This is a genomic window from Mycobacterium sp. MYCO198283 (genome assembly GCF_021213805.1).
GTDB lineage: Bacteria > Actinomycetota > Actinomycetes > Mycobacteriales > Mycobacteriaceae > Mycobacterium.
On the sequence record NZ_JAJQJI010000011.1, the window covers coordinates 1 to 56186 of the forward strand.

The following is a 56186-nucleotide window of genomic DNA, read 5'->3' on the forward strand; positions in this document are numbered from 1 at the left end:
CGACGGTACGCATGATCGTGTCGGCAACGACAGCCCGCAAGCAGGCAGTAACCTCAGACATCGGGACCCCTCGGCGGGTGGGCGAAGCTTGGTGTAGGAACCCGCATCGTCACCCACCGAGGGCCCACCTCCGCTCACCGACACGACACCATCACCCCGACACCCGCTGAGCACAGCCGCACTCTCAATTACGAAGAGCCCCTTAAGTATTATCTAAGCTCTATTCCGACACATGCCCGAATTGAGAACTGACAGAATGGCTGAGAATCCAGACGAACGGCCCGAATACACTGATGCGCAAAAAGAGCAGATCAGAAAGGCGTATCAAGGCCTGACCGCAGGCATGCAGGGCCCCGACCTGTCGAAGCTCATGCCCTCGATCGCGGAGATCCAGCGTGACGCCATGCCGAATCTGGACGCCATCGCAAAGTCCCTTATGCCGACGCAAGATTTTGGCGTCGACTTTGCAAAATCGCTTCAAGCGAATATTCCGAAATTCAAGCTCGATCTTCCAGCGCTTCAACTCGATTACACGCGATTACTCGGCCCGGCGCTCAATATCGAAAACCTTGGGCTCAAGAATCTGATCGACTCGTCGAGCCTGAAAGTCTTCGACAAGATATACACCGATCAACGCAAGCAGTTTGAAGGCATTCTCGAGGACTTCAGACGATTTATCGACGGCATGCTGCCGCCGAACTGGCGTGGCGTTCGCGGTATGAGCCAGCTCGAAACGCTCCTATTGGACGAAGGGCTCGCACTCGCCTGGGTGCCGCCGACCGACATACTCAACGCATTGCTCGCGGCCTCGTCGAAGCAAGAGCGGCGGCGGATTCTCGGGAGGCGTTGGAAGCGAATCGTCACTGCCTGCCGCGAGTCGATCGAGTCCGCGTCAGAGTCTGAGTTCGCTCAGTACCGCGGCTTCGCCCTGAACGTCATCAAGATGTTGGAGGATGGGCATCCCGAAGGGGCGCAGGCGCTGGCCGCCAATTTGCTCGACACGATGTTGCGCGAGACGCTCGACGGACCATCCCGTAAGGAAGTCACCGATCAGCGCAACCGACTGTCAATCGACGACCTGCCGATGCGGGCGGCGATGGTGTTTGGTGGCATATGGGGCTCACACACGGAGTTCTGGCAGAGTCGGGGCGACTCCATCCCTCGTGAGTTCACTCGGCACGGTAGTGCGCATGCCGTGTCGCGGAAACAGTATTCGCGAATCAACGCGGTCATTGCGCTGATGCACGTGACCGCCTACATCATGCTGCTTGATAGTGGTGACCTGTCCTAGATGCCCCGCCTTACACACCACACTTTCACCAGCCAGCGCGATCACCTGCGCGGGATCTGGCACCTGACCAATCGAGAGTTCGCGCTGCTCACCACACACGAGCAGTTGGACTTACATCGCTTCTTCGCCGTCGTGAACTGGCTCGGGCCCAGCAGCGGACTGGACCGCAAGCCTCAACGCGATCGACGCGGGTTGCCGCCTCTCGATCGAAGAACGACGCCATTGGCACGCAGCAGCGCTGAGATGGTGCGCTTGGCCAAGTGATGCTGAGTCATGAGCTCATTCGCCGAGACTCCGGCTCGGTACTTGCGGCTCATCTCGTCGATCTCCGCCTGACTGACTTGTCTTTTTAACGCCCGGCGGCCCTGAAGGGGTGTTTCAGGTTGCCGTGGTTCGGCGGCGGTAATGAGTTCCTGCAGGTCAGCGAGCCGCGACCCCAGGGTCGAATTCTTCGAGTAGCCTCTGATCAGCTCCACAGCTAAATAGCAGGTGAGCGGCTCGGCAGGCGTGTGCTCTGCGATGACATCCGCCCGTCGGTGCAGTCTTATTCGTATGGGCAGACTCATCTATGGCATGAATGTGTCGGTCGACGGCTACATCTGCGATCCGCAGGGAAGCATCGACTGGTCCGATCCGAGCGAAGAACTGCACCAGTACTGGAACGACTTCGAGCGCGAGACCGCGTGCGCGTTCTACGGGCGGCGGCTCTACGAACTGATGTCCGCCTACTGGCCGACCGCCGATCACGCGCCGGACGCCACCCCGATGATCGCCGACTTCGCGCAGATCTGGCGCGACATGCCCAAGGTCGTGTTCTCCCGCACGCTGGAGTCCGTCGACTGGAACTCCCGCCTCGAACGCGGCGACCCGGTCGAGGTGATCACGAAGGTGAAAGCCGACACCGACGGCAGGCTGGAAGTGGCGGGCGCAACCTTGGCCGCACCGATCGTGCGCGCCGGACTGGTCGACGAATACCGGCTTGTCGTCGCGCCCACCGCCGTCGGCGGCGGCACCCCGTTCTTTCCGGCGCTGCCGTCGTGGATCCGGCTGCGACTGTTGGAGAACCGCACATTCCCCGGCGGCGCGGTCCTGCTGCGCTACGAGGCCACCGAACCCTGACATACAACCCCACCGCCGGGCCTCAGACCACCAACAGCGCAACCGTCACCAGCATCACGACGGCGGTGATGCCGTGCACTCCCAGCGCGACGGATCGCGAGCCGCCACTGCGCAGCACGATCCAGGCGTCGGAGACCGGGATGACCGAGGCGGCCAACAGCATCCAGGCGAGCGGACGAGTGGCTCCGGACACGAGGAGCGCGATGACCATCAGCCCCGAGGCGATGTCGCGAACCCCTTTCGCGGCCAGGTAGGCGTCGCCGGACGGCTGGCCGCGCTCCGCGGGCACCCCGTAGCCGGCGGCGGCCACCTTCGGCGCGATGAGGAAACGCGCGCCGACCACGATGATGGCCGCGGCGATCAAACCGGCGAGGACGTCGGCAATGGTGGACATCACGGCAGCTCCTGGAGGTCTCGGGTCGTCGTCACGGGAGCAGCGCCACGCACAGCGCCGCCAGCGCCGAACCCTGCAGTACGGCGCGCGCACCGATGACGCGGTCCCAACTCGCCTGCAGCGCACGGCCGTTCGGCAGCGGCTCGCGCCGGTCAGCCGCCGCCGTCAGTCGGCGGTTGATGGGTGCGCTGACGCGCAGGTAGAGCGCGATCCACGCCAGCAGCAGGACCGCCGCGACGCCCGCCGCGATGGCCGGTCTGCCCTGTCCGGACGCCGCGGCGAGCGCTGCGCTGGTCGAAGTGGCGAGCGTCCCGAGCACTCCGGGCACGGGGAGGCGTCGGTCGCCGTACCGGTGCACCTCACCGGTGACGGCGACCAGCGCGTCGTCTGGAATCGACGCCAGCGCCGGCCGCAGCACCACGGCGCAGAACACGTCCGTGCCGTAAACGACCGCGGTGGCCAGCACCGCGACGACTGCGGCGACATGAGCAAGATCGAGGGTCATGCGACCGTCCTTCCTCCAGGGTTAGCAATGCTAACCCTGACGGGGGCGATTCGCAATAGCGGCGCTACGAGGAGAAGCGGTGCTAGCGTCCGGTATGGCCACCACCGATCGGCGTGAGCGCGAACGAGCCGCCCGCCGGCGGCTGATCTTGACCGCGGCACGCACACTGGCCGAGGCCGAAGGCTGGGACGCCGTCACAACGCGTCGGCTGTCCACCGAGATCGAGTACAGCCAGCCCGTGCTCTACAAACACTTCGCCGGGATGGACGAGATCGCCGCGGCGATCGCCCGCGAGGGCTTCGGCGAGCTGGCGGACGCGCTGCGTAAGGCCCGGATCCGCGGGGAGGCCCTGACCGAGACCGCCCGCGCCTACCTGGATTTCGCCTACGACAACCCCGCCCTCTACGACGCGATGTTCACGCGGGCCACCACCCTGCGCTTCGCCGAGGGGGACACGCCGCCCGAATTGGCCGCGGCATTCGCCGAACTGCGGCGCGCGGTCGAACCCGTCGCCGACGACCGAGACGCGGATGCGCTGACCGAGGTGCTGTGGGCGGCCCTGCACGGGCTCGTCAGCCTCGGCCGTGCCGGAAGGCTACAGCCCGGCCAGCAATCGCAGCGTCTCGAACTCCTCGTCGAGCGATTCGACGGGGGACGTCGAGCAGATCGGTGACGCCCCGCCATCGGTCGAGCCGCCAGTAGGTCCTCGACGCCGTGCGCACCAACCGCTTTCGCAGCACGCCGCCCGCGACGAGCCCGCAGCAGAAACCGACGATCAGATAACGGCGGACGCGTCGCCGCCGCCGGCGTATCGCTGCGACGATAACGCCGCACACCGCCGCTCCGGTGGCCACGACAGCGAGCAGCACGACGAGCGATACCGCTCCCAGCGACGCCATCGGCCACCTTTCGGACGGGCCCGGGATCAGGCCGCCTGCCCGATCAAAGCACCGCGCTCGACGGCCGAGGCTCGTCGTGACCGAAGCGTGGGGCAACCGTTATTGCACCGGCCGCAGCACGACGATTCCCGGGACGGTGGCCAGATAGTCGCGGAACGGCGAGTCGACCACCGACATGTCCTGCGCCCGCGAGGAGGCGTTGCGGAGGACGGGTCCGTCCGGTCCGGAGATGAAGATGCCGACGTGGGTGACGTCGAGGCCGCCGTCCTCGGCATAGGCGCCGATGTAGTCGCCGGTCCGCAGCGCACCGATGACGGCGTCGTCGACCAGTGCGCGGGGAAGGTAGGTCACCGTCCGCGACACGATCGGCAGGCCAGGCAGATACACGCCGCCGTCGTCCTTGGCGTTCAGGTTCTTCTGGGTGCTGACGGCGTGGGGGCCGAGGGTCGTCGTGATGTCGGTGGCCACGGCGGGCGCGGCGGCGGCCCAGTCGGTGAAGAAGTGCCGTCGTGTCGGGAAGGAGACGACGCCGTTCTTGTACCGCACCTGCGTGAGCGCCGCGAGATAGCCGTCGCGGGTGTCGGCACGCTTGGCCGCCTCGACGTAATCGGCGTAGGTGAAGCAGTCGACCCGTGCCAGGTCGACGACGAGCTGCTCGGGTTCGCTCTCCGATCCGACGAGGGTGTTCGCGACGTACGGCGTGCCGAGGAACTGCCGGGACAGCACCTCGGACCTGTCGGCAGGCGCCGTCTCGCCGCGCAGGATCAGCAGCTGGTCGAGTAGCTGCCGGCTGCCCGCGTCGATCTGCACGACTGCCGGCAGCGCCGAGGCGGCGGTGGGTGGGGGAACGGCGGCGGCCGAGGGTGCGGTGCTGGTCGATGCGGTACTGGGCGGCGCGGACGGGGTTGGCGCATCGGGCGGCGAGCAGCCGACGAGCACCAGCAGCGCCAGGGCGGCTCGCACCGCGCAGCGGCCGGGCGCGTTCATCATCGTGCGTCGACGCTGTCGTTGCCGGCCGCGGTCTCGACGTCGCGTCGCTCCGGCCAGCGCGCCAGCAGCAGGAACAGCGCACCGCCGCACCAGGCCGTCACACCGGCGAAGACCAGGAAGCCGTCGAAGCTGTCGCTGTGCTGCAGCGTGCGACTGAGGATGAACGCGCCGAGCGCCGAGGATACGCCGACGCCGGCCATCAGCACGCTCAGGACCGTGCTGAAGACCGCCAGCTCGAAGCGCCGTGCCACGAGGTATGCCACGACGTCGCCCTCGGCGCCCCACGCCGCCCCCAGGCAGCAAACCGCCACCATCAGCATAGCCACGCTGTCTGACCCCGACGCGATGAGCAGGCAGCCGACGCCCGGCAGCCCCATCGCGACGGCGGCCACCACGTGCGGCGTGAGGCGGTCCAGCGCGACGCCGCAGACGAACCGCCCGGCGATCACGGCCCCGGCGAACACCGATATCAGCAGTGCTGTCGCCTCACCGCTGCGCAGCGAGTCGCCCAGCACCACGCCGAGCTGGGCCGTCGTCACCGAGTGGTACAGGTTGCACAGCAACACCCCGCCCAGCAGGAGCCAGAACACCGGGCTGCGTCCGATCGCGCGGTAGTCGGCGCGCGTGCGGCGCGGTGCCGCACCGGGCGTGGCGTCGCTGCGGGGGATGAGGTGAAGCGCGACGGCGCCGAGCACCGCGATGGCGGCGGCGATGGTCAGGCATCCCGCGCGCCAGCCGTAGCTGCGGTTGACGATGTCGAGGACCGGAGACGCGACCGCGCCGAGCAGCGGCGGACCGGAGATCGCGACAGCCAGCGCCAGGCCGCGCGCCCGATGGAAACGGATGGCGACGATGCGGCTGTAGATCGCGGGCGTCGTCGTGACGCCCACCGCGATGATTGCGACGTTGATGGCGAAGTACTGCCAGATCGGCCCCGACATCAGGGCGTAGGCGATCCAGCAGGCCGGCAGCCCGACGACGCCGACCACCGCGACGCGCCGCACGCCGAACACGTCGGTCAGCCGGCCGTACACCGGCAGGAAGACGAACGTCAGCAGCGTGATGACGCCGGTGAGCACGAAATCCGAGCGGTTCCACCCGAACGCGGCCAGGAACTGCGGCGCCATCGCCGCATTGGTGTAGGCGCTCAAGCTCAGGCCGGCGCTCAGGCCCGCGGTCGCCGCGGCCAGTGGCTGCCAGTTCGCCCGCAGCTCACCGGGATAGCTCGACCGCTGGTGTTCGGTCAGGGCTGTGGGCCGAATCGGTGCGGGAAGCCGGCGCGTCGCGGCTCCAGCTGCGCCTCGCGCTGCCGGGGCGTCATGGCGGACACCGGCACGGTGTCCACCGTGGCCCTGGCCCGCGGTTCGGCGGCGAGGTGCTCGGCGGTGGCGAGCGCGCCGACCCGTCCGGCGTACCGGCCGCCGGCCGGCGCGTCACACCTAATCAACATGGCGCTCCTCCCGCTCGGACGGCCGCCGTCAACGCTAGAGCGACCCGGCCTCGGGCGTCAGCCGTTTGACCGCGTGACGTAGGCGAGCACCCGGACGTCGTCGGTGGTGAAGCGACCGACCTCCTCACCGCCGTCGCAGGTGAGCAGCGCGATGGTCACCCGGTCGGGCGTCGAGGTGACGACCCGCCAGTGCGCACCGGAGTCCTCCCACCGCCGCAGCTCGTCGAGCCGATCCTCGTCAGCGCTCACCGGCGTCCTTCACCGGACCAGTGTCCTATCCTGTGGGCTCGTGAGCACCGGAATCGCCGTCGCCATCGCCGTCATCTTCGGCTGGCTCGGCATGGTGCTGGCGATCTCGTTCCTCGAAGCGCCGTTGAAGTTCCGGGCGCCGGGCGTGACGACGCAGATCGGGCTGGGCATCGGCCGGTTGGTCTTCCGCGCGCTCAACGCCTGCGAGAGCGTGTTCGCGATCGCCGTCGCAGCGGCGCTGTTTGCCACCGGCGGCGGAACCGGCGTCGACGTCGCGGTCACCGCGGCCGTCGCCGCGCTGGTCGCGCAGATCGTCCTCGTCCGCCCGTTCCTCGGCCGGCGCACCGCGGCCGTGCTGGCCGGGGAGGACGCGCCCCGCTCGCGCGCCCACCACGCCTACATCGCGCTGGAAGCGGTCAAGGTGGTCGGTCTGATGACCGCCGGGATCCTGCTGCTCGGCTCGGCCTGACGACCCGAGGAAGGTAAGCCGACCCTCACTTGCTCGGGTAAGGTCGGCGTCGACCATGCCTGGTACCGACGACGCCGCCGCCGCGCCGGTGCTGCCGCGTGAATTGACCGATATCCCCGACCGGGTGCGACGCGTTCCGCGACCGCCCGTGCCGGTGCTGGCCGAGCCGTTCGCGATCCGCGTCGTCGACCCCGACCGTGACGCGGCGCTGCTGGCGGAGTGGATGAACCGGCCGCATCTCGCCGCGACGTGGGAGTACGACCGGCCGCAGTGGTGGTGGCACCGCCACGTGTCGGCGCAGCTGGCCGGCGAGTACTCGCTGCCGCTGATGGCGAGCCTGCGGGGCGCTGAGCGGGGCTATGTCGAGGTGTACCGCGCGGCCAAGGACTCGATCGCGTCCTGTTACGACGCCGAACCCCACGATCTCGGTGTGCACGCCGCCGTCGCCGACCCGAAGATCGTCAACCGCGGACTCGGCCCGCTGCTGCTGCCCAAGATCGTCGCGAGCCTGTTCGACCGCGAACCGGACTGCCGGCGGGTGATGTTCGATCCCGATCACCGCAACATCGGCGCCCGCCGGCTCTGCGAGTTCGTCGGCTGCCGCTTCCTCGGCGAGCACGACATGGCGAACCGGCGGATGGCGCTCTATGCGTTTCCGCGGCCCATCACGTCGTCGTAGCCGGCGAAGTCGGGCGTCATCGCCGCCGCCACCAGCTCCCACAGCACCTCGTCGGTGCCGCCGCCCACCCGGGCCAGCTTCATGTCGCGCCACCACCGGCCCAGCGGGGTCTCGTCGACGAGATAGCCGGCGCCACCGAAGATGTGCATGCACTCCGACACCACCTCTTCGCCGAGGCGCGCCGCGGTCACCTTGGTGGCCGCGGCCGTCCGCAGGTCCAGCCGGCCGGTCTGGGCGATGCCGTGGAGCGCGTGGCGCAGCAGGTCCACCCGGGCCTGCAGGTCGGCGACCCGGAACCGCAGTGCCTGATGCTCATACAGCGTGTGCCCGAACTGGCGGCGCTGCACCATCCGCGCGAGCGTGATGCCGAGCGCCCGCTGACACGACGACGCCACCTGCCCCGCGATGGACAGGCGCTCGTGCGCCAGTCCCCAGCTGATGGCGGCCAGACCCGTTCCCGCCCTGGCGATCAGCGCGTCCGCGGGCAGCCAGGTGTCGATGTGCACCGCGGCCGTGTCGAGCGGTCCGGCGCCCACTTTGCGGTAGGGCTGCTGCACCGCCACGCCGGGGTCGTCGAGCGGCACGGCGACCAGCGCGACGTTGCCGTGACGGCTGTGCTGGTCGTGGTCGACGCTGCGGACGACGGCGATGACGTAGTCGGCGATCGGTGACAGCGATACGAATTTCTTGACACCCCGCACCTCGAAACCGCCTGCCGCCGTGCGCAGCTCGGTCTCGACGATCTGCAGGTCCGAGCCGCCGGACTCCTCCGAGGCGCCGATGCACAGCACCGCGTCGCCGGCGATGGCCCGGTCGGCGACGGTCCGCAGGTGATCGGACCGGGCGAAGCGGCGCAGGATCGCGATGGCGGAATCGTGCAGGCTGACGCCGACGCCGATCCCGGCGGACTGCAGCCGCCCGAGCGCGAACGCCAGCTCGTTGAGCTTGGCGACGTCGGGCTGCTGCCGGCTGCCCCACTTGCCGTCGAACACGCCGGCGCGGCCCAGGTGTTCGACGAGCTGGCGCGGAAACCGTTCGGTGGCTTCGGCTTCCGCCGTCCACGCCCGCACCTGCGGGCCGAAGGCCTCGTCGAGCAGGGACCGGTAGTCGTCCACCGTCAGCTCGGTCACGGTGGTCATGTGCCCACCAGCGTGCGCCGGACCTCCAGTCGGCGGAGCTTTCCGGACGAGGTGCGCGGCAGGGAGCCGGGCGCCACGAACCTCACCTCCGCGGGCACCACGCCGCACACCGACGCCACCCGCCGGATGAGTTCGCTGCGCGCGCCGGATTCGTCGGTGCCGCGGTATTCGGCGGAGACGACCAGCGCCGGCCGTGCGGCGGCACCGCCCGCGACCGCGACCACGGCGCCCTGGCGGACACCTTCGACCTGCGCAGCGACGCGTTCGACCTCGGTGGGGAAAATGTTGCGGCCGGCGACGGTGATGATCTCCTCGATCCGGCCGCACACGACCAGGCCGTCGGCGGTGACGTAGCCGAGATCGCCGGTCGGGAACCAGGATTGCGCGTCAAGGGGCTCGTCGCCGAGATACCCGGCCATCATGGACGCGCCGCGCACCTCGATCTCGCCGATGCCGCGGCCGGCGGCGTCGGCGACGTCATAGCCCGTGGGCGTGATCCGCAGGTGCATCCCCGCGACCGGCTGACCCAGCACCGCGTGGTTTCGGACGCGGCCCTCGTCGTCGACGACACTGTCGACGACCAGCCCGGTGCCCGGCGCGGGAATCGTGACGGCGCAGGTCGATTCGGCCAGCCCGTAGGACGGCGACGCCGCCGCGCCGTCGTATCCGAAGCGCGCCATGGCGTCGGCGAAGCTCGCCATGCCGTCGCAGTCGACGGGTTCGCCACCGTTGAGGGCGAACCGCAGCGCGGACAGATCGGCGTCGCGAACGGCGTTGCCGTACTTGCCGATCACACCGTAGGCGAAGTTCGGGGCCGCGGTGAGCGTCGCGCGGCTCTCCGTCAGCCAGGCCGGCCAGCGCAACGGCGACCCAGCGAACGCCGAGGTCGGCGCCAGCCACAGCGGCACTCCGGAGTAGGCGCCGGCGAGTAGGAATGCCAGGCCCATGTCGTGATAGAGGGGCAACCAGCTGTGACCGACGTCGGAACCGGCGTCCACCCCGACCCGCTCGGTGAGCGCCCGAACATTGCTCAGCACCGCGTCGGGCGACAGCAGTGCGGTGCGGGGGCTTCCGGTGGAACCGGCGGTGCCCTGCAGCAGCGCGACGTCCGTCGGGCCGACCGGCGCGACGGACGCCCGGGCTGCGCCGTGCGCAATCGGCGCGACGTCGTGGATGCGCAGCGCCGAGTCCACCGACTCGAGGGTGCCGACGAACTCCTCCGATGCGAGAACGGTCCGGACACCGAGGGACTGGCACCGCTCGACGGTGGCACCGGCCCAGCGCGCGGGCTCGGCGCCGCGAACCGGGTTCGGGAGTATCGAGATGCCGGCGCCGGCGAGCCAGGCGCCGAAGATGCCGGCGACGAACTCGGCCGTCGGCTCGCCGACCAGGCCCACCGGCGCGTCACCGTTCTCGTCGAGCAGGCGCGTCGCGACCGCCTGCGCCATGGCCAGCACCTCCGGCCACGGCGTGGCGTGCCAGGCGCCGGCCGCTTTGTCGAAGACGACGAGGTCGTGCGGTGAGGTCGACAGCGACGCCGAGAAGGCGTCGGCGAGCACGCTCACGCGGGTGTCTTCGCCAGGATGGCGTCCTCGAGGTCGCCGACGGTGTCGCAGCCGAGCAGTTCCTCCTCGCTCAACGCGACGCCGAGCTTGTCCTCGATGGCCACCATGCCGACCGCGAACGCCACCGAGTCCAGCCCGACGTCGTCGACGAGATGCGAGTCGCGGGTCAGGCGGGCGATGCCGACGCCCAGGTCCTCGCGCAGGATGCCCTCGAGCGCGACGCTGACGGATTCGGATCGTGACGCTTCCACGGCGCAGGACGCTACCACGTTGAGTTAGGTTAGCCTCACATAAAGGAGCGGGTGATCGCCAGGCCGGCGTACGCCGCCGAAAGGCCCATGACGAGGCTCGCGGCGGCGTAGGCGAGGCCGCGCCACCGTTCGTCGCGGAGCAGGCGCAGCGTCTCGGCGCCGAACGTCGAATAGGTGGTCAGCGCGCCGCAGAACCCGGCGCCCACCACCGCCGACGCCGTCGGCCCCACCGGAACCGCCGTCAGGCCCGCCAGCAGGAACGAGCCCGCGACGTTGACCACGAACGTGCCCCACGGCCACCGTCGGCCGCTCGTGAGCCAGCGGTCGACGAGATAGCGCAGCGGAGCGCCGATCGCGGCACCGAGCGCCACCCACAGCAGCGTCATGCGGGCCGCCGGACCAGGCGCTCGCCCACCGCGACCGCGGCCACGCCGGTGATCACCTGCAGGCCGAGGTAGGCAAGCGCCGTCGCCGGCTCGCCGTGATCGATCAATTGCTGCACCTCGACGATGTGGGTGCTGAAGGTGGTGTAGCCGCCGAGCACGCCGACGCCCAGGAAGGGCCGCAGCAGGGTCTGGTCCGGCCGGAAGCGCTCGATCGCGGCCAGCAGCGCGCCGAGCAGCAGACAGCCCGACACGTTGATCACGAACGTCGCCCAGCCGATGGTGTCCGGTGGGTGCGGCCAGGCCCCTTCGATCAACGCCCGGGACACCGCGCCGACCACACCCCCGAGCGCCACCAGCACGAGGATGCGAAACGTCGTCATGGCACTTCCGATGTCGAGGTGACCGGCCGGCGAGAAGCCTAGGACGCAGGAGCAGAATCGAGGACATGGCCGCCCATCCGCGCGCCGGGCAACCGGCGCGACCCGAAGACCTGATCGACGTGGCGCATGTGGTGACCGCGTACTACACCGTCACGCCTGACCCTGAGGACGTCGGGCAGCAGGTGGTCTTCGGCACGTCGGGTCACCGCGGCTCAAGCCTCGACGGCGCCTTCAACGAAGCGCACATCCTGGGCACCACGCAGGCGATCGTCGAGTACCGGGCGGCGCAGGGCACGACCGGACCGCTGTTCATCGGCCGCGACACCCATGCGCTGTCGGAGCCCGCGTGGGCGTCGGCGCTGGAAGTGCTCGCCGCGAACGACGTGGTGGCCATGGTCGACGCGGCCGACCGCTACACGCCGACCCCGGCCGTCAGCCACGCGATCCTGCGCCACAACGCCGGCCGCGCCGACCGGCTGGCCGACGGCATCGTCGTCACCCCGTCACACAACCCGCCTCGCGACGGCGGCTTCAAGTACAACCCGCCCAACGGCGGGCCGGCCGACACCGACGCCACCCGCGCGATCGCCGCGCGCGCCAACGAGCTGCTGCGCGACGGGCTGCGCGGCGTCAAGCGGCGGCCGTTCGCGGCGGCGCGGCAGGCGGCGCAGCCGCACGACTATCTGGGCGACTATGTGGCCGACCTGCCGAACGTCGTCGACCTCGACGCCATCCGGTCGGCGGGCATCCGCATCGGCGCCGATCCGATGGGCGGCGCCAGCGTCGACTACTGGGGCGCGATCGCCGAGGCCCACGGCCTCGACCTGACGGTGGTCAATCCGCTCGTCGACGCCACCTGGCGGTTCATGACCCTCGACACCGACGGCAAGATCCGGATGGACTGCAGCTCGGCGAACGCGATGGCTGGGCTGATTGCCAATCGCGGCGAGTACCAGATCGCGACCGGCAACGATGCCGACTCCGATCGCCACGGCATCGTCACGCCCGACGCCGGGCTGCTCAACCCGAACCACTTCCTGGCCGTCGCGATCGACTACCTCTACACGCACCGGCCCGACTGGCCCGACGGCGTCGCGGTGGGCAAGACGGCCGTGAGCTCGTCGATCATCGACCGGGTGGTCGAGGGCATCGGCCGCACGCTGGTGGAAGTGCCCGTCGGGTTCAAGTGGTTCGTCGACGGATTGCTCACCGGCACTATCGGTTTCGGTGGTGAGGAGTCGGCCGGGGCGTCGTTCCTGCGCCGCGACGGCTCGGTGTGGACCACCGACAAAGACGGCATCATCCTGGCGCTGCTGGCCTCGGAGATCCAGGCAGTCACTGGTCAGTCGCCGTCGCAGCGGTACGCCGCACTCGCCGAGCGTTACGGCGCGCCGACCTACGCCCGCATCGACGCGCCCGCAGACCGCGAGCAAAAGGCTCGCCTCGCCGAGCTGTCGGCCGAGCAGGTCCAAGCGACCCAGCTGGCCGGCGACGAGATCACCGCCAAGCTCACCACCGCGCCGGGCAACGGCGCGCCGCTCGGCGGGCTCAAGGTGACGACGCGCGACGCCTGGTTCGCCGCCCGGCCGTCGGGCACCGAGGACGTCTACAAGATCTACGCCGAGTCCTTCCGCGGACCCGACCACCTGCGGGCCGTGCAGGATGCCGCCCGCGAGGTGGTCAATGCGGTCATCGGGTGACTGACACTGCGTCGACGACGCTCCCGCGGGAAGTCTGGCTGCTCGTCTCGGCGAATGTCGTCGTCGCGCTCGGCTACGGCGTCGTCGCCCCGGTGCTGCCGCAGTACGCGCGCAACTTCGGGGTGAGCATCAGCGCGGCGACGTTCGTCATCACCGCGTTCGCGATGATGCGGCTCGTCGGCGCCGCGCCCGCCGGCCTGCTGGTGCAGCGGTGGGGGGAGCGGCGGATCTACATCACCGGCCTGCTGATCGTCGCGGTGTCCACCGGCGCCTGCGCCTTCGCCGACAGCTACGGGCAGCTGCTGCTGTTCCGTGCCGCGGGCGGCGTGGGCTCGGCGATGTTCACGGTGTCGTCGCTGGGGCTGATGATCCGCATCTCGCCGCCCGGCGCCCGCGGCCGCGTCGCCGGGCTCTTCTCGTCGGGGTTCCTGATCGGGTCGGTGTGCGGGCCGGTGCTCGGCAGCCTCACCGCCGGTCTCGGGCTCTCCGCGCCGTTCCTCATCTACGGCGCCGCCCTGCTCGTCGCGCCGGCCGTCATCTTCGTCAGCCTGCGCCGCAGCGCACTCGCCGCGCCCATCGAGTCGACCGAACCCGCCGTCTCCGTGCGAGAAGTGTTGCGCCACCGCGCGTACCGAGCGGCGCTGTTCTCCAACTTCACGACGGGCTGGGCGGCGTTCGGGTTGCGGATCGCGCTGGTGCCGCTGTTCGTGGTCGAGGTGCTCGACCGCGGGGCCGGCGTCGCAGGGCTGGCGCTCGCCACCTTCGCCGTCGGCAACGTCTCCGCGACCATCCCGAGCGGCTACCTCTCCGACCGGGTCGGCCGGCGCAGGCTGCTGATCAGCGGGCTCACGGTCGCCGCGGTGTCGACCATGTTCGTCGGGCTCACCACGTCGCTGCCGGTGTTCCTCGTGGCGGCCTATGTGACCGGAGCGGCGACGGGCGTCTTCGTGGCGCCGCAGCAGGCCGCCGTCGCCGACATCATCGGCAACCGCGCCCGCGGCGGGACGGCTGTCGCCACGTTCCAGATGATGTCCGACGTCGGGTCCATCGTCGGGTCCCTGCTCGTCGGGCAGATCGCCCAGTACCTGTCGTTCTCGTGGGCGTTCGTCATCAGCGGCGGCATCCTGCTGCTGGCCGCCCTCGGCTGGGTGCTCGCGCCCGAAACCCGGCCGCCGTCGGTGCGCTCGTCGACCCCGAACCGGCCCCTGGGGTCCGAGGCTGCGGGGGAGTTGCCCTAGCCGCCCACGGTTTTGAGGGCCCCTGCGCCGTGGTGTAGCTTTGGCGGGCACGCGGGGCTATGGCGCAGCTGGTAGCGCACCACACTGGCAGTGTGGGGGTCAGGGGTTCGAGTCCCCTTAGCTCCACCCAAAACCGCAGGTCAGGAGCGTCAGTTCCGCTCACTGGCGCCGTTCGACAGCACGACCGTGAGCCCGTCCTGTGGATCTGCCGACGCCGCGCGCGCTTTGAGAACCGCGGCACCACCGCACGGTCGGGGAGTGTGCGATCTGATACGCCGCCAACGGCGTATCGCGTATGAAACCGCACATTCGAGCGCGTGCGCCGGGCCAACGTGCGCCGGGCAAACGTGCGCCGGGCAAAGGTGCGCTTCGGCCACGCCACGCACGCTCACCCCGCCACGAGCGTGCGCGGAATGCACGCGTTTCGCGGCGCGTCGGCGTGCAGACACGCACGCTCGCGCAAACGGGGGGGACCGGGCAGTGAGCGCTACGAGCAGTTGTTGGGGCGGGCGACGATGACGCCGAGGTAGGAGTCGGCGCTGATCTCCTCGCCGGCGGACGGGTACTGGTAGCAGACGGTCCAGTTCGTCTCGTTATGAATGTCCTGCGCGGGGCCGTCGTTCTGGGCGTTGAGCGTCAGGTCTTCGCTCAGCGACTTCACGGTGGCCTCCGCGTGCTGCAGGCTCATGCCCTTGATGTCCGGCATCTCATAGGTCTCGTCGTCGGCGGCAGCTGGGGCGGCGAGCCCGGTGGCGATGACGAGCGCTGACAGCGAGCCGATGATCGCGGTGGAGGCCTTGGCCATTGGAATCTCCTTGACGGTGGAAGGGAGCCTGCTTTGCTGTTGTACTACGCAAAACCGTGAGCCCTAACTTATCCGACGACGAACCGCCGCTCGCTGCGATCGGCGCCTGGCAGGATCGTTGGTCGCACCAGGGATCGGAAGGAGCCGCATGAGCAGGCAGCCAGCCGACAGCCACGACGTCATCCGCGTGCGCGGCGCGCGGGAGAACAACCTGCGCAACATCGACGTGGAGATCCCCAAGCGCCGGCTGACGGTGTTCACCGGCGTCTCGGGCTCCGGCAAGAGTTCGCTGGTGTTCGGAACGATCGCCGCGGAGTCGCAACGGCTGATCAACGAGACCTACAGCGCCTTCGTGCAGGGTTTCATGCCCACGCTGTCGCGGCCCGACGTCGACACACTCGAAGGCCTGACGGCGGCGATCATCGTCGACCAGGAGCGCCTCGGCGCCAATCCGCGCAGCACCGTCGGCACCGTCACCGACGCCTACGCGCTGCTGCGGATCCTGTTCAGCCGCCGCGGTGAACCTCACATCGGGTCGCCGCAGGCGTTCTCGTTCAACGTCGCCTCGATCAGCGGGGCGGGCGCGGTGACGATGGACAAGGGCGGCCGGACCGTCAAAGAGCGGCGCGAGTTCAGTATCACCGGCGGCATGTGCCCGCGCTGTGAGGGCCGCGGCGCGGTGTCCGATATCGACGTGACGGCGCTCTACGACGACACCAAGTCGATCAACGAGGGCGCCATCACGGTGCCCGGCTACAGCATGGACGGCTGGTACGGCCGGATCTACCGGGGCTGCGGCTTCTTCGATCCGGACAAGCCGATCCGCAAGTTCACGAAGAAAGAGCTCGACGCGCTGCTGCACATGGAGCCGACCAAGATCAAGGTCGACGGCGTCAACCTCACCTACGCCGGGCTCATCCCGCAGATCCGCAAGTCCTTCCTCGCCAAGGACGTCGACGCCATGCAGCCGCACATCCGCGCCTTCGTCGAGCGCGCCGTCACGTTCGCCACCTGCCCGGAGTGTGACGGCACCCGGCTCACGGCGCTCGCGCGGTCATCGAAGATCAAGGGCTGCAACATCGCCGACATATGCGCGCTGCAGATCACCGACGCCGCAAGCTGGATCCGCGAGCTCGACGACCCGGGGGTGGCGCCGCTGCTCACCGCGCTCGGCGACACGCTCGAGGCGTTCGTCGAGATCGGCCTCGGCTATCTCTCGCTCGACCGGCCCGCCGGCACCCTGTCGGGCGGAGAAGCGCAGCGCACCAGGATGATCCGCCACCTCGGGTCAGCGCTCACCGACGTCACCTACGTCTTCGACGAACCGACCACCGGCCTGCACCCGCACGACATCGCCCGGATGAACGAGCTGCTGCTGCGGCTGCGCGACAAGGGCAACACCGTGCTGGTCGTCGAACACGAGCCGGAGACCATCGCGATCGCCGACCACGTCGTCGACCTGGGGCCGGGCGGCGGCACCGCCGGCGGACAGGTGACGTTCGAGGGCAGGCCCGCCGAGCTCCGGCGCAGCGACACCGTCACCGGACGCCACCTCGACGAGCGCATCGAGCTCAAGCCCGCGGTCCGCAAGCCGACGGGCACCTTGCCGATCCGCGGCGCGGCGACCCACAACCTGCGCGACGTGGACGTCGACATCCCGCTGGGGGTGCTGGTCGCGATCACCGGCGTCGCCGGCTCCGGCAAGAGCTCGCTGGTGGACGGCTCGCTCGCCCGCCGCAACGGCGTGGTGGTGATAGACCAGGCGCCGATCCGCGGGTCGCGCCGCAGCAATCCGGCCACCTACACCGGACTGCTCGAGCCGATCCGCAAGGCGTTCGCCAAGGCCAACGGCGTGAAGGCAGCGCTGTTCAGCTCGAACTCCGAGGGCGCCTGCCCGGCCTGCAACGGCGCGGGCGTCATCTTCACCGAACTCGGCGTGATGGCCACCGTCGAGTCCCCGTGCGAGGAGTGCGGCGGCAGGCGATTCCAGCCCGCGGTGCTGGAGTACCGCCTCGGCGGCCGCGACATCAGCGAGGTGCTGGCGATGCCGGTGACCGAGGCGGCCGCCTTCTTCGCTTCTCGTGACGCGAAGGTGCCTGCGGCCCAACACATCCTGCGCCGGCTGACGGACGTCGGGCTCGGATACCTGACGCTCGGTCAGCCGCTCACCACGCTGTCGGGCGGTGAGCGGCAGCGGCTGAAGCTGGCCGCCCAGCTCGCCGACAAGGCCGAGGTCTACGTCCTCGACGAGCCGACCGCCGGGCTGCACCTGGCGGATGTCCGCCAGCTACTCGACCTGCTCGACCGGTTGGTCGACGACGGCCGTTCGGTGATCGTCGTCGAGCACCACCAGGCGGTCATGGCGCACGCCGACTGGATCGTCGACCTCGGACCCGGCGCCGGCCACGACGGCGGCCGGATCGTCTTCGAGGGCACCCCGGCGGATCTGGTCGCCGCCAGGTCGACGCTCACCGGCCGGCATCTCGCCGAGTACGTCGGCGCCACGGGCGACTGAGCACACCCTTACCGCGGGCAGGTACTGTCCCGACGAACCGATCCCCACCGGCGAAAGCGAGCGCGACGTGACCACACCCGACGAGGTCACCGGCCTGCGGCTGCTCGTCGTGGGAGCGTCCTCGGGCATCGGTCACGCGGTCGCCGTCGACGCTGCCGAGCGCGGCGCCACCGTCGCCGTCGCCGCTCGGCGGATGGCGCAGCTCCGGGAGCTGGCCGAGACGGTCGGTGGGACCGCCTACGAGCTCGACGTCGAGGACCCGGTGGCGATCGAGGAGGTCGTCGCCGCGGCGGCGCGACAGCTCGGCGGCCTGGACGCGGTGGTGGTCACGAGCACCGTGGTGCCCTTCGCCTACATCGAGGACACTGACATCACCACCTGGATGCACGCGTTCGCCGTCAACGCCGTCGGTGCCAACAACGTGCTGCGGGCAGCGCTGCCGCAGCTGTCCGACGCGGGGGTCGTGCTGATCGCGTCGAGCCACGACGTCGGCCGGCCGCGCGCCGGTGTGGCCGCCTACAGCGCCAGCAAAGCCGCGCTCGACGAGATCCTGCACTCCTGGCGCGGCGAGCACCCGGAGCTGTCCGTCATCCGCGTGGGGATCGGTCCCACCGAGGACACCGAAATCCTGCGCGGCGCCGACCGCGACCTGCTGGCGCAGCTCTTCCGGTCCTGGGTGCGGCAGGGCCAGCTCCCGGCGCAGATGTCAGCGCTGCGCGACGTCGCGGACACGCTCGTGTCGCTGGTGGCGCTGGCGCACCGCAATCCCAGCGTCGTCCCCGAGTTCGTCCAGCTCGCGCCGCGGATCCGCACCGCCGGGAGCCGCGACACCGGGTAGCGCGATGAGTTTCGCGGGCGCCGGCGGTCGATACCTGCGACAGCGAAGGGAGAACCGCATGAGCACACCGCTACCACCCGTGGTCGACGAGGCCACCTGGCGCGCCGCACTGCAGGACCTGCGGCGGCGGGAGAAGGCCGCCACCCGCGAATTGGACGCCATCGCCGCCCAGCGACGCCGGCTGCCGATGGTCGAGCTGCCCGACTACACGTTGATCGGCGCGGACGGCCCCATCCGGCTCGCCGACATCTTCGCCGGCCGCTCGCAGCTGATCGTCTACCACCACATGTGGTCCGACGGCGCGCAGTGGCAGTGCGGCGGCTGTACCGGCTTCACCTCGCAGTTCACCCGGCTGGAGTTCCTCGACAACTACGACGCCCGCTTCGTCATCGTCACCAACGGGCCGATCGACGAGGCGCTGCACTACCGCCACAAGGTCGGCAACCGGATGGAGTGGTACTCCTCGGCGGAGAGCTCGTTCGGCGCCGACGTCGACGCCCCGCCCGGCGGCGGGTTCGGGATCAACGTGTTCCTGCGGGCCGGCGACACCGTGTACCGCACCTGGCACACCGCGGGCCGCGGCACCGAGCAGCTCAGCCATACGTTCGGGCTGCTCGACGTGCTGCCCTACGGTCGGCAGGAGGAGTGGCAGGATTCGCCGCCCGGGTGGCCGCAGCGCCCCACCTACTCGGGGTGGGCCGACAGCCCCGACATCGCCCGCGCCTACGGCCCGGCGGACGGCTGAGGCTGCGAACCGTTCGCCGAGGCCGGCCGACTCTGCGGACCGGCCGCCGATGCCGGCTGCGGGCCCGGCGAGCGCAGCACCCGCAGCCCGACCAGCGTCGCCGCGCCCACGATCGTCGCGGCCAGCAGCAACCACAGGCCGGCCTGGAGAAACCAGATCCGGCGCTGCACCTTGACCACGCGCTGCTCGACGGTGCGCGCCGTCCGCAGCGCCCCCCGCACCCGGCTCACTGCCCGCGGCCCGTCTGACTCTGCAGCCGGTCGATCAGCTCCGACGCCTGGGCCTTGGTGAGGTCGTCGGGCACCTGCTCGCCGGCCTCTTGCGCCAGGGTCTGCAGGTAGCTGCGTTGGGCGCCGGTCATCGGCTCGTCGCCGGTCACCCAGTCCGACGGGTCCTTCTCGGCGTTCTCCTGCGGGGCACGTGCCGCGTCGTCACTCATGGTTGTGTCATGCCCACTCCGGACCCGCCGGAATCATGAAATGACATCGATGTCATGGACGTCAGTCGTCGGAGGTCCGTCGGTCCGCGGTGAGCAGCAACCGGTCGTAGGCCTCCCGCTGCGGGAAGGGCTGGGAGACGCTCAGGCCGACGAAATCGGCGGCCACCTGCTCGGCCAACGCGCGCAGCTTGGTGTTGGTCTGCTGAGACCGCCACCGCAGCACGTCGAACGCGCGGTCGGCGTCGATGCCGTAGACGACCATCATCATGCCCTTGGCCTGTTCGATCGCCGCGCGGCTGGCGGCGATCTCGGCGACCGCCTCGGTCACCAGGATGTCGCGCTCCCGCGCCGACGCGGTGAGGTCGATGTAGACGCCGTGGATGCCGCCGACCTCACCCTCTTCCACGCGCACCTGATCGCCCACGACGACCACCTCGTGCACCTGCCGGCTGACGTCGACGATGCGGTGGCGCGCGCTGAACGCTCGTCCGCGGCGACGCAGGTCCTCGATGAGTGACGTCACCGCGTCGACGTCCTCGGGATGCGGGTGGGACAGCACCACCTCGGTCGTGGGTTCGATGGTGCCGGGCTCATAGCCGTACATGCGGTACACCTGCGGCGACCACTCCCAGCGGTCCTCGCCGGGGTGGTAGCGGAACCATCCCACCAGCTCCGGCGAGCCGGGAACGGACCCTTCGACCTGCGACACGTCGTCCCCCGACACCGCAATCCCGTCGTGACGGGTGACCGCGGCGCGGGCGGCGGCGTCGGGTTCAGCCATGCATCGGATCCTTCTGCCGTGACGACAACAGCCAGACGTATGACGCCAGGGGCTGGAGCGCACACGGACTCGAACCGAAATCTAACGACGCGGCGCGACGGACTCAAGCGAATCCGGGGGGTCGCGGCATCTGCTGTAAGAAGGTCGTCACGAAGGCTCAGCGGCGAAGTTGCGGCAAGACGTCGCGCTCCCAGCTGTCGAAGAAGCCGCCGAGGTCGGGTCCGATCTGCTGCACGTACACCTCGTCGACGCCGGCGTCCAAATACGACCGCACCTGAGCCGCATGCTGGTCCGGGTCGGGTCCGCAGGCCACGCTTTCGGCGACCTTCTCCCGCGGCACCAGCGACATCGCATCCTCGAAGTCCTTGGGACGGGGCAGCGTCTGCGCCAGCTGGCCGGGGAGCTGCTCGTTGGCCCACAGCCGGTGCGCCGCCTCCAGCCCGGCGTCGGCGTCGGTATCCCAGCTCACCTTCGTGCCGGCCTGCACCGGTTTGTCGCCACCGCCGGCCTCCCGGAAGGCGCGGACCAGGTCGGCGTCGGGCATGGTGGTGCAAAAACCGTCACCGATCCGGCCCGCCAACTGCGCGGCCTGCGGCCCGAAACCGGAGACGTAGATGGGCACGGGCTGCTCGGGAAGCGTGTAGATGCGGGCCTCCTGCACCTCGTAATAGGTGCCGTGGTGGCTGATCTCGTCGCCCCGGTGCAGGAGCCGGATGACGTCGACCGCCTCCTCCAACATCTCGAGGCGCACGCCCACCGACGGCCACGGGTCGCCCAGGATGTGCTCATTGAGGGCCTCGCCGCTGCCCACGCCGAGGACGAAACGGCCGTCGAGCTGCACCGCAGCGGTGGCGGCGGCCTGGGCGATGATCGCCGGGTGGATGCGCACGGTCGGGCAGGTGACCGCCGTCGACACCGGGAGCGACGTCGCCTCCGAGAGTGCGCCGATCACGCCCCACACGAACGGGCTCTGACCCTGGGCGTCGTTCCATGGGTGGAAGTGGTCGGAGATCCACAGCGCGTCGAACCCGGCGGCCTCCGCCCGCTTCGCCTGTTCGACGAGCTCTTTGGGACCGAACTGTTCGCAGGACAGGAAGTAACCGATGCTCGCCATGGCGGCCGCGTACCCAGCCGGTCCGCCGCTGACGCCCCCAGGTGGACCCATCGGAGGTGACGGGAGCGTGACACCATCGCGGGATGCCCACATTCGACGAGGCGGTGGCCGAGGCCCGTGACCTCGCGAGCACCGGCCGGCGGGTGATCCTCGGCATCGCCGGTCCGCCCGGGGCCGGCAAATCGACCGTCGCAGCGCGGTTCGTCGCCGCCCTCGCCGACCTCGGCGCGGCCTACCTCCCAATGGACGGGTTCCACCTGTCCAACGCACAGCTGGACCGGCTGGGGCGGCGTGAGCGGAAGGGAGCGCCCGACACCTTCGACGTCGCCGGCTACATCGTGGCGCTGCAACGGGTGCGGGCAGACCGCGACGACGTCTATGTTCCGCTTTTCGACCGGGACAACGACGCCGCCGAAGCCGCGGCGGGTGTCGTCTCGGCGAGCGCCCGGGTGGTGGTCACCGAGGGGAACTACCTCGGGTTGCCGACCCACGGGTGGGACGGGGTGCGTGCGCTCCTGGACCGGTTGTACTACCTGGAGGTGAGCGCCGCCGAGCGGCGGCGGCGACTGCTCGACCGGCACCTGAGCGGGGGACGCGGACGCGCCGCGGCGCAGCAGTGGGTGCACGACGTCGACGACGTCAACGCGGAGCGGGTGGACGTCACGCGGCGGTATACCGACGGGATCCTCACCGTCGATTGATGACGTCGTGAGATGTCACGATGGCAAACCCGTCGACTTCGCCGATGGCATGGCGCGCGGTGTGCCGGTCGGTCATAATCCTCTGCGTGGAGGCGCGCAGCGGCGAACCAGTCACCCCGTCACCGACAGCCGTCCTGGAGCAGCTGCCCGCACCGGCGGTGCTGGAAAGGCTGCCCGTTCCGGTGCTGGCCGTCGGGCCGGACGGCACCGTCCTGTTCGCCAACCCGGCGTTCGCGGAGATGCTCGGTCACGCGCGAGAGAGCTTGCTGGCGATGACCCTGCCCGAGATCGTCCGCAAACTACCGCCCGACGACGCCGCGGTATCGGGTCTGCGCGCGCGGGCGGACATGGTCGTGGAGCTGTGCCACGCCGACGGGTCCATCGTGCGCGCCGAGATCAGCCGATCGGAGTTGGTGCGCGGTGACGATTCGGTCGTCTTGGCGACGTTCCGGGATCTGACCGAAGAACTGTGGGTGCGCGAACTCTGAGCGCCGGCGCTCAGACCGCCGCGCTGCGGTGCCGCAGCGCCTCCCGTGACAGGTACTGCTCGAAGTAGGAGCGTGAGTCGGCGGTGGTGACGGCGGACAGCACCAGCCGCAGCACCCGCTCCAGGCGGTCGATCAGCATGTCGGCGCCCTCGGCTCGGGCGGCGGTGACGATCTGCGAGCCGATGCTCGCACCGACGAGCGCCTCGGCAAGCGTCGCCGGGTCGACCCCGGCGGCGATGTCGCCCTCGTCGATCGCCGTGCGTACGTGCCGCGCGGCGCTCTCCAACCACCCGCTGTAGGTCTGTCCGGCCGCGGGGGAGAAGCCGCCGAGTGCGTGCGACAGGTGAAAGCCCGCGCGGTTCAGCGGGTTCGCGCGGAACAGCTCCGCGGCGACGAACACGCCATGCAGGAGGATCTCCAAGGCCGGGGCGTTGGCCTGCGTCGGCCCGGCGACCTCCGCCCGCAGGCTCCGCATGCTCTCCTCCATCACGGTTTCGGCGACCGCCTGCTTCGACTCGAAGTGGTAGTAGAACGCGCCCTTGGTCACCCCGGCGCGCGCGATGATGTCGCCGAGGCCGGTGTTGGGATAGCCGACCTCGTTGAACAGGGCCACCGCTGCGTCGAGGATTCTGCGACGGGTGGCGTCCGACCTGGCCTGGCGCACCGGATGAATTTAGCGCGGTCCGGCGTCTTCCGGCGCGACCGCCGCGTTGCGCAGCGCCTGGCGCGACCGCCGCACCACGAACTGCCGGAAGTAGTCGATGCGGTCCGGAGCCGTGATCCCCGGCAGCACCAGGTACCAGGCGTCCTCGACGTTCTTGATCAACTCGTCGGGGTGCTCCAGCCGGCTCAGCTGCCGCACGCCGGCGTACATCGCGACCAGCAGCCGGCTGATGTCCTCCGGCGTGCGCGTGGGGAGGACGTCGCCCTCGGCGATCGCACGGTCGACCATCGCCGCGAAGCCCAGCACCCACTCGTTCCAGATGGTGTCCTGCAGCTCCTCGGTCCGGCCGATCGACTCCAGCAGGTGCAGCCCCGCCCGCGCCATGTCCTGCGTCGCATCCTGCACCGCGACGTGAAAGGCGACGTCGATCAGCGTCTCCAGGCCCGACAGTCCGCGGCCGAGAATCTCCGTGACCGCCGTGCGGGTCCGGGCGCTGTGTTCGTCGATGATCGCGAGCGCCAGTGCGTATTTGGAACGGAAGTGGAAGTACATCGCGCCCTTGGTCACCTGCGCCTCGCGGAGAATGTCGTCGAGGCTGACCAGGCTGTAGGCCTTGCGGGCGAACTGGCGGGCCGCGGCGGTGAGAATCTGCTCACGGGTCGAGTCCGGCGGCCGGTCCGTCGGTTGACTCACCGTCCTCCGATCACCCGTTGGTCGTTCGCCTCGGCCTCCGCCGCATGCCGCCGAGGCGGTGCGCTGCGAGCACCTTCGGGCAGCGGTCCCGCCCTGTCAAGTGAGCGGCGGAGAACCTGCCGCGACCGCCGGGTCGGACGAACCGCAAGTCGAGACGCCGGTAGCAAAACAGCCGAAAGGTCTGTAATCTCGCCTTCGTGACGGATCCTGGTATGTGTGCAGGGCGAGCGCCGGCAGGCGGCCGACAGGTCTCCCTCATCCGCGCACGAATCGACCGAAAGAGTCACTGACGTGGAGTGGGACGACGTCGTCGACGTCCTCTGCGTCGGGGCCGGCGGCGGCCTCATCGCCGCCGCGATCGCCGCCCTGGACGCCGGTCTCGACGTGGTGATGGCGGACGGTTCCGGTGACGACCACCCCGCCACCGCCGAATACTTCGCCGCGCTGGTCGAGGGCCTGGCGCCCGCCGGTCCCGCCGGCGACCTGACGTTGCGCGTCCTGGCCGAACCCGTGGCTGCCGCGCCGCCGCGTCGGACGCGGCGCAAAGAGGCGCCCGGAACTGTCGAGCCGTTCTACGGGCACCAGCTCAAAGGGTGGGCTGATCAGTGTGTTGCCGACGACCACGGCGTCATTTACAGCCGGATCGCCAATCGGCCGATGCAGGCGGCGACGCTCCGCAGCGGCGACACGGTGCAGGCGTCCGTCATCGGGTCGGTCACACTCGACGGTGCAGACGCCTCGTCGACGTTGACGCAGTGGATGACCCGACACGCCGTCGAACGCGGCGTCCGGACGCCGGTGAGCACCCGGCTCGACCGCCTGGTGTTCGAGGACAGCGACGCCGTGGGCGCGGTGCTGCAGACCGCGAAGGGACCGCGCGCCGTGCGCGTCGACCACGGGATGATCTGCGGATCCGCGCGTGGCGACGTCGATGCGCCCTACCGTGTTCCGCCGTTGACCGGCCCGCTCACGGTGCAGGTGGCGGTGGTGAGCCGGCTGGCCAGCCGGCACGGCCGGCTTGAGCTGCTGGCCGCGGACGAACCGCCGCTGCGGCCGCGCCAGCCGGTGTGCACGGCGTCGCTTCCGCGCCAGCGGCACGCGGTGGCCTGAGCACCGTCAGCTGGCGCGGGAGTTGCCGAACGGCAGCGGGATCCGGCGTTGCGCCAGCAGCGCCTCCATATGCTGCCCCGTCACGGGCCGCGACAGCAAGAAACCCTGCGCCCGGTGACAGCCGTGCGCCAGCAGCGTCAACGCCGCCTCCTCGGTCTCCACGCCCTCGGCGACCAGGTCGAGACCAAAGGCGTCGGCCAGGGCGATGATCGCGCGCACGATCGCCAGATCCTCGGCGTTACGGCCGAGGTCGCGAACGAAGCTCCGGTCGATCTTCAAGGTGTCGACGGGCAACGACTTCAGATGCGACAGCACGCTGTAACCGGTCCCGAAGTCGTCGATCGCCATGCGGACGCCGGCGTCCTTGAGCTCGGCCAGCGTCGAGCGGGTGGTCTCGATGTCCTGGACCACGATGCTCTCGGTGATCTCCAGGCACACCGAGTCGGCGTCGACGCCGAACTCGGCGATGGTGTCGGCGACCAACCCGACGAAGCCCTCGCTCACCAGCTGGACGGGGGAGACGTTGATCCGCAGCACCGCCGTGCGCCCGACGCCGCGACTGCGCCAGCGGCCGAACTCCGCACAGGCTGTGCGCAATACCCACCGACCGATCTCCCCGGCGACGTTGATGGACTCTGCCACCCCGATGAACGCGTCCGGCAGCAGCAGCCCGCGGGTCGGATGCCACCACCGCACCAACGCCTCGGTGGCGAGCACCTCGCCGGTACGCAGATCCACCTCCGGCAGGTATCGCACCACCAGCGAGCCGCTGTCGATGACGCTCTGGAGGTGCAACTCGATGTCGTTGCGCATCGCAGTGCTCAGGGACATCTCGTCGGAGAAGACGGTGATCTGGTTGCCGCCGGAGTTCTTCGCGTCCAGCACGGCCTGATCGGCCTTGCGTAACAGGTCCGATGTCGTCTCCTGGCCCGGGATGCCCTGCGCCACACCGACGCTGACCGTCCGGGTCAGTCGCTCGCCGTCGAGGGCCACCCGCTCCCGCAGCCGCTGTTGCAGCCGCTCGGCCAGCGCCACCGCAGACTCCACCGGCATCGGATCGGCCGGGACGACCACAAATTCGTCACCGCCGAGCCGGGCGATCACATCGGCGTCCGACGTCTCCTCGCGCAGCCGCTCGGCGAACACCTTGATGAACCAGTCGCCGGCGTTGTGGCCGAGGTAGTCGTTGATGGCCTTGAGCCGGTCGAGGTCGAGGAACAGCGCACACACCGGCCCCGGCTGACCCGCCGCCAGCCGGTTGTCGAGGTGCGTGAGCAGGGCGCGCCGGTTGTACACGCCGGTGAGGTCGTCGTGATCGGCCAGGTACCGCAGTTGTTCTTCGGCGGCGATGCGCGCCTGCACCTGCGCGAACAGCGAGGAGATGGCCTCGAGTGCGTTGAGCTCCGAGGGCTTCCATTCGCGGTCACCGTGTTTGATGAAGCCGAGCGTCCCCGTGGTGACATCGCCGGAGATGAGCGGCGTGGCTGCCATCGACGTCTGCCGAACCTGCCGCGCCGACTCGATGGTCTTCTGATAATCGTCGTTCGCGGGATCGGGCCGAAAGACGACCGGTGTCTTGGTGTGCTCCGACACCGCGAAGATCGGGTCGGCGTCGTCGAAGTAGATGAGGCTCAACGGATCCGGGTCGGGGACGTCGGGGCGCTCTGGCCACTCGGCGACGAGCCTTGACGCGCGGATGGCGTGGTCGTTGTACCGCAGAAAGCTCACGTCGACGTCGAAGACCGCAACGAGATCGCGGAGGACCTCCTGGCTGATCCGGGCAGACGTCGCGGCGGTTGCTGCCATGAGTTTGGCGGCCACCGCGGTCACAACCAGGTCAAGGCTCCGAGCCATATATTTCCTCCGGTGTCATTTTCACCCGGCAAGCCGCCCGATGTCTGCATACCGCGCCTAACTAAATCCATAGTTCGTCGCAGTCGTCGGGTTGCGGCGCCCCACGCGGCGATAACGCTAGGCTTCCTATCTAATCGGGTGTCTACCGAGCTGATCCTGGAGGACCCTTGGGGCAAGCTGAGTCGGACGGCGACATGGCGGAGGTCTCGGCCCTGCCGCTCCCGCCGAGGAATCCGTTGCCGTTCCGCGAGCGCCTCCGCGCCGTCCGGTCCTTCCACACCGGAATGGACGTGCTACGGGACGCAGGCGGGCCGGTCACCCGGTTCTCGATCGGGCCCCGGTGGTCGACGCCGCCGGTTGTGCTCGTCACCTCGCCGCGAGGGATCCGCGACGTGCTCAGCATCAAAGATGGCGCTGTCGACAAGACGTCACCAGTGTTCAACGAATTGCGAAACATCCTCGGGGACAATCTCGCAAATCTCCCGCACGAGCCGTGGAAGCAGCGCAAGCGCACCCTGCAGCCGGTGTTCACCGCCCAGCGGGTGCAGGAGTTCGGCGGCCACATGGCCGAGGCCGCAACGGCGGTGTGCGACAACTGGTCAGACGGTGCCGTCGTCGATCTCGACGCGGAGGTCCGCGCCCTGACCCTGCGGGCGCTGGCGTTGTCCGTGCTCGGCATCGACCTGCAGGGCCGCGCCGAGGATGTCGAGGAGCCACTGCGGGTGGCGCTGCGGTACGCGATGAACCGCGCCCTTCGACCGGTACGAGCCCCGCGTTGGCTTCCGACGCCCGCGCGCCGACGAGCACGTGCAGCGGGTGCCCGCCTCCGAGGACTCGGCGCGGACATTCTGCGGGCGTGCCGTTCGGATCCCGCTATCGAGGCGCCGCTGGTCCGGGCACTGCTCGCCGCCCGCGATCCCGACACCGGGCGGGGATTGACTGACGGCGAGATCTGCGACGAACTGATCATCTTCCTGTTCGCCGGCCATGAGACCACGGCCACCACGATCACCTACGCGCTCTGGCAGCTCGGCCGCCATCCCGAACACCAGCGGCGGGTGGCCGCCGAGGTGGCTGCATTTCCCGAAGGACCGCTGCCGCCCAACAGCGTGGCGCGGCTGCCGTTCACGGTGCAGGTGGTGCGGGAGGCGCTGCGGCTCTGTCCGCCGGCGCCCACCGGCACCCGCCTGGCATGTCGCGACATCGCTGTCGCCGGATATCGCGTTCCCGCTGGGACGATGCTGGTCGTCGGACGCATGGCGGTACAACGTGATCCGTCGCTGTGGGACAACGCGCAGGTATTCGACCCTGACCGGTTCAGTCCCGAGAAGCACAGGGCCCGAGACCGGTGGCAATACATCCCGTTCGGCGGCGGACCCCGCTCCTGCATCGGTGACCACTTCGCCATGCTGATGGCGACGCTGGCGGTGGCCACGTTGGTGCGGGGCGCCGAAATCCATTCCCTCGAAGACGATTTCCCGGTGTCACTGCACTTTTCGATGATCGCCGGCGCGCCGATTCGAGCCGTCGTCCGCAAGTATGAGGAACTTTCGTGACCGCAGACAACGACCACGCCGCGCGCATCCTCGATGAAGGCGACGACGCCGACCGAGCGCTGCTCGACCGGCTTCGGGCGGATCCGCGCGTCGATGTGATCGACGCAGTCGCCGAGCAGCAGCGGACCCTCGCTGAGGTGCGCCCCACACCCGGCGCCGAGGTGCTCGAAGAGCGCACGAAATGGGCCTACTACCCGTGGCGGCGCACCCTCGTCGGCATATTGGGCCCGCAAGGCTTCCGGGCGTTGCGGCTCGACCGCAACCGCAACCTCATCACAGCGGTCGAGCAGCGCCGCCTCGAGACACTGACGATCGCCGTCGCGGGGCTCAGCGTCGGCCACGTAATCGCACACACATTGGCGATGCAGGGCATGTGCGCCACCCTGCGGCTGGCGGACTTCGACACCCTCGAGCTGTCGAACCTCAACCGGGTGCCGGCCACCGTGCTCGACCTCGGGATCAATAAGGCGATCGTGGCAGCGCGGCGTATCGCCGAACTGAATCCGTACCTGGGCGTCGAGGTGGTGTCCGCTGGAGTCACAGCGGAGACGCTCGACGGATTCCTCGACGGCGTGGACGTCGTCGTGGAGGAGTGCGACTCACTGGACATGAAGCTAACGATCCGCGAGGCCGCGCGGGGCCGACGGCTGCCCGTCGTCATGGCGACCAGCGACCGCGGCCTGGTCGACGTCGAACGCTTCGACCTGGATCCCACGCGACCGGTGCTGCACGGCGCTCTAGGCAGCATCACGGCCGCCCAGTTGGCCGACCTGCCGCGCGAGGACAAGGTGCCCTATGTGCTGCGACACGTTGACGCCACGCAGTCCTCCACACGCATGACGGCGTCCCTCGTCGAGGTTGGGCACACTCTGTCGACGTGGCCCCAGCTGGCAGGCGAGGTGACGCTCGGCGCCGCGGCAGTCGTCGAGGCCGTCCGCCGCATCACGCTTGGTGAGCCACTCGACTCCGGTCAGGTCCGCATCGACATTGCGGCGACCTTCGACCAGCTCGACGGCGCCCTGCGGGAGTACCAGCCGCCGCCCGTCGTGCCCGACGATCCGGTTCCTGCCAACTCCTCGCCGGCTACCGAACTCGTCGCGGAGGCAGCGCGGCGGGCGCCGTCGGGAGGAAACGCCCAGCCGTGGACCATCTCGCTCAGCGACACCGACCTGACCATCCGCGTGGCGCCGGAGCGCACGTCGATGATGGACGCCGGCTTCCGGGGCAGTGCCGTGGCCGTAGGCGCCGCGCTGTTCAACGCTCGGGTGGCGGCCGCCGCCCGCGGCGTGCTGGGCGAGGTGGTGGTCAGCACCACGGACGCGGGCTCACCGCTGACCGCGACGTTGCGGCTCGGCAGCGGTACCAGTCCCGATCTGGCCGCATACTACGAGCCGATGTTGCTGCGCGAGACCAACCGTCGTCGCGGCACGGTTGCGCCCGTCGACGAGGGACTGATCGCGGACCTGACGGAGGCGGCGGCCCGCGAAGGCGGGCGGCTCGCGGTGTTGACCGCGCGCGGTGACGTCGAAGAGCTGGCGCAGGTGTGCGCGGCCGCGGACCGGATCCGCTATCTGACTCCGCCGCTGCACCGAGAGCTGGTCAGCGAACTGCGCTGGCCCGGCGAGGGTGCTGCGGACTCCGGGATCGACGTCATGAGCCTGGAGCTCGCGCCTGCCGATATAGCGGTACTCGACATCCTGCGCCGTCCCGACGTGATGGCGGCGTTGGCGGATTGGGACGGCGGTGCGGCGCTCGGGGAGGACGTCGCCAAGCGGGTGCGTTCCAGTTCGGCGCTGGCATTGGTCACCGTGCGCGGCGGCGCGTTGCCCGACTACGTCCGGGGCGGTGCGGCGATGGAGGCGGTGTGGATCGAGGCCCAGCGGCGCGGATTGGCCGTGCAGCCGGTCTCGCCCGTGTTTCTCCACGCCGTCGGCGACGCCGAGCTGTGGAAGATGTCCCCGCGGTACGCCGACGACCTGCGCTCGCTGCAAGCGAGGCTGCGCGAGGTCGCAGGCACCCAGCCGGACGAGGCGCTCGTGCTCCTCCTGCGGCTCTCGCACGCCGCCCCCGCTTCGGTGCGGAGCCGGCGCCGCCGCCTCGTGTAGTAGCGCTCTACAGCACCATGTCGTGCGTCGCGAGGGCGTCTTCTTGTGATTCGAGGACCCGCTCGATGTGGCGGTTCTCGAGCACGATCCGGGCGAGCTGACCCGGCTCGGCGAAGCGTGCGTAGGTGCGACGGTCCCACCACATGATCCGGGTCTGGTAGCGCTCGCTCGGATACGGCGTGGCCGGGATGTTGGCAGCAACCACGCCGCCCGAGGACCGCCACCTCTCCAGCACGTGAGCCGCCGAGGTGGCCATGCAGAACTGATTGCCGAGGATGGTCATCGTGTGGCTCGCGGTTCGGGCCAGCGCCGTGGTGACGTGCGGACTGCGCTCCAAGTCCGAGCTCACCCAGGCGGCCTTCATCTCCAGCACGCCGAACGGCACGCGGTCGTCGATCATCTTCCGCACGGCCTGCTCTCCGGCCTGGCCGGCCCACTCGACGACGGCGTGTGCGTCGTCGGCCGAGCGAAGCGGTCCCTTAGCGCGCAGCCCACCCACCATGCGTTTCCTGGAGTCGACGGCAGCAAAGAAAAGGGCGGTGTCGCCGCCGGCTCGGAGCTCGTCGATCTCCAGCGCCGATTCGACGCCGAAACGGCGATAACTGCGGTGTGCACCGGCGAGGTATTCGTCCCAAAGTTCCGGATCGACGGCCGGTTGGGAAATCACCACCGTGCATTCCGTTTCGGCGTCCCACCAACTGATTCTGTCGCGCAACCGGAGCCCGACATTAGTGGCGGGTTCGAATGGGAGAACAGACATGAGAGGTGACCATCCCTTCACTAGCCGGTGTCGTTGCCGCAGGTCACGGCGCCAGCGGAACGAACCCGGTAATTGCTGACGAGAAGACAAGTATCTCGCTTCTGCCCGCCGTTACTCCAATGAATGCCATTCCCTCGGCACCGTGTTTCTAACGTCGCGGACTCGCTTGTCGGTCACCGAGTAAGCGCAAAGTTTGCGCGGCAAGCATCCCGCCGCCAATTTTGGCTGTCAGGAACCCGTTTTTGACGTTCACGGCGAACAAGAACAGTCCGCTGGAACCGCGGATGCGTGTGCGGGGAGCGGAAGTGCGATTGTCGCGGGCGCAGTCAGCTGACGCGGCGCCGACAGCGCGGGCCGCGCTTGACGCGCAGGGCTGCTGACCTCAGCAGCAGCTCCCACCGGGGTTGCGGTCGTTTGCCAGATGTCGCGCTCGCCAGTACTCCCGCTCGGTCATCACCGGCGTCCCGGGGTGGTCGCGCAGCCGGTGCTCGACATAACGGGAGTAATGCCGGTCACCCATCAATGTGCCGAAATACCAGCCGATTCTTCCCGCGATTTCGCGTATTCGTCCCATTGGCGCTGCACCTCCCGTTCCCGGGCGGAGGGAATAAGTCCCGAAGGAGCGAAGAACCGGGTGTTGACTACCGCATCCTCGGTCAACGGGCGGCCGTTTCCGCGAACAGCGCGCACCGCCACGACGACGCCGGCGAGGAACACGACGAGGACGAGCACCGCGAACACGATCGACAGCGTTCCCTGAATGAAGGTGTTGCGGATGACGGCGTCGATCTCGTCCGCTGACTTAGCCGTCTTGAACGCCGTCTTACCGGCTTCCTTCGCCTCGCGGAAAGCCGCGTGTTGCGCCCAGTACCCCAGCGCTGGATTGTCGGAGAATATTTTCTGCCAGGAAGCGGTGAGGGTCACGGCGAGATCCCAGAACAGCGGTACCGCCGGTATCCACAACCAGCGGTAATACCGCTTCTTGACCACGATGACGGTGACGGCCGTCAGCGCGATGGCCGCGAGCAGTTGGTTGGCGATACCGAACAACGGAAACAGCGTGTTGATGCCGCCGAGGGGATCGGTGACGCCCATGAGCAGGATGCTGCCCCAGCTGGCGACCACGGCGACGCTGCACAGCTACGCGCCGGTGCGCCAGCTGGGGTCGTGCAGCGTGCGCAGCGGGCCGCCCAGGTTGCCCAGGCCGTCGGACAGCATGAAGCGGGCCACCCGGGTGCCGGCGTCGACGGTGGTCAGGATGAACAGCGCCTCGAACATGATCGCGAAGTGATACCAGAACGCCTTCAATCCAGATCCGCCGAATACCGACAGCACCTCGGACATGCCGACCGCCAGGGTGGGCGCGCCGCCGGTGCGCGAAATGATCGTCTTCTCGCCGACCTGTTCGGCGGCGCCGGCGATTTGTGAGGGCGTTGCGGGGTCGCCCGACAGGCCGAGCCCGTTGACGTAGGCGGCAGCCGTCTCCGGTGTCCCGCCCGTGAGGCCGGCGGGCGCGTTCATCGCGAAATACAGGTGCTGGTTGAGGATGCATGCGGTGATCAGCGCCATGACGGCGACGAAGGACTCGGTGAGCATGCCGCCGTAGCCGATCAGCCGCATCTGGCTCTGCTTCTCCAAGAGTTTCGGGGTCGTGCCCGAGGCGATCAACGAGTGGAAGCCCGAGAGCGCACCGCAGGCGATGGTGATGAACAGGAACGGGAAGAGCGCGCCGGCGAAGGACGGCCCGGTGCCGGTGCGGGCGAACTCGGATACCGCCGGCGCTTCCATGACCGGCCGGGCCAGCAGTACGCCCACGGCGAGCAGCGCGACGGTGCCGACCTTCATGAACGTCGACAGGTAGTCGCGCGGCGCCAACAGCAGCCACACCGGCAGCACGGAGGCCGCGAAGCCGTAGATGATGATGCACCACGCGAGCGTGACCTTCGACAGCGTGAACCACTCGGTGCCCCAACCGGTTTCGGCGACCCAGCCGCCCGCCGCGACGGCCAGGATCAGCAGCGCGACGCCCATGAGCGACACCTCGCTGACCCGGCCGGGGCGCAGGTAGCGCAGGTACAGCCCCATGAACAGGGCGATCGGGATGGTCATCGCGATCGAGAACACGCCCCACGGGCTCTCGGAGAGCGCGTTCACCACGACGAGCGCGAGCACCGCGAGCAGGATCACCATGATGGCGAGGATCGCGACGATGGCCGCGACACCGCCCACGGCGCCGAGCTCGTCGCGGATCAGCTGCCCGAGCGAGCGACCGCGGCGCCGCGTCGAGATCCACAGCACCAGGTAGTCCTGCACACAGCCGGCGATCACCGCCCCGATGACGATCCAGATGATGCCCGGCAGATAGCCCATCTGCGCGGCGAGTACCGGCCCCACGAGCGGTCCGGCGCCGGCGATGGCCGCGAAGTGGTGGCCGAAGAGCACCCGGCGGTCGGTCGGCATGTAGTCGGTGCCGTTCTCGAACACCTCGGCCGGGGTGGCCTCGTCGTCGCGCGGGCGCACGATCTTGAGCTCGATCAGCCGGGCGTAGAACCGGAACGCGATCACATACGTGCAGATCGCGGCGACGACGAACCACACCGCGTTCACCGACTCGCCGCGGACCAGCGCGATCATCGCCCACGCCACCGCGCCCAGCACCGCGATGATCCCGAAGACGATCTTGTGGCGGGTGCTGATGGGGGAGCGGTCGATGACCGCCACCGGCGGGAGGTCGGGGTCGGTACGGATGTAGGTGACGTCGCCGTCGCGTTCCTCGATGCGGTCGGACGGTGCCGTGGTCGGTGTGCTCAACGTGGCCTTCCTCGATGCGCGTCGCGGACTGCCGCCGATTTTTTCACCGCGTCAACCACCCGGGAGCGGAACCGGGTAATCGGGCGCCGCGACGCGTCAGCTGACGGTGAACGCCACCGAGTGCAGGCCGGTCGCACCGTCGGGGACCGGCGCGGCCACCTCCGCGGTCTGCACGGCACCGGTGCCGTCGATGGCCCGGACGGTGATCCGGTGCTCGCCCGGGGTGGCCGTCCACGGGTAGCGCCACAATCGCCAGGTGTCGTCGGAGTAGGCGGCGCCCAGTTCCGCGGGACGCCAGTCGCCGTCGTCGATGCGGATCTCCACGGCGCGCACGCCGCGGGGCTGCGCCCACGCCACCCCGCCGAAGACGGTGTCGCCCGCGGCGAGCTTCTGCCCGTAGCGCGGCACGTCGATGCGCGACTGCGTCTTGATCGGCCCGCGCGCCGACCAGCCGAGCTTCGTCCAGTACGCCTGCGCGCGGTCGAACCGCGTGAGCTCCAAATCGACCACCCACTTCGTCGCCGACACATACCCGTAGAGCCCGGGCACGACGAGCCGGGCGGGATACCCGTGCTGGTCGGGCAGCGGTTCGCCGTTCATGGCGATCGCCAGCAGGCTGTCCGGATTGTCGCGCAACGCCTCGACGGGCGTGCCGGCGGTGAACCCGTCGATCGACGTCGACAGCACCATGTCCGCCTCGGGCGACACCCCGGCGCGGGCGAGCAGGTCGCGCACCCGGTACCCGGTCCACACCGCGTTGCTGATCAGGTCGCCGCCGATGGTGTTCGACACGCAGGTCAGCGTCACGACCTCTTCGACGACGTCGAACGCGTCGAGGTCGTCGAAGGTGAACGTCACCTCGCGGTCCACCAGGCCGTGGATGCGCAGCCGCCAGTCGTTGCGGCTGAGCTGCGGCACACTCAGCGCGGTGTCGATGCGGTAGAAGTCGGCGGTCGGCGTCACGAAGCGCGGCAGCGCCACACCCGGGGGCTGGACGGTCGGGGGGATGGGGGGCGCGGGTGTCGCCGGACGGGGCACGGTCAGCGCGGACCGCTCGCCGGACACCGACCGCAGCTGTCGCGTGACGACGACGCCGACGACGCCGCTGACTACCCCGGCCACCAGGACGCCGAGCGCCGCCAGCGACCGGCGCCGATTCCCGTCGACGTCGTCGGCGGCGGGAGCGCGGGTGAGGAAGCGCAGCGCCGCGACGCCGCACACCGTTCCCGCGACGGTCGGCAGCACAGCGAGCGGGGTGGCGCCCGCCCGCGACAGCACGGCCAGGCAGCCGAGCGCCCCGGCCACCACGATCGCGGCACTGCCGACGGGCCGGCGCGGCGCCTCGTAACGGGCGGTGATCGCCGCGAGGGCCGCGATCACGACGAGGATCACGGCGGACAGCACCAGCTTGTCGTTGAAGCCGAACAGCCGGATGGCCCACTCCTTCACCGGCCCGGGCGTCCAGTCGATGACCGTGGCGCCCACGGCGAGCCGCGAATCGGCCGTCGGCCCGAACGGGATCGCCGCCAGCTCCATGACGCCCAGCGCCGCCGCGGCGGCCGCGATGCCGCTGATCATCCGCTGTTCGCGGGTAGGCACCGCCATTCCGGCGACGTTACCTGCGACGACGGCGGCGAGGTCTTACCGCGCCGTGACGACCCCGGCGGTGGCCGGCCTGTCGACATCCTTACAGTAGCGACGTACAGCTGCGCGGCGGAGGCGTCGTCGCAACCGGGCGGACCAGGAGGATGTTGCGTGGAGATCGCGGGCAAGAAGGCAGTCGTCGTCGGCGGTGCGTCCGGATTCGGGCGGGCGACCGCGGAGGCGTTGACGCAGCGCGGCGCGACGGTGGCGGTGCTGGACCGCCCGCAGTCGAAGGGCAAGGAGGTCGCCGACGCGATCGGCGGCTCGTTCCACGAGGTCGACGTCACCGACTTCGACGGCACCGAGCAGGTGTTGCAGCAGGCCGTCGAGGCCCTGGGCGGCGAACTGCACATCGCCGTCACCACCGCCGGCGGCGGCAGCGCCGAGCGCACCGTCACCAAGACCGGCCCGCACAGCCTGGAATCGTTCCGCAAGAGCATCGACCTGAACCTCATCGGCACGTTCAACATCAGCCGGCTGGCGGCGTGGCAGATGAGCCAGCAGGACCCCGTCGACGACGAGCAGGAAGAGCGCGGCGTCATCATCAACACCGCGTCGATCGCCGCGTTCGAAGGCCAGATCGGCCAGGTCGCCTACACCGCCTCCAAGGCCGCCATCGCGGGAATGTGCCTCACCATGGCCCGCGACCTCGGCAGTCTGGGCATCCGGGCGCTCGCCATCGCGCCGAGCCTGTTCGCGACGGGCCTCACCGAGGGCATTCCCGACGAGTTCGCCAAGCAGCTGACCAAGGATGCGGCGTTCCCCAAGCGGTTGGGAAAGCCCGAGGAATACGCCAAGCTCGCCGTCGCCATCGTCGAGAACCCGATGCTGAACGGCCAGTGCCTGCGCCTCGACGCCGGCCAGCGCTTCGCCCCCAAGTAGCGCCCGTCGGCGGTTGCCCGCGGATGCGGCGCGGCGCGCGCCTACGATCCGTGCGGTGACGGAAACCCTGCGCGACGACGAGGTCGCGGCGTTGCAAACGTGGGTCGCGGCGCGCGGCATCGGCACGACGGTCGGCGCGGTGGAACCGCTCGGCGGCGGCACGCAGAACATCGTCGTGCGCGTGGAGATCGACGGCCGGCCGCTGGTGCTGCGGCGGCCACCCGCCCATCCGCGTCCGAACAGCAACAAGACGATGCTGCGGGAGATCGCGGTGCTGCGGACACTCACCGGCTCCGACGTGCCGCATCCGGCGCTGATCGCCGCGTGCGAGGACGTCGACGTCATCGGTGTCGTCTTCTACCTCATGGCCGAGATCGACGGCTTCAACCCCGGAACCGAGGTGGCACCGGCATACGTCGAGCGGCCGGATTTCCGCCACGACGTCGGCATCTCCTATGCGACCGGACTCGCCCGGCTCAGCCGAGTGCCGTGGGAAGGGAGCCCGCTGGCCGCGCTGAAACGGCCCGGGTCCTTCCTGGAGCGGCAGGTGCCGCAGTTCCGCGGCTTCCTCGACGCCTACCGCCAGCAGCAGGCCTACGACGACGCGTTGCCCGACGTCGACGCGCTCGCCGACTGGCTGGCGGCCCACCGGCCGGCCGACGGCGAGCCCTGCATCATGCACGGCGACTGCCACCTGAACAACGTGCTGCTGCGCCGCGACCGGCCCGAGGTGGCCGCGTTCGTGGACTGGGAGATGTGCACCGTCGGCGACCCGCTGCTGGACCTCGGTTGGATGCTGGTGTGCTGGCCGGTCGACGCCGACCCGCTCGGCAGCGGCGAGGCGCTGGCGCGGCTCGGGGGACTCGCCACCCGCGGTGAGCTCCTGGCGGCCTACACCGCAGCCGGCGGCCGCACCACCGCGCACCTGGACTGGTACTCGGCGTTGGCCTGCTTCAAGCTCGGCGTGGTCATCGAGGGCACCTGGGTGCGCTACCTCGCCGGGCAGGCGCCCCGCGACGCCGGTGAGCGGTTGCACGCGGCGGCCGTTGCCCTCATCGGACTCGGCAACCGGATCGCCGCCGGCGAGCCGCTCGTCTAACAGGTTGCACCACCGCCGGAGCACCGTCTACCCTCGCGGCGTGCACAGCGCGCGCCTACTCGTAGTAGCAACCCGCAACGGGGTCTGACAGCGACCGACCCCCCGTTGCGGGTCGGACGCTATGGCAGAGCGCGCAGTCGGTCACCACCTCGCTATCGAGAAGACCGGCACATGACACCTTCCAGCACCGCCACCGACATTCCCGCATACCACCATCGGCACGAGCCCTGGGGCGGCCGGCCTGCGCTGCCCCGCGGACTGCGCGAGGAGGCCGAGTCGACGATGAGCTTGACCAGCTGGAGCGACTTGATCAGCGAGTACAGCCCCACCGGCGGGCCGCTGCGCTTGGGTTCCTGGGAGTGCGCCGACGGCACCGACGGCCCGGCCCGCCGGTGTGCGCGTTCGCCGCGGACCTACCGCGCCACGCTCGCGATCGGTGACCGCATCGAGACCGCCACGGCCGCCGCGGGCGGACCCGTCGCGGCGCTCACCGCCATGCTCTACGAACGGGGCATCGGCCTGGAGACGCTGGAGTTCCACCAGCGCAGCCACGGCGACCCGCACGACCCGATGATCGCCACCTTCATCCACGGCACCGACGGCAGCCGGCGGGCCTGGGCGATGGGGGTCTCCGGCGACGCCGGCGATTCCGCGCTGCGCGCCGTGATCGCCTGCGCCAACCGGCTGTTGGCGGCCGCCTGAGCTGCGGACGTCAGCGCAGCGGCCGCAGCATGATCGGCATCCCGTCCTTGGGAACCGGCATGCCGCTGTAATCCCAGTGCGCCTCGTAGCCGGGGCGGGGTAGTTCCAGCCGGTACTTGCGCAGCAGCCGGTGCAGGATGGTCTTCACCTCCAGCTGGCCGAACACCATGCCGATGCACTTGTGCGCGCCGCCGCCGAACGGCGTGAACGCGTAGCGGTGCTTCTTGTGCTCGTTGCGCGGCTCGCAGAAGCGCTCGGGATCGAACTTGTGCGGCTCCGGGAACAGCTCCGGCAAGCGGTGGTTCATGCCCGGATAGGCGATGACGTTGGTGCCCTTGGGCAGGAAGTAGCCGAGCAGTTCGGTGTCGCGCACGGTCTGGCGCATCCCCCACTGCACGGGCGTCACCAGCCGGATCGACTCGTTCATCACCAGATCGAGCGTCTCCAGCTTCTCCAGCGCCTCGATGTCGAGCGGGCCGTCGCCGAGCCGGTCCGACTCGTCGCGGCACCGGTCCTGCCACTGCGGGTGCGCGGCCAGCTGGTAGGCGATGGTGGTCGCCGTCGATGTCGAGGTGTCGTGGGCCGCCATCATCAGGAAGATCATGTGGTTGACGATGTCGGCGTCGGAGAACCGGTTGCCGTCCTCGTCCTCGGTGCGGCACAGCACCGAGAGCAGGTCGTCGCCCTCGGCGCGGCGGGCCTCCTGCACGCGCTCTTCGAAGTAGTCCTCGAGCAGCTTGCGGGCGCGCAGCCCACGCCACCAGGTGAACGGCGGAACGCTGGTGCGGATGACGGCGTTGCCGGCGAGCGTGGTGGTGGTGAACGCCTTGTTGACCTTGGTGACCAGCTCGTGGTCGGTGCCCGGCTCGTGGCCCATGAACACCATGGAGGCGATGTCGAGCGTCAGCTCCTTCATCGCCGGATACAGCAGGAACCGCGCGTCGTTGGCCACCCAGTCGTTGGCGATGACCTGCGAGACGACCCGGTCGACCTGCTCGGTGTAGCCGGCGAGCCGCGTCCGGACGAACGCCTCCTGCATGATCCGCCGGTGGTACATGTGCTCGTCGAAGTCGAGCAGCATCAGGCCGCGGTGGAAGAAGGGGCCGATCACCGGCACCCAGCCCTGCTGCGAGAAGTCCTTGTTGCGGTTGGTGTAGATCACCTGCGCCGCGTCCGGTCCGAGCGCCGCGACCGACGGCAGGGCCGGGGAGTCGACGAAGTAGAGCGGGCCGTGCTCGCGGTAGATGCGCACCCAGTAGTCCGGCCCGCCGCGCATCATCTCCACCATGTGACCGAAGATCGGCAGGCCCTTGTCGCCCATCACCGGTTTGAGGTCCGAGCCGGGCGGCGGCGGCGCCAGTTCCGTCTGCGGGAACTCGGTGTCGAGCAGCTTCTTCTCCAGCAGCCCGAGTCCCGGGAAATTCGTCACCGACGGCGTCAGCCGACGCTTGGCCTGGTCCAGTAGGTACTCAGGGGTACTGATGGTCGCCATCGACGCTCCTCCAAGCGGACTCCGTTGTGTGACAGGTCACGTGCCGAACATCTTCTCGGGGCTACTTGACGGCTGTCAAGTTCTACCTGCCGTGGCGGCGTGGCAAGGTTTGCAGGATGAGCACGGACCGCGAGGTGAAGGCGCCGCAGAGCCGGGGCGATCGGCAGCGGTCGGCGATCATGCAGGCGGTGCGCGAACTGCTCGAAGAAAAGCCGTTCGCGGAGTTGTCGGTCAGCACCATCAGCGACCGCGCGGGCGTGGCCCGGTCCGGCTTCTACTTCTACTTCGACTCCAAGTACGCCGTGCTCGCCCAGATCCTCAACGAGGTGCTGCAGGAGCTCGAGGAGCTGACCCACCACTTCGCTCCCCGGGGCCCCGACGAGTCGCCGGCCGCGTTCGCCCGCCGCATGGTCGGCAGTGCGGCCGTCGTCTACGCCCACAACGACCCGGTGATGTCGGCCTGCAACGCCGCACGGCACAGCGACGCCGAGATCCGCGAGATCCTGGACCACCAGATGGATCTGGTGATCGACCAGATCGTCGGCGTGGTGGACGCCGAGGTGCGGGCGGGCACCACGCGGCCCATCAGCGACGACATCCCGGCCCTGGTGCGCACGCTGTCGGTGACCACCGGCTACCTGCTCTCCGGTGACCCGGCCTTCGTCGGACCGCACCGCGATCTCGAGCGCGGGGTGCGGGTGCTCGAGCGGCTGTGGCAGGCCGCGCTGTGGCCGGCCACGCTCGACGCCGAGGACTGATCCGCGCCCGGTAGGGTCGCCGCCATGGCGCGCAGCGTTGCAGGCAAGCGGGTGCTGGTGACCGGCGCCGCCAGCGGCATCGGCCGCGCGACCGCCCTGAGACTGGCCGCTGCCGGCGCCGTGCTGTTCCTGACCGACCGCGACGAGGCGGGTCTGGCCCGAACCGTCGCCGACGCCGAGGCGCTGGGCGCGGCCGTCCCCGCGCACCGGGCATTCGACGTCTCCGATCACGACCAGGTCGAGGCGTTCGCGGCCGACGTTCAGGCCGAGCACCCGAGCATGGACATCGTCATGAACATCGCCGGCGTCTCGGCATGGGGAACGGTGTCCCGGCTGAGCCACGACCAGTGGCGGCGCATGATCGACGTCAACCTGATGGGCCCGATTCACGTCATCGAGGCGTTCGTTCCGCAGATGGTCGCCGCCGGCCGCGGTGGGCACCTGGTCAACGTGTCGTCGGCGGCCGGGCTCGTCGCGCTGCCGTGGCACGCCGCCTACAGCGCCAGCAAGTACGGGCTGCGCGGGCTGTCGGAGGTGCTGCGCTTCGACCTCGCCCGGCACGGTATCGGGGTGTCCGTGGTGGTGCCGGGCGCCGTGGACACGCCGCTGGTGCGGACGGTCGAGATCGCCGGGGTGGACCGCGACCACCCCGCGGTGCAGAAGTGGACCGGGCGATTCACCGGCCACGCGGTGACCCCGGAGCGGGTGGCCGACAAAATCCTGGCCGGCGTCGCGAGGAACCGGTACCTCATCTACACCTCGGTGGACATCCGGGCGCTGTATCTCTTCAAGCGCCTGGCGTGGTGGCCCTACAGCGTGGCGATGCGCCAGGTCAACGTGTTGTTCAGCCGGGCGCTGCGGCCGGCGCGCATCCCCTGATCAGCGCTTCCCCCAATCCCACGGCGGTGCCTCCAGCGGCGCGAGACCGGCGACGAAGGTCTCGCCCCAGTCCTTGACGAGCGGCAGCTCGAGCGGCAGGTCCGGGTCCCCGGCGGCGCCGCCGACTGGCTGCGCCCCGAGCTGGTCCACCAGCCTGCGGTCGTGGGTGACCACGACGACCTGCGTGCGTCGGGCCGCCGCGGCGATCAACTCGGTGAGCGGCGGGATCAGCGCCGGATGCAGCGAGGTCTCCGGCTCGTTGAGCACCATCAGCGACGGCGGCTGCGGGCTCAGCAGCGCGGTGGCCCACAGCAGGAATCGCAGTGTGCCATCGGACAATTCGGCTGCCCGCAGCGGACGCAGCATGCCCCGCTGCTGCAGGCTCAGGTCGAACAGCCCGTCGTGTACCGCGACGGTCAGCTGGGCGCCGTCGAACGCCGCGTCGACGGCCCGCTGCAGGTCGTCGAAGCCGGCCTCGACGACGGTCTGCACCGCGGCGGCGAGATTGGAGCCGTCGGCGGCGAGCACGGGGGTGCGGGTGCCCACCTGCGGCCGGCGCGCAGGGGCGTCGGCGTCCACCCGGAACCCGTCGTAGAACCGCCAATCCCGCAGTCGATCCCGCACCGCGGCCAGCTCGGGCAGCCGACCCGCGAACTCCGTCAGCACGCTGAGATGGCTCGGCAGCGACCTCGTCAGCTGCTCGAAGCCGCGGTCGGCCCGGTATTCGGCGAGCGGACCGGCGCGTCGCACGAGCGTGGCCGCCGGCCGTGGCGCCAGGCCCGCGAACACCAGCTCCCGCTTGATCTCTGGGTCGCGCGCAAACAACGACCGGTGTCCCGGGGACTGCGGCACGCCGAGGTCCACCGCGTAGCCGACGTCGGCCGCGGCGAAGCCCAGCTCGAGCGACACCGGCCGGCTGCGACGGGTGCCCTCGACGACACCGGTGCGACGGGCGCCCGCCAGCTGCTCCGGCCCTGCCCACATGGCCGACTCCAGCCCGCCCTCACGGGCCAGCGAGCCGACGACGCCACCTCGCCCGCAGTCGGCGAGCAGGCGCAGCGCTCGGTACAGCGAGGACTTGCCCGTACCGTTCGCGCCGGTGACGACGGTCAGGGCGCGCAGCGGCAGGACGACCTCGCGCAACGAGCGGTAGCCGCGGACGGCAACCGTGGTGAGCACGCCCGAACGCTATCGGTCGGTACCGACAGCCGACGGCATCGCGAGTTCCAGGCGCACCCCGAGCAGCCGCACCGGCCGGTCGAGCTCGAAGCGCCGCAACACCGACAGCGCGGTTTCCACGACGGTCGTCTCGTCGGTGGTGGCCGCGGCCAGCTTGCGGATCTTGGTGCGGGTGAAGAACGTGCTGGTGCGCACCGTGACCGCGACCCGGGTCACGATGCGCTGGTCGGCGGCGACCTCGGTGAGGGTGCGGCGGGCGAGGTCGGCGACGGCGGCCGCCATCTCGTCGCGGTCGGTGAGGTCGCGCGGAAAGGTGATCACGTGGCTGCGCGAGCGCGGCACCCACGGCTTTGCGCTCACCGATGCGTCGCCGCCACCCTTGGCGAGCAGCAGCAGCCACAGCCCGGTGGTCGGCCCGAAGGCCGCCGTGAGCACCGCGGCGTCGGTGCGGGCCAGGTCCGCGACGGTCGAGATGCCCATCGCCGCGAGCTTCTTGGCCGTTTTCGGCCCGACGCCCCACAGCGCCGCGACGTCGCGTTCGCCCATCACGGCCATCCAGTTGTCGTCGGTCAAGCGGTAGACGCCCGCGGGCTTGGCGAATCCGGTCGCCACCTTCGCGCGCTGCTTGTTGTCGCTGATGCCGACCGACGCCGACAGCCCGGTGGCCGCGGCGATCAGCTCACGGATCCGCTCGGCGAGTGCCTCGGGGTCCTCGACGTCCGCGGCGAGGTAGGCCTCGTCCCAGCCCCAGACCTCCAGCGGATGGCCGAGGTCGCGCAGCAGCGTCATCACCTCGTCGGAGGCGGCGTCGTAGGCGGCCGTGTCCGACGGCAGGAACGTCGCATCCGGGCAGCGGCGGGCGGCGCTGCGCAGCGGCATGCCGGCCCGTACACCGTGTGCCCGCGCCTCGTAGGAGGCGCAGGTGACCACCTTGCGCGGTTCGGTCGGATCGCCGCTGCCGCCGACGATCACCGGCAGGCCGGCCAGCGCCGGGTGTCGCCGCAGTTCGACCGACGCGAGGAACTGGTCGAGGTCGACGTGCAGGATCCACGGCCGGGTCATGTGCCGCACAGCTTGCGGGCCACCGACTCCCAGGCCCCGATCAGCTCCGCCGGCGTCTGACCGCGGTCGGTCAGCTGGTGCTGGACGTAGTCGGCATCGAGCAGCGAAAGCAGTGCATCGGCTTGGGCGCCGAGGTCTCCGGTCGTGCCGGCCGCGTCGAGCAGCATCCGGACGTGCGTGCGGTGCACCATGGCGGGGGCGTTGAACCGGGTCTGCGGGTCGCGTGCGGCGTCGCTGAGCAGCGCCTGATGCTGCCGGACGAAGTCGAGCCGGTGACCGCCGTACGCCAGCAGCCGCTGCAGCGGCGGTGCGCCCGGGCCCAGTGGCGGCGGCCCGAACAGCAGCGCCTGCTGGAACGCCTTCTCGTCCTCGTCGAGCAACACGATCATCAGCCCGGCGCGGCTGCCGAACCGGCGGAAGACCGTTCCCTTGCCCACCCCGGCGGCCGCCGCGATGGCGTCCATCGACACCTCGGTGCCGTGCTCGGCGATGAGCCGTCGCGCAGCGTCGAGCAGCAGCGCCCGGTTGCGGGCGGCGTCGCCGCGTTCGGCCGTCGCGGCGTCCGTCACCGGCAGGCCGCCGGGCTGTTCGGTGGCGCTCACCTCAGCACTTTAGCTCAGCCGGAATTATTCGGACCACAGTCCGGTTGTGCCGTGCGACCCTGTGGCCGAGTGGAAAGGACGTGACGATGGCGGATATCAACGTGCTGGTGCTGGTCGGCAGCCTGCGTGCAGCGTCGGTGAACCGACAGCTGGCGGAGCTCGCCGTAGAGACGTCGCCCGACGGCGCCGAGCTGCGGATCTTCGACCGCCTCGGCGAGCTGCCGTTCTACGACGAGGACATCGACAACGACGACGTCGCCGAGCCGGTGGTGGCGCTGCGGGCCGCCGCGGCCGAGGCTGACGCGGCGCTCGTCGTCACGCCCGAATACAACGGCAGCATCCCGGGTGTGCTCAAGAACGCGATCGACTGGTTGTCGCGGCCCTACGGCAACGGCGCACTGCGGGAAAAGCCGCTCGCGGTGGTCGGCGCCTCACTCGGCCAGTACGGCGGACGGTGGGCGCACGACGAGACGCGCAAGTCCTTCGGCATCGCCGGCGCCCGGGTGGTCGAGGACCTCGCGCTCTCGGTGCCGGTGCCGTCCCTCGACGGCCGGCATCCCCGCGAGCACGCCGAGGTGGCCGACGCGCTGCGCGACGTCGTGGCCAAGCTCGTCGCCGAGGTGCGGTAACCCCGGACGTCGGCGCTGCGCCGGCGAGCGGGGCGTTCTCCGGTGCGGTTTGCTGGCAGCTGCGGCCAGCGGTCGCCGGCCGCCGGTGGTGTCGGTACCGGGTGATAGGACGTCGCAGCGGTGGCGACACGCGGCGGCCCAGCGGCGCGACACGCCGTCACAACGCTCGCCCGAGACGTTACGACCAGGGAATTTCAAGAATGTTGTTCAGAACATGTGGTATCCGTAGGCGATGTCAGCCACTAGGTGTAGTGTTCGGAACACCGAAAGGCCACCACGGTTCGGGGGCCCGCAGGAAGCCAGGAAACCGGCGGTGACGTCGGCGAAAGCGGCTCGGGGCGGACGGAATGAACCGGCCTTGCGGTCTGGCTGGATATCACAGGGCATTCGGCGGTCAGGCAGTACCTGGTTGACCTGTCAAGTTTCGCTGAGGAGGCGGCAGCAGATGAACGTCAAGGTGTACACCAAGCCCGCATGCGTGCAGTGCAACGCCACCTACAAGGCGCTGGACAAGCAGGGCATCGCCTATGAGACGGTCGACATCAGCGTCGACACCGATGCCCGCGACTACGTGATGGCGCTCGGCTACCTCCAGGCGCCCGTGGTGGTCGCCGGTTCGACGCACTGGTCCGGCTTCCGGCCCGACCGCATCAAGGCCCTCGCCAACGACGCGTTGTCGGCCTGACGCCCGCGGGCGGACACTCGACCCGGAGGGGAGGAATCCGAGTGAGCAATCTCGTCTACTTCTCGAGCGTCTCGGAGAACACCCACCGCTTCGTCGAGAAGTTGGGTCTGCCCGCCGTGCGCATTCCGCTGCGTGACCGCATCCAGGTGCACGAACCGTACGTCCTGGTGCTGCCGACCTACGGCGGCGGCCACGCCAACGGCCCCGACCCCGACGCCGGCGGATATGTGCCCAAGCAGGTCATCGCTTTCCTCAACGACGAACACAACCGGTCGTTGATCCGCGGCGTCATCGCTGCGGGCAACACCAACTTCGGCGCCGAGTTCGGATACGCGGGCACGGTCGTGTCCCGCAAGTGCGGCGTCCCGTACCTCTATCGGTTCGAGCTCATGGGAACCGCGGAAGACGTCCTGGCGGTGCGTAACGGCCTCGCCGCATTCTGGAAGGAACAGACGTGTCACCCACCGTCACAGCTGCAGCGCCGGTAACCGCGGGCGCGCACGCGCTCCCCGGGGAGACCGATTACCACGCGCTGAACGCGATGCTCAACCTGTACGACGCCGACGGCAAGATCCAGTTCGACAAGGACGTGCAGGCAGCGCGGGAGTACTTCCTGCAGCACGTCAACCAGAACACCGTCTTCTTCCACAACGTCGACGAGAAGCTCGACTACCTGATCGAGAAGAACTACTACGAGCGCGAGGTGCTCGACCAGTACTCCCGCAACTTCGTCAAGACGCTGCTCGACCGCGCCTACGCCAAGAAGTTCCGGTTCCCGACCTTTCTCGGGGCGTTCAAGTACTACACCTCGTACACGCTGAAGACGTTCGACGGGAAGCGTTACCTCGAGCGCTTCGAGGACCGCGTCGTGATGGTGTCGCTGACGCTGGCCGCCGGCGACACCGCGCTCGCCGAGAAGCTCGTCGACGAGATCATCGACGGCCGCTTCCAGCCGGCCACGCCGACGTTCCTCAACTCGGGCAAGAAGCAGCGCGGTGAGCCGGTGTCGTGCTTCCCGGCCGGTACGCCGATCGACACCGCCGCGGGCCCGCGGGCGATCGAGACCCTCGAGCCGGGGGACCGGGTGCTGTCGCACGACGGCTCGTTCGCTGTTGTCGAGGCTGTTGTCGAGAACCCGAACGACCAACCGTTGGTGTCGATTTCGCACTTCGGGCACAACAAGCCGATCCTGTGCACGCCCGAGCATCCCATTCTGGTTTGGACGACGCGCGATGTCGGATCCCTGATCGACGGCGACGGCGCCGATCCGTTCAACGGCTTCGTTTGGCTGGCGGCCAAGGACGTCAGGCCCGAGGATTTCGTCGTCACCGCGTCACCCTCCGAAGGGCGCGAGCGGCGGGTCTTCGACCTGATGGAACACGTCGGCTCCGGTGACTATGAAGAAGCCGACGGATTGATCCGGAAGGTGAACGCCGACAACAAGCATCGCAGCAAGCGGCGCTACCGACTCCGGTTCGTCTCGGTGAATCGCTATGTCGAAGAGTCGTACGACCTCGGCTTGATCCTCGGCTGGTACATCGCCGAAGGCCACATCTCCAAGCGATCAACCGACCACACGACGCCGAATGGCATCCATTTCACCGTCGGCACACACGAACTCGACTACCAGCAGGAATTGGCGGCTGCGTTCAAGCGGGTCTTCGCCGCGGATCTCGCAGTGCACCAAAGCGTCTCGGATCAATCGGTGCGCATGATCTGCAGCAGCGAGATCGTGGCATCGCTGATCCTGTCGATGGCCGGCACGGGCTGTCACACGAAGCGGTTGTCACCCGAGGTCCTGACGGCCGGCGACGAGTTCCAGCGTGGACTGCTGGCCGGGTTGTTCCGCGGGGACGGGTGCAGCACGGCCGGTGGAATGGTGCTCGACCTGGTGAATCCCGACCTGGTCGATCAAGTGCAGCTGCTGCTCCGCCGCCAGGGGATCATGTCCCGCGTTCGGCAGTACACCAACCAGGCGGGCAACCTCACGGGACAGGTCTTCGTGCCCGGATTGCCGGGCGCCAACGAGGAATTCATTTTCGACGTCGGGAAGAACCTGCACAACTACGTCGGCCAGAAGGGCACGTCGCGCACCACCTACCAGGTCGTGCACGGGCGCCACGTGTACGGCATCCGCGAGCTGAAGGTCACCGATCAGGTGCCCGAGAAGGTCTACAACCTCCACGTCGAGGGGACGCACACCTACACCATTCGTGGCACGGTCGTCCACAATTGCTTCCTCCTGCGCATCGAGGACAACATGGAGTCCATCGGTCGCTCCATCAACTCGGCGCTGCAGTTGTCCAAGCGCGGCGGCGGAGTGGCGTTGTTGCTCAGCAACATTCGCGAGCACGGTGCACCGATCAAGAACATCGAGAACCAGAGCTCGGGCGTCATCCCGATCATGAAGCTGCTGGAGGACTCGTTCTCCTACGCCAACCAGCTGGGCGCCCGCCAGGGTGCCGGTGCGGTGTACCTGCACGCCCACCATCCCGACATCCACCGCTTCCTCGACACCAAGCGCGAGAACGCCGACGAGAAGATCCGCATCAAGACGCTGTCGCTGGGCGTCGTGATCCCGGACATCACCTTCGAGCTCGCCAAGCGCAACGAGGACATGTACCTGTTCTCGCCGTACGACGTCGAGCGTGTCTACGGCCTGCCGTTCGCCGACATCTCGGTGACCGAGAAGTACTACGAGATGGTGGACGACGCGCGTATCCGCAAGACGAAGATCAAGGCGCGCGAATTCTTCCAGACGCTTGCCGAGCTGCAGTTCGAGTCGGGCTACCCGTACATCATGTTCGAGGACACGGTGAACCGGGCCAACCCCATCGAGGGCAAGATCACCCACTCGAACCTGTGCTCGGAGATCCTGCAGGTGTCGACGCCGTCGGAGTACAACGAGGACCTGTCCTACGCCAAGGTCGGTAAGGACATCTCGTGCAACCTCGGCTCGCTGAACATCGCGAAGGCCATGGACTCGCCGGATTTCGGCCAGACCATCGAGGTGGCCATCCGCGCACTGACCGCCGTGTCGGACCAGACGCACATCACGTCGGTGCCGTCGATCGAGCAGGGCAACAACGACTCCCACGCCATCGGGCTCGGGCAGATGAACCTGCACGGCTACCTGGCGCGTGAGCGGATCTTCTACGGTTCCGACGAGGGCATCGACTTCACGAACATCTACTTCTACACGGTGCTCTACCACGCGCTGCGGGCGTCGAATCGCCTGGCGATCGAACGCGGGACGCACTTCAAGGGCTTCGAGCGCAGCAAGTATGCCAGCGGTGAGTTCTTCGACCGCTACACCGACCAGGTGTGGGAGCCCAAGACGGACAAGGTGCGGCAGCTGTTCGCCGATGCGGGCATCCGCATCCCGAACCAGGACGACTGGCGCCGGCTGAAGGAGTCGGTGCAGGCGCACGGCATCTACAACCAGAACCTGCAGGCCGTGCCGCCGACCGGGTCGATCTCCTACATCAACCACTCGACCAGCTCGATTCACCCGGTGGCGAGCAAGATCGAGATCCGCAAGGAAGGCAAGATCGGCCGCGTCTACTACCCGGCGCCGTATCTGACCAACGACAACTTGGAGTACTTCCAGGACGCGTACGAGATCGGCTACGAGAAGATCATCGACACCTACGCCGCGGCCACCCAACACGTGGACCAGGGGCTGAGCCTGACGCTGTTCTTCAAGGACACCGCCACCACGCGCGATGTGAACAAAGCGCAGATCTACGCCTGGCGCAAGGGCATCAAGACGCTCTACTACATCCGGCTCCGGCAGATGGCCCTGGAAGGCACCGAGGTGGAGGGCTGCGTCAGCTGCATGCTGTAGCGCTATGTCGTTTCGGGCGCGGTCGTTTCGGGCGCGATGAGTAACCGCCGCGAGCGCGGTCTACCTGTGCGACGGCATCCAGCAGGATCCGCCGGCTCTCCGAAAGGCACCCGACATGCACGCAACGCTCTTCGTCAACCTCCCCGTCGCCGACGTCGCCCGCTCGCGCGCGTTCTTCACCGCGCTCGGTTACGGCTTCCACGAGTCGATGTGCAGTGACGTGACGCTCGTCGTGGTGTTGGGGCACAACCAGTTCGCCATGCTGTTGCAGCGCGACGTCTTCGATTCCCTGCATCCCGCGCAGACCGCCGACGCGGCCGTCGTGAAAGAGTGCGTCATCTGCCTCGGCGTGGACACCCGCGACGCGGTGGACGCCCTGGTCGACCGCGCGATCGCGGCGGGCGCGACGGCGGGCGACAGCGAGGACGAAGAGTTCATGTACGGCCGCAGCTACAACGACCTCGACGGCCACTCCTGGCAGATCTTCTGGCTCGACCCGGCTGCGGTGTCCGCGGAGCCGTCGGAGCTCGCCGCGCCTCAGCGCTGAGCCGCACACCGCGCGGGCGGTGTGCGGCCGTCGCACGTCAGTACTTGTGCTGGGGGCCCTGTTCCTTCTTGTACAGCGCCTTGAGCAGCCGGTCACGGAAGAAGGCGTTGTCGATCACCTTGATTCCGGTGTTGGCGACGGCCGGGATGCCCGCGAGCTTGTGGAAGTAGCGGCCGCGCTTGTACTCCCGGCCCCACGCCGCTTCCATGCGCTGCGCGTAGTTGGTGAAGTCGTCGGGGCCGCCGTTGGTGAGCGCCGCGACCGCGCATTCGCCGGCGGCCAGGCCGGACTCCAGCGCCTTGGAGATCCCCGCGCCCGACGCCGGCTTGCCCGCACCCAGCGAATCGCCGGTGAAGAGCACGCCGGGACGCCACGGCGGCCACGCGGTGAAGCCCATCGGCAGCCGCCACGCGCGCACGCTCTTGTTCTTCTTCAGCTCCTCGATGGCGGGCAGATCCCACTCGCGGGGAAGTGACCGCAGGAACTCGCCGAGGAACTGGGTGGCGTTGATCGCCTGCCAGTTCTTGTAGCTGTTGACGTAACCCAGGCCGATGTTGAAGACACCGTTGCCCATCGGGAACACCCAGCCGTAGCCCGGCAGCTGATCGCCCTGGAACGCCAGCTTCAGGTAGATGTCGAGGCTGTCGGAATCCGGGCGGTTGGCGGGCATCTCCGAGCGGATCGCGATGGCCTGGTAGCCGTTGTACTGCGAGTCGATCTTCAGCGCGCGCTTGATGGGGGAGTAGGCGCCGTCGGCCGCGATCACCGCGTCGCCGAACACCTTCTCGCCGCCCTTGAGCACCACCCCGACCACGCGGCCATTGGCGTCGAGCTCCGGGCCGGTGACTTCGGCCGACTGCCGCACCTGCGCGCCGGCGGCCTCGGCGTGCTTGAGCAGCAAGGTGTCCAGCTCCGTGCGGCTCACGGTGTGGCCGTGGTCGGGCATGCCGGGCCGCTTGGGGAACGACAGCTCCCACTGGCTCGGGCTGAAGACCGTCACCCGGTTCACGCGGTGGAACTTCGCGACCTCGTGCGACAGGCCCATCTTCTGCAGATAGCTCACCGCGCGGGCGGTCAGCCCGTCGCCGCACGGCTTGTCGCGCGGGAATTCGGCCTTGTCGAGGACCAGCACCTTGGCCCCGGTCTGCGCGGCTTGCCAGGCGGCGGCCGAGCCGGACGGCCCGCCGCCGGCGATGACCACGTCGTATCGCTGGGTCATGAGTCCCGTCTCGTGTCGATCGGTGTACCGAAGCCGAATAGTACGCGAGCGGTTTCGTCGCCACCGACCGAGCGAATCGACGTCCGGCAGATGTCATACACCGGTCGCAGCAGGTCAGGGCCGTCCCGGCGGTACAGTGGTCGAATGCGCAGAGTGGGGCGGCCCGCACCGGGGGCGCGCGCGGACGTGAAAGTCGACGCCCGCAGCGAGCGCTGGCGTGAGCACCGCAAGAAGGTCCGCGCGGAGATCATCGACGCGGCGTTCCGGGCCATCGACCGGCAGGGACCCGATGTCAGCCTCCGCGAGATCGCCGAGGAAGCCGGCACCGCCAAGCCCAAGATCTACCGCCATTTCACCGACAAGTCCGACCTGTTCCAGGCCATCGGCCAGCGGATGCGGGACATGTTGTGGGCAGCGATCTTCCCGGCGATCGACCTGAGCACCGATTCGGCGCGCGAGGTCATCCGCAAGAGTGTCGACGAGTACGTGACGCTGGTCGACCAGCACCCCAACGTCGTCCGCTTCCTCATGCTCGGGCGGTTCACCGAGCAGACGGAGTCCGCGAAGCGGGCGCTCAACGAAAGCCGCGACATCACCCTCGGGTTGGCCGAGGCGTTCAGCAACGAACTGCGTGAGCTCAAGGTGGACCGGGACGCCGTCGAGCTGTCGGCGTCGGCGATGTTCGGCACCGCCGCGTCGGCGACGGAGTGGTGGCTGGGCGCGGAGCCGACCGCCGCGCGCCGGATGCCGCGCGAGAAGTTCGTCTCCCACCTCTCGACCATCGTGTTCGGCGCCGTCTACGGCACCACCGAGCTGCTCGGGATCAAGATCGAGCCCGACCGGCCGATCCACGCCGCCGTGCCGCGCTCCGCCTGACCGGGCCCGCGACACGCTCGCCACTACATGTGGGAATGCGTGGGCGGTCGAGCCACAAACTGTAGTGTTGAACCACCCGCGGGGGAGCTGCGGGTGACGACGATAAGTCCTGGTGAAGAGGGGTTTCAGTGAGCGAGGGCGTGAAGCTGATCGATCGGGTCTCGGCGATCAACTGGAACCGGCTGGCCGACGAGAAGGACGCCGAGGTCTGGGAACGGCTGACCGGCAATTTCTGGCTACCCGAGAAGGTGCCGGTGTCCAACGACATCCCGTCGTGGGGCACGCTGACGGCCCACGAGAAGCAGCTGACCATGCGGGTGTTCACGGGCCTGACGCTGCTCGACACCATCCAAGGCACCGTCGGCGCCGTCAGCCTCATCCCCGATGCGCTGACGCCGCACGAGGAGGCGGTGTACACCAACATCGCGTTCATGGAGTCGGTGCACGCGAAGAGCTACAGCAACATCTTCTCGACGCTGTGCTCGACCACCGAGATCGACGAGGCGTTCCGCTGGTCGGAGGAGAACCCGAACCTGCAGCGCAAGGCGCAGATCGTCATGGACTTCTACAAGGGCGACGATCCGCTGAAGCGCAAGGTCGCGTCCACGCTGCTGGAGAGCTTCCTGTTCTACTCCGGCTTCTACCTGCCGATGTACTGGTCCTCACGGGCAAAGCTCACCAACACCGCGGACATGATCCGGTTGATCATCCGCGACGAGGCCGTGCACGGCTACTACATCGGCTACAAGTTCCAGAAGGGGCTGGCGCTGGAAGACGACACCCGCCGCGCCGAGCTCAAGGACTACACCTACGAGCTGCTCTTCGAGCTGTACGACAACGAAGTCGAATACACCCAGGACCTCTACGACGAGGTCGGGCTCACCGAGGACGTCAAGAAGTTCCTGCGCTACAACGCCAACAAGGCGCTGATGAACCTCGGCTACGAGGCGCTGTTCCCGCGCGACGAGACCGACGTCAACCCCGCGATCCTCTCGGCGCTCAGCCCGAACGCCGACGAGAATCACGACTTCTTCTCCGGCTCCGGGTCGAGCTACGTCATCGGCAAGGCCGTCGTCACCGAGGACGAGGACTGGGACTTCTAGCCTCGCGGCAGCGGCTCCAGCCGGAAGCCGCAGCGGCCTACCGCAGCGACGACGTGTCGATGACGAACCGGTAGCGCACATCGCTGGCGATCATGCGCTCGTAGGCCTCGTTGACATAGTCGGGTTGCACCAGCTCGATCTCCGGTGTCACGCCGTGCTCGGCGCAGAAGTCCAGCATCTCCTGCGTCTCGCGGATGCCGCCGATCAGCGAGCCCGCGAGGCGGCGGCGGCCGAAGATCAGCGCGCCGGCCGGCACCGTCATGGGCTTTTCCGGCATGCCGAGCTCGACCAGGGTGCCGTCGAGGTTGAGCAGCCCGAGGTAGTCACCCATGTCGAGGTTCGCCGAGACGGTGTTGAGGATCAGGTCGAAGCGGCCGCGCAGCTTCTTGAAGGTGTCGGGGTCGCTGGTGGCGTGGTACTCCGACGCGCCCAGCCGCAGGCCGTCCTCCATCTTCTTCAGCGACTGGCTGAGCACCGTGACCTCGGCACCCATCGCGGCTCCGAGCTTGACGGCGAGGTGGCCCAGCCCGCCCAGGCCGATGACGGCCACCTGCGTCCCCGCGCCGGCGTTCCAGTGGCGCAGCGGCGAATACGTCGTGATGCCCGCGCACAGCAGCGGCGCGGCCTTGTCGAGCGGGATGGCGTCGGGGATCCGCAGCACGTAGTTCTCGTCGACCACGATCGCGCCGCTGTAGCCGCCGGCGGTCGGGCGGCCGTCACGGTCGACGCCGTTGTACGTGCCGACCATGCCGCCGCCGGTGCAGTACTGCTCTTCGCCGGCGCGGCAGGACGCGCATTCGCGACAGGAATCGACGAAGCAGCCGACACCGACGCGGTCACCGACCTGATACCTGGTGACGGCCGACCCGACCGCCGTGACGACGCCGGCGATCTCGTGGCCCGGCACCAGCGGGTACTGGACCTTTCCCCACTCCTGGCGCACGGTGTGGATGTCGGAGTGGCAGATGCCGGCGAACGCGATCTCGATGGCGACGTCGTGCGGGCCGGGGTCGCGGCGCTCGATGCGGGTGGGGACCAGCGGTTCCGTGGCGGACGGCGCGGCGTAAGCGGAGACGGTGATGGGCATGGCACGTCCTCGGGGTCGTCTTCTGGGGCTCTACCGAGAAAGCTTAGCGGCGCTAATTCATTCCCCCGCAGGCTCGCGCCGTGACCCTTGTTACAGGCCGGCCGCGCGCGAGCGCCGATGCCACAGTTGCCGGCGACGACGCACCGCACCTGTCAAGGGCTAGTTGATCGGCGCGTTGAGCCACCGCAGGTCGGCCAGCACCCCGCGGGCCGCGACGATGCCCTGGCCGGTTTGCCACACCTCGTTGTTCACGGCGAACACCCGGTTGTCGCGATTGGCGGACAGCTGCCGCCAGGCGTCGCTGTCGAGGACCGCCGCGCCGCGTGCCCGGGCCGCCGGAGAGGCGAAGGACACGTAGACGATGTCGCCTTCGGCGGCACGGAAGTCGGCTGTCGCCAGGTCGGTGCTGCCGATCTCGTGGTACGGCGCGTCGGTGAACCGCTGGGCGGGCGGGCGCTCGACGCCGACACCGGCGAGCACGCTCGCGGGGAAGTTGTCGGCGCCGTAGACCCGCACGGTGTCCTCGGTCAACTCGACGATCGACGCCTGGAAGTGCGCGGCGTCGTTGTCGGCGCCGACCCGCTCGGCTTGGGCGCGGAACCCCTCCAGCAGCCGGTCGGTGGCGCCCACGCGGGCCGTCGCGGCGCCGACCAGCCGCAGATTGTCCTGCCAGGCGGCGCCCGGCGCACCGGTGAAGACGGTGGGTGCGACGTCGGCGAGGGCGGCGTAGGACTGCGGCGCCAGCGCCTCGGAGCCGATGATGAGGTCGGGACGGGCCGCCCTGACGGCCGCCACGTCGGGTGCGGTGCGCGTTCCGACGGCGGGCGCCTGGTGCACGACGGTGCCCAGATACCAGGGTTGGGTGGCGCCCTCGCCGGCGAGCGCGGCGCCCACGATCCGCGATTGCAGGCCGAGTGCGCACACGAAGTCGAGCGCGTCGCCGGACAGGACGACGATGCGCTGCGGGTCGGCGGGGACGTCGGTCTGGCCGGCCGCGTGCCGCACGGGACGTGTCGGGGGGCCCGGATCGGGCGCAGCGGGCTCCGGCGCGCACGACTCGTCGGGCCGGCGGTCGTTGCCGAGCACCCCGGCGCCGGCGATCTTGGTGGTGCTGGTGATCATCGACGAGGCGCCCGCGGCGGGCCCCGGGCCGGACGCCGGCGGCGTCGAGCAGCTGGTCGCGACGGTGATCACCACTGCCGTGAGCGACG

56 protein-coding genes, 1 tRNA gene and 4 pseudogenes (1 of these 61 running past the window's edge) are annotated in these 56186 nt (G+C 69.4%); 30 read left to right on the plus strand and 31 right to left on the minus strand.

Translation table 11 applies throughout. The annotated features are described in order from the left end of the window. Positions 1-256: 256 nt before the first annotated feature. Positions 257-1291, plus strand: a complete 1035-nt coding sequence (locus tag LV457_RS18645) for a hypothetical protein (RefSeq protein ID WP_232173030.1) — start codon at positions 257-259, stop codon at positions 1289-1291. Positions 1292-1464: 173 nt separating this feature from the next. On the opposite strand, the gene LV457_RS18650 is transcribed toward LV457_RS18645, so the two are convergent. Further along, positions 1465-1857, minus strand: coding sequence for a hypothetical protein (locus LV457_RS18650; RefSeq protein ID WP_232173126.1), 393 nt, complete (start codon positions 1855-1857; stop codon positions 1465-1467). Between LV457_RS18650 and LV457_RS18655 the strand changes: the two genes are divergently transcribed. Further along, a complete protein-coding gene (locus tag LV457_RS18655; protein ID WP_232173031.1) occupies positions 1844-2410 on the plus strand; it encodes a dihydrofolate reductase family protein in 567 nt (188 codons plus the stop codon). The genes LV457_RS18650 and LV457_RS18655 overlap by 14 nt on opposite strands. Positions 2411-2432: 22 nt before the next feature. Here LV457_RS18655 and LV457_RS18660 read toward each other — a convergent pair whose 3' ends face one another. Then, complete coding sequence (locus tag LV457_RS18660; RefSeq protein ID WP_232173032.1) at positions 2433-2804, minus strand: DUF4267 domain-containing protein; 372 nt, start codon at positions 2802-2804, stop codon at positions 2433-2435. A 31-nt stretch (positions 2805-2835) separates the two neighbouring features. After that, positions 2836-3309, minus strand: coding sequence for a DUF1772 domain-containing protein (locus LV457_RS18665; protein ID WP_232173033.1), 474 nt, complete (start codon positions 3307-3309; stop codon positions 2836-2838). A gap of 94 nt (positions 3310-3403) precedes the next feature. On the opposite strand from LV457_RS18665, the gene LV457_RS18670 reads away from it, so the two are divergent. Then, positions 3404-3982, plus strand: a complete 579-nt coding sequence (locus LV457_RS18670) for a TetR/AcrR family transcriptional regulator (protein ID WP_232173121.1) — start codon at positions 3404-3406, stop codon at positions 3980-3982. Positions 3983-4307: 325 nt separating this feature from the next. On the opposite strand, the gene LV457_RS18675 is transcribed toward LV457_RS18670, so the two are convergent. The 4 genes from LV457_RS18675 to LV457_RS18690 form a co-directional block, all read right to left on the minus strand. After that, positions 4308-5198: an N-acetylmuramoyl-L-alanine amidase-like domain-containing protein gene (locus tag LV457_RS18675; RefSeq protein ID WP_232173034.1), complete on the minus strand. Its 891-nt coding sequence runs from the start codon at positions 5196-5198 to the stop codon at positions 4308-4310. Beyond that, positions 5195-6349: an MFS transporter gene (locus LV457_RS18680; protein ID WP_232173035.1), complete on the minus strand. Its 1155-nt coding sequence runs from the start codon at positions 6347-6349 to the stop codon at positions 5195-5197. Before LV457_RS18680 ends, LV457_RS18675 begins: the two co-directional genes overlap by 4 nt. 92 nt (positions 6350-6441) lie before the next feature. Then, on the minus strand, positions 6442-6648 hold the full coding sequence (locus LV457_RS18685) for a hypothetical protein (RefSeq protein ID WP_232173036.1): 207 nt from the start codon (positions 6646-6648) through the stop codon (positions 6442-6444). Between the two features lie 57 nt (positions 6649-6705). Further along, positions 6706-6897, minus strand: coding sequence for a hypothetical protein (locus LV457_RS18690; RefSeq protein WP_232173037.1), 192 nt, complete (start codon positions 6895-6897; stop codon positions 6706-6708). Between the two features lie 40 nt (positions 6898-6937). On the opposite strand from LV457_RS18690, the gene LV457_RS18695 reads away from it, so the two are divergent. Together LV457_RS18695 and LV457_RS18700 are read left to right on the plus strand one after the other, a co-directional pair. Next, positions 6938-7366, plus strand: a complete 429-nt coding sequence (locus LV457_RS18695) for a hypothetical protein (RefSeq protein ID WP_232173038.1) — start codon at positions 6938-6940, stop codon at positions 7364-7366. 55 nt (positions 7367-7421) lie between these two features. Beyond that, positions 7422-8045 (plus strand): GNAT family N-acetyltransferase, encoded by a 624-nt coding sequence (locus LV457_RS18700; protein WP_232173039.1) that lies wholly within the window; start codon positions 7422-7424, stop codon positions 8043-8045. On the opposite strand, the gene mbtN is transcribed toward LV457_RS18700, so the two are convergent. Genes mbtN through LV457_RS18725 form a run of 5 tightly spaced genes read right to left on the minus strand, consistent with a single transcriptional unit; the run spans position 8012 to position 11766 of the window. Then, positions 8012-9184, minus strand: coding sequence for a mycobactin biosynthesis acyl-ACP dehydrogenase MbtN (mbtN, locus tag LV457_RS18705; protein ID WP_232173040.1), 1173 nt, complete (start codon positions 9182-9184; stop codon positions 8012-8014). The genes LV457_RS18700 and mbtN overlap by 34 nt on opposite strands. Beyond that, positions 9181-10749: a long-chain-fatty acid--ACP ligase MbtM gene (mbtM, locus tag LV457_RS18710; protein WP_232173041.1), complete on the minus strand. Its 1569-nt coding sequence runs from the start codon at positions 10747-10749 to the stop codon at positions 9181-9183. Before mbtM ends, mbtN begins: the two co-directional genes overlap by 4 nt. Further along, complete coding sequence (locus tag LV457_RS18715; protein ID WP_232173042.1) at positions 10746-11000, minus strand: acyl carrier protein; 255 nt, start codon at positions 10998-11000, stop codon at positions 10746-10748. The genes mbtM and LV457_RS18715 overlap by 4 nt, the downstream gene beginning before the upstream one ends. Positions 11001-11035: 35 nt before the next feature. Continuing rightward, positions 11036-11386, minus strand: a complete 351-nt coding sequence (locus LV457_RS18720; RefSeq protein WP_232173043.1) for a CrcB family protein — start codon at positions 11384-11386, stop codon at positions 11036-11038. Beyond that, a complete protein-coding gene (locus tag LV457_RS18725; protein WP_232173044.1) occupies positions 11383-11766 on the minus strand; it encodes a CrcB family protein in 384 nt (127 codons plus the stop codon). The genes LV457_RS18720 and LV457_RS18725 overlap by 4 nt, the downstream gene beginning before the upstream one ends. 65 nt (positions 11767-11831) lie before the next feature. Here LV457_RS18725 and pgm point away from each other — a divergent pair, with 65 nt between their 5' ends. The 3 genes from pgm to LV457_RS18740 all read left to right on the plus strand — a co-directional run bounded on the left by pgm (position 11832) and on the right by LV457_RS18740 (position 14830). Then, positions 11832-13466, plus strand: a complete 1635-nt coding sequence (gene pgm / locus LV457_RS18730) for a phosphoglucomutase (alpha-D-glucose-1,6-bisphosphate-dependent) (RefSeq protein WP_232173045.1) — start codon at positions 11832-11834, stop codon at positions 13464-13466. Next, the gene (locus LV457_RS18735) at positions 13463-14704 is read left to right on the plus strand and encodes an MFS transporter (protein WP_232173046.1); all 1242 of its coding nucleotides are present in this window, start codon (positions 13463-13465) and stop codon (positions 14702-14704) included. Before pgm ends, LV457_RS18735 begins: the two co-directional genes overlap by 4 nt. Before the next feature lie 53 nt (positions 14705-14757). Further along, positions 14758-14830 (plus strand) — tRNA-Ala (locus LV457_RS18740). A 361-nt stretch (positions 14831-15191) separates the two neighbouring features. On the opposite strand, the gene LV457_RS18745 is transcribed toward LV457_RS18740, so the two are convergent. Then, positions 15192-15509: a PASTA domain-containing protein gene (locus tag LV457_RS18745; RefSeq protein WP_232173047.1), complete on the minus strand. Its 318-nt coding sequence runs from the start codon at positions 15507-15509 to the stop codon at positions 15192-15194. A 148-nt stretch (positions 15510-15657) separates the two neighbouring features. On the opposite strand from LV457_RS18745, the gene LV457_RS18750 reads away from it, so the two are divergent. The 3 genes from LV457_RS18750 (at position 15658) to LV457_RS18760 (ending at position 19607) form a co-directional block, all read left to right on the plus strand. Then, positions 15658-18024: an excinuclease ABC subunit UvrA gene (locus tag LV457_RS18750; RefSeq protein WP_232173048.1), complete on the plus strand. Its 2367-nt coding sequence runs from the start codon at positions 15658-15660 to the stop codon at positions 18022-18024. A gap of 67 nt (positions 18025-18091) precedes the next feature. Beyond that, positions 18092-18862, plus strand: a complete 771-nt coding sequence (locus tag LV457_RS18755) for an SDR family oxidoreductase (RefSeq protein ID WP_232173049.1) — start codon at positions 18092-18094, stop codon at positions 18860-18862. Positions 18863-18920: 58 nt separating this feature from the next. Next, positions 18921-19607, plus strand: coding sequence for a DUF899 family protein (locus LV457_RS18760; RefSeq protein WP_232173050.1), 687 nt, complete (start codon positions 18921-18923; stop codon positions 19605-19607). Here the strand turns inward: LV457_RS18760 and LV457_RS18765 are convergent. From LV457_RS18765 to LV457_RS18780, 4 genes are all read right to left on the minus strand, one after another. Next, positions 19586-19837, minus strand: coding sequence for a hypothetical protein (locus LV457_RS18765; protein ID WP_232173051.1), 252 nt, complete (start codon positions 19835-19837; stop codon positions 19586-19588). The genes LV457_RS18760 and LV457_RS18765 overlap by 22 nt on opposite strands. Continuing rightward, positions 19834-20046 carry a DUF3072 domain-containing protein gene (locus LV457_RS18770; RefSeq protein WP_232173052.1) on the minus strand — a complete coding sequence of 71 codons (213 nt, stop codon included), beginning with the start codon at positions 20044-20046 and terminating at the stop codon, positions 19834-19836. The genes LV457_RS18765 and LV457_RS18770 overlap by 4 nt, the downstream gene beginning before the upstream one ends. Before the next feature lie 61 nt (positions 20047-20107). Continuing rightward, a complete protein-coding gene (locus LV457_RS18775) occupies positions 20108-20827 on the minus strand; it encodes a PAS and ANTAR domain-containing protein (RefSeq protein WP_232173053.1) in 720 nt (239 codons plus the stop codon). Between the two features lie 157 nt (positions 20828-20984). After that, positions 20985-21941 (minus strand): LLM class F420-dependent oxidoreductase, encoded by a 957-nt coding sequence (locus LV457_RS18780; RefSeq protein ID WP_232173054.1) that lies wholly within the window; start codon positions 21939-21941, stop codon positions 20985-20987. A gap of 83 nt (positions 21942-22024) precedes the next feature. Between LV457_RS18780 and LV457_RS18785 the strand changes: the two genes are divergently transcribed. Both LV457_RS18785 and LV457_RS18790 read left to right on the plus strand, forming a co-directional pair. Beyond that, positions 22025-22642 carry a nucleoside/nucleotide kinase family protein gene (locus LV457_RS18785; RefSeq protein ID WP_232173055.1) on the plus strand — a complete coding sequence of 206 codons (618 nt, stop codon included), beginning with the start codon at positions 22025-22027 and terminating at the stop codon, positions 22640-22642. Positions 22643-22728: 86 nt separating this feature from the next. Then, complete coding sequence (locus tag LV457_RS18790) at positions 22729-23130, plus strand: PAS domain S-box protein (protein WP_232173056.1); 402 nt, start codon at positions 22729-22731, stop codon at positions 23128-23130. A gap of 10 nt (positions 23131-23140) precedes the next feature. Here the strand turns inward: LV457_RS18790 and LV457_RS18795 are convergent, their stop codons facing one another. Both LV457_RS18795 and LV457_RS18800 read right to left on the minus strand, forming a co-directional pair. Further along, complete coding sequence (locus LV457_RS18795; RefSeq protein ID WP_232173057.1) at positions 23141-23794, minus strand: ScbR family autoregulator-binding transcription factor; 654 nt, start codon at positions 23792-23794, stop codon at positions 23141-23143. Positions 23795-23803: 9 nt separating this feature from the next. Then, complete coding sequence (locus LV457_RS18800) at positions 23804-24487, minus strand: TetR/AcrR family transcriptional regulator (protein ID WP_232173058.1); 684 nt, start codon at positions 24485-24487, stop codon at positions 23804-23806. A 291-nt stretch (positions 24488-24778) separates the two neighbouring features. Here LV457_RS18800 and LV457_RS18805 point away from each other — a divergent pair, with 291 nt between their 5' ends. Further along, complete coding sequence (locus LV457_RS18805; RefSeq protein ID WP_232173059.1) at positions 24779-25597, plus strand: hypothetical protein; 819 nt, start codon at positions 24779-24781, stop codon at positions 25595-25597. 6 nt (positions 25598-25603) lie between these two features. Here LV457_RS18805 and LV457_RS18810 read toward each other — a convergent pair whose 3' ends face one another. After that, positions 25604-27451 carry a bifunctional diguanylate cyclase/phosphodiesterase gene (locus LV457_RS18810; RefSeq protein ID WP_232173060.1) on the minus strand — a complete coding sequence of 616 codons (1848 nt, stop codon included), beginning with the start codon at positions 27449-27451 and terminating at the stop codon, positions 25604-25606. 194 nt (positions 27452-27645) lie between these two features. On the opposite strand from LV457_RS18810, the gene LV457_RS18815 reads away from it, so the two are divergent. Both LV457_RS18815 and LV457_RS18820 read left to right on the plus strand, forming a co-directional pair. Further along, the gene (locus LV457_RS18815) at positions 27646-29007 is read left to right on the plus strand and encodes a cytochrome P450 (protein WP_232173061.1); all 1362 of its coding nucleotides are present in this window, start codon (positions 27646-27648) and stop codon (positions 29005-29007) included. After that, positions 29004-31112, plus strand: coding sequence for an Rv1355c family protein (locus LV457_RS18820; protein WP_232173062.1), 2109 nt, complete (start codon positions 29004-29006; stop codon positions 31110-31112). The genes LV457_RS18815 and LV457_RS18820 overlap by 4 nt, the downstream gene beginning before the upstream one ends. A 7-nt stretch (positions 31113-31119) precedes the next feature. Here LV457_RS18820 and LV457_RS18825 read toward each other — a convergent pair whose 3' ends face one another. The 4 genes and pseudogenes from LV457_RS18825 to LV457_RS18840 form a co-directional block, all read right to left on the minus strand. Continuing rightward, positions 31120-31872 (minus strand): hypothetical protein, encoded by a 753-nt coding sequence (locus LV457_RS18825; RefSeq protein ID WP_232173122.1) that lies wholly within the window; start codon positions 31870-31872, stop codon positions 31120-31122. Positions 31873-32254: 382 nt separating this feature from the next. Further along, positions 32255-32446 (minus strand): YbdD/YjiX family protein, encoded by a 192-nt coding sequence (locus LV457_RS18830; RefSeq protein ID WP_232173063.1) that lies wholly within the window; start codon positions 32444-32446, stop codon positions 32255-32257. Further along, positions 32392-34683, minus strand: a pseudogene (locus LV457_RS18835) (carbon starvation CstA family protein). Before LV457_RS18835 ends, LV457_RS18830 begins: the two are co-directional and overlap by 55 nt. A gap of 96 nt (positions 34684-34779) precedes the next feature. Further along, the gene (locus tag LV457_RS18840; protein WP_232173064.1) at positions 34780-36288 is read right to left on the minus strand and encodes a molybdopterin-dependent oxidoreductase; all 1509 of its coding nucleotides are present in this window, start codon (positions 36286-36288) and stop codon (positions 34780-34782) included. 150 nt (positions 36289-36438) lie between these two features. On the opposite strand from LV457_RS18840, the gene LV457_RS18845 reads away from it, so the two are divergent. The 3 genes from LV457_RS18845 (at position 36439) to LV457_RS18855 (ending at position 39010) form a co-directional block, all read left to right on the plus strand. Further along, a complete protein-coding gene (locus tag LV457_RS18845) occupies positions 36439-37209 on the plus strand; it encodes an SDR family NAD(P)-dependent oxidoreductase (RefSeq protein WP_232173065.1) in 771 nt (256 codons plus the stop codon). 55 nt (positions 37210-37264) lie between these two features. Then, positions 37265-38308 (plus strand): phosphotransferase family protein, encoded by a 1044-nt coding sequence (locus tag LV457_RS18850; protein ID WP_232173066.1) that lies wholly within the window; start codon positions 37265-37267, stop codon positions 38306-38308. Between the two features lie 171 nt (positions 38309-38479). Continuing rightward, the gene (locus LV457_RS18855; protein ID WP_232173067.1) at positions 38480-39010 is read left to right on the plus strand and encodes an alpha-isopropylmalate synthase regulatory domain-containing protein; all 531 of its coding nucleotides are present in this window, start codon (positions 38480-38482) and stop codon (positions 39008-39010) included. A gap of 10 nt (positions 39011-39020) precedes the next feature. Here the strand turns inward: LV457_RS18855 and LV457_RS18860 are convergent, their stop codons facing one another. Then, complete coding sequence (locus LV457_RS18860; protein WP_232173068.1) at positions 39021-40502, minus strand: cytochrome P450; 1482 nt, start codon at positions 40500-40502, stop codon at positions 39021-39023. A gap of 116 nt (positions 40503-40618) precedes the next feature. Between LV457_RS18860 and LV457_RS18865 the strand changes: the two genes are divergently transcribed. Both LV457_RS18865 and LV457_RS18870 read left to right on the plus strand, forming a co-directional pair. Beyond that, a complete protein-coding gene (locus tag LV457_RS18865) occupies positions 40619-41260 on the plus strand; it encodes a TetR family transcriptional regulator (protein WP_232173069.1) in 642 nt (213 codons plus the stop codon). A gap of 24 nt (positions 41261-41284) precedes the next feature. After that, complete coding sequence (locus tag LV457_RS18870) at positions 41285-42139, plus strand: SDR family oxidoreductase (RefSeq protein WP_232173070.1); 855 nt, start codon at positions 41285-41287, stop codon at positions 42137-42139. Here the strand turns inward: LV457_RS18870 and LV457_RS18875 are convergent, their stop codons facing one another. The 3 genes from LV457_RS18875 to LV457_RS18885 are packed head-to-tail and all read right to left on the minus strand — an operon-like array spanning position 42140 to position 44982. Beyond that, positions 42140-43318, minus strand: coding sequence for an AAA family ATPase (locus LV457_RS18875; RefSeq protein ID WP_232173071.1), 1179 nt, complete (start codon positions 43316-43318; stop codon positions 42140-42142). Positions 43319-43327: 9 nt separating this feature from the next. Beyond that, positions 43328-44380 (minus strand): DNA polymerase IV, encoded by a 1053-nt coding sequence (locus tag LV457_RS18880; RefSeq protein ID WP_232173072.1) that lies wholly within the window; start codon positions 44378-44380, stop codon positions 43328-43330. Beyond that, positions 44377-44982, minus strand: a complete 606-nt coding sequence (locus LV457_RS18885) for a TetR/AcrR family transcriptional regulator (RefSeq protein ID WP_232173073.1) — start codon at positions 44980-44982, stop codon at positions 44377-44379. Before LV457_RS18885 ends, LV457_RS18880 begins: the two co-directional genes overlap by 4 nt. 86 nt (positions 44983-45068) lie before the next feature. Between LV457_RS18885 and LV457_RS18890 the strand changes: the two genes are divergently transcribed. The 7 genes and pseudogenes from LV457_RS18890 (at position 45069) to LV457_RS18910 (ending at position 50690) form a co-directional block, all read left to right on the plus strand. After that, positions 45069-45611 carry an NAD(P)H-dependent oxidoreductase gene (locus LV457_RS18890; RefSeq protein ID WP_232173074.1) on the plus strand — a complete coding sequence of 181 codons (543 nt, stop codon included), beginning with the start codon at positions 45069-45071 and terminating at the stop codon, positions 45609-45611. A 445-nt stretch (positions 45612-46056) separates the two neighbouring features. Further along, positions 46057-46296, plus strand: a complete 240-nt coding sequence (nrdH, locus tag LV457_RS18895) for a glutaredoxin-like protein NrdH (protein ID WP_232173075.1) — start codon at positions 46057-46059, stop codon at positions 46294-46296. A 41-nt stretch (positions 46297-46337) separates the two neighbouring features. Next, a complete protein-coding gene (gene nrdI, locus LV457_RS18900) occupies positions 46338-46784 on the plus strand; it encodes a class Ib ribonucleoside-diphosphate reductase assembly flavoprotein NrdI (protein WP_232173076.1) in 447 nt (148 codons plus the stop codon). After that, positions 46751-47311 (plus strand): annotated as a pseudogene (locus LV457_RS20220) (ribonucleotide reductase N-terminal alpha domain-containing protein); the annotation flags it as partial. The gene nrdI and the pseudogene LV457_RS20220, both read left to right, overlap by 34 nt. Next, positions 47300-48502: pseudogene (locus tag LV457_RS20225) on the plus strand (LAGLIDADG family homing endonuclease); the annotation flags it as partial. The pseudogenes LV457_RS20220 and LV457_RS20225, both read left to right, overlap by 12 nt. Positions 48503-48526: 24 nt before the next feature. Further along, positions 48527-50143: pseudogene (gene nrdE / locus LV457_RS20230) on the plus strand (class 1b ribonucleoside-diphosphate reductase subunit alpha); the annotation flags it as partial. Between the two features lie 115 nt (positions 50144-50258). After that, positions 50259-50690, plus strand: a complete 432-nt coding sequence (locus LV457_RS18910; protein ID WP_232173078.1) for a VOC family protein — start codon at positions 50259-50261, stop codon at positions 50688-50690. A gap of 37 nt (positions 50691-50727) precedes the next feature. On the opposite strand, the gene LV457_RS18915 is transcribed toward LV457_RS18910, so the two are convergent. Beyond that, complete coding sequence (locus LV457_RS18915) at positions 50728-51909, minus strand: NAD(P)/FAD-dependent oxidoreductase (RefSeq protein ID WP_232173079.1); 1182 nt, start codon at positions 51907-51909, stop codon at positions 50728-50730. A 144-nt stretch (positions 51910-52053) separates the two neighbouring features. On the opposite strand from LV457_RS18915, the gene LV457_RS18920 reads away from it, so the two are divergent. Next, complete coding sequence (locus LV457_RS18920) at positions 52054-52785, plus strand: TetR/AcrR family transcriptional regulator (protein WP_232173080.1); 732 nt, start codon at positions 52054-52056, stop codon at positions 52783-52785. Positions 52786-52913: 128 nt separating this feature from the next. Next, positions 52914-53888 carry a class 1b ribonucleoside-diphosphate reductase subunit beta gene (nrdF, locus tag LV457_RS18925; protein ID WP_232173081.1) on the plus strand — a complete coding sequence of 325 codons (975 nt, stop codon included), beginning with the start codon at positions 52914-52916 and terminating at the stop codon, positions 53886-53888. Between the two features lie 37 nt (positions 53889-53925). Here nrdF and LV457_RS18930 read toward each other — a convergent pair whose 3' ends face one another. Both LV457_RS18930 and LV457_RS18935 read right to left on the minus strand, forming a co-directional pair. Beyond that, positions 53926-54975 (minus strand): NAD(P)-dependent alcohol dehydrogenase, encoded by a 1050-nt coding sequence (locus tag LV457_RS18930; protein WP_232173082.1) that lies wholly within the window; start codon positions 54973-54975, stop codon positions 53926-53928. Positions 54976-55134: 159 nt separating this feature from the next. Further along, positions 55135-56186 carry the 3' portion of an iron-siderophore ABC transporter substrate-binding protein gene (locus LV457_RS18935; RefSeq protein WP_232173083.1) on the minus strand. 34 nt of this gene lie beyond the right edge of the window, so 1052 of the gene's 1086 nt are visible here — the last part of the coding sequence; its start codon lies off the right edge, out of view; it ends in the stop codon at positions 55135-55137.

Excerpts from the sequence above, each read along its gene's own strand:
- LV457_RS18645 (WP_232173030.1), top strand. The coding sequence starts at position 257 with ATGGCTGAGAATCCAGACGAACGGCCCGAATACACTGATGCGCAAAAA.
- LV457_RS18655 (WP_232173031.1), top strand. The coding sequence starts at position 1,844 with ATGGGCAGACTCATCTATGGCATGAATGTGTCGGTCGACGGCTACATC.
- LV457_RS18650 (WP_232173126.1), bottom strand. The coding sequence starts at position 1,857 with ATGAGTCTGCCCATACGAATAAGACTGCACCGACGGGCGGATGTCATC.
- LV457_RS18660 (WP_232173032.1), bottom strand. The coding sequence starts at position 2,804 with ATGTCCACCATTGCCGACGTCCTCGCCGGTTTGATCGCCGCGGCCATC.
- LV457_RS18665 (WP_232173033.1), bottom strand. The coding sequence starts at position 3,309 with ATGACCCTCGATCTTGCTCATGTCGCCGCAGTCGTCGCGGTGCTGGCC.
- LV457_RS18670 (WP_232173121.1), top strand. The coding sequence starts at position 3,404 with ATGGCCACCACCGATCGGCGTGAGCGCGAACGAGCCGCCCGCCGGCGG.
- LV457_RS18675 (WP_232173034.1), bottom strand. The coding sequence starts at position 5,198 with ATGATGAACGCGCCCGGCCGCTGCGCGGTGCGAGCCGCCCTGGCGCTG.
- LV457_RS18685 (WP_232173036.1), bottom strand. The coding sequence starts at position 6,648 with ATGTTGATTAGGTGTGACGCGCCGGCCGGCGGCCGGTACGCCGGACGG.
- LV457_RS18700 (WP_232173039.1), top strand. The coding sequence starts at position 7,422 with ATGCCTGGTACCGACGACGCCGCCGCCGCGCCGGTGCTGCCGCGTGAA.
- mbtN (WP_232173040.1), bottom strand. The coding sequence starts at position 9,184 with ATGACCACCGTGACCGAGCTGACGGTGGACGACTACCGGTCCCTGCTC.
- LV457_RS18720 (WP_232173043.1), bottom strand. The coding sequence starts at position 11,386 with ATGACGCTGCTGTGGGTGGCGCTCGGTGCCGCGATCGGCGCTCCGCTG.
- LV457_RS18725 (WP_232173044.1), bottom strand. The coding sequence starts at position 11,766 with ATGACGACGTTTCGCATCCTCGTGCTGGTGGCGCTCGGGGGTGTGGTC.
- pgm (WP_232173045.1), top strand. The coding sequence starts at position 11,832 with ATGGCCGCCCATCCGCGCGCCGGGCAACCGGCGCGACCCGAAGACCTG.
- LV457_RS18745 (WP_232173047.1), bottom strand. The coding sequence starts at position 15,509 with ATGGCCAAGGCCTCCACCGCGATCATCGGCTCGCTGTCAGCGCTCGTC.
- LV457_RS18750 (WP_232173048.1), top strand. The coding sequence starts at position 15,658 with ATGAGCAGGCAGCCAGCCGACAGCCACGACGTCATCCGCGTGCGCGGC.
- LV457_RS18760 (WP_232173050.1), top strand. The coding sequence starts at position 18,921 with ATGAGCACACCGCTACCACCCGTGGTCGACGAGGCCACCTGGCGCGCC.
- LV457_RS18770 (WP_232173052.1), bottom strand. The coding sequence starts at position 20,046 with ATGAGTGACGACGCGGCACGTGCCCCGCAGGAGAACGCCGAGAAGGAC.
- LV457_RS18775 (WP_232173053.1), bottom strand. The coding sequence starts at position 20,827 with ATGGCTGAACCCGACGCCGCCGCCCGCGCCGCGGTCACCCGTCACGAC.
- LV457_RS18780 (WP_232173054.1), bottom strand. The coding sequence starts at position 21,941 with ATGGCGAGCATCGGTTACTTCCTGTCCTGCGAACAGTTCGGTCCCAAA.
- LV457_RS18785 (WP_232173055.1), top strand. The coding sequence starts at position 22,025 with ATGCCCACATTCGACGAGGCGGTGGCCGAGGCCCGTGACCTCGCGAGC.
- LV457_RS18810 (WP_232173060.1), bottom strand. The coding sequence starts at position 27,451 with ATGGCTCGGAGCCTTGACCTGGTTGTGACCGCGGTGGCCGCCAAACTC.
- LV457_RS18815 (WP_232173061.1), top strand. The coding sequence starts at position 27,646 with ATGGCGGAGGTCTCGGCCCTGCCGCTCCCGCCGAGGAATCCGTTGCCG.
- LV457_RS18825 (WP_232173122.1), bottom strand. The coding sequence starts at position 31,872 with ATGTCTGTTCTCCCATTCGAACCCGCCACTAATGTCGGGCTCCGGTTG.
- LV457_RS18830 (WP_232173063.1), bottom strand. The coding sequence starts at position 32,446 with ATGGGACGAATACGCGAAATCGCGGGAAGAATCGGCTGGTATTTCGGC.
- LV457_RS18840 (WP_232173064.1), bottom strand. The coding sequence starts at position 36,288 with ATGGCGGTGCCTACCCGCGAACAGCGGATGATCAGCGGCATCGCGGCC.
- LV457_RS18855 (WP_232173067.1), top strand. The coding sequence starts at position 38,480 with ATGACACCTTCCAGCACCGCCACCGACATTCCCGCATACCACCATCGG.
- LV457_RS18860 (WP_232173068.1), bottom strand. The coding sequence starts at position 40,502 with ATGGCGACCATCAGTACCCCTGAGTACCTACTGGACCAGGCCAAGCGT.
- LV457_RS18865 (WP_232173069.1), top strand. The coding sequence starts at position 40,619 with ATGAGCACGGACCGCGAGGTGAAGGCGCCGCAGAGCCGGGGCGATCGG.
- LV457_RS18870 (WP_232173070.1), top strand. The coding sequence starts at position 41,285 with ATGGCGCGCAGCGTTGCAGGCAAGCGGGTGCTGGTGACCGGCGCCGCC.
- LV457_RS18880 (WP_232173072.1), bottom strand. The coding sequence starts at position 44,380 with ATGACCCGGCCGTGGATCCTGCACGTCGACCTCGACCAGTTCCTCGCG.
- LV457_RS18890 (WP_232173074.1), top strand. The coding sequence starts at position 45,069 with ATGGCGGATATCAACGTGCTGGTGCTGGTCGGCAGCCTGCGTGCAGCG.
- nrdH (WP_232173075.1), top strand. The coding sequence starts at position 46,057 with ATGAACGTCAAGGTGTACACCAAGCCCGCATGCGTGCAGTGCAACGCC.
- LV457_RS18910 (WP_232173078.1), top strand. The coding sequence starts at position 50,259 with ATGCACGCAACGCTCTTCGTCAACCTCCCCGTCGCCGACGTCGCCCGC.
- LV457_RS18915 (WP_232173079.1), bottom strand. The coding sequence starts at position 51,909 with ATGACCCAGCGATACGACGTGGTCATCGCCGGCGGCGGGCCGTCCGGC.
- LV457_RS18920 (WP_232173080.1), top strand. The coding sequence starts at position 52,054 with ATGCGCAGAGTGGGGCGGCCCGCACCGGGGGCGCGCGCGGACGTGAAA.
- LV457_RS18930 (WP_232173082.1), bottom strand. The coding sequence starts at position 54,975 with ATGCCCATCACCGTCTCCGCTTACGCCGCGCCGTCCGCCACGGAACCG.